The 57,129-nt window shown below is 66.5% G+C and carries 51 protein-coding genes and 1 pseudogene (1 of these 52 only partly in view); 29 read left to right on the top strand and 23 right to left on the bottom strand.

Features of this window, described 5'->3' with window-relative positions:
* The 6 genes from grxD to map all read right to left on the bottom strand — a co-directional run.
* Positions 1-186, bottom strand: partial view of a Grx4 family monothiol glutaredoxin gene (gene grxD, locus EGY25_RS10135; protein WP_135194855.1) — the 5' portion only. Its footprint begins 168 nt before the window's first position; only the first 186 of its 354 coding nucleotides appear in the window; the start codon lies at positions 184-186; its stop codon lies off the left edge, out of view.
* A 93-nt stretch (positions 187-279) separates the two neighbouring features.
* Positions 280-1,182: an aldo/keto reductase gene (locus EGY25_RS10140; RefSeq protein ID WP_135194856.1), complete on the bottom strand. Its 903-nt coding sequence runs from the start codon at positions 1,180-1,182 to the stop codon at positions 280-282.
* A gap of 3 nt (positions 1,183-1,185) precedes the next feature.
* On the bottom strand, positions 1,186-1,428 hold the full coding sequence (locus tag EGY25_RS10145) for a BolA/IbaG family iron-sulfur metabolism protein (protein ID WP_135194857.1): 243 nt from the start codon (positions 1,426-1,428) through the stop codon (positions 1,186-1,188).
* 57 nt (positions 1,429-1,485) lie between these two features.
* Entirely contained in the window at positions 1,486-2,010 is a 525-nt protein-coding gene (locus EGY25_RS10150; RefSeq protein WP_135194858.1) for a GNAT family N-acetyltransferase, read from the bottom strand.
* Positions 2,007-2,732: a RadC family protein gene (gene radC / locus EGY25_RS10155; protein WP_135194859.1), complete on the bottom strand. Its 726-nt coding sequence runs from the start codon at positions 2,730-2,732 to the stop codon at positions 2,007-2,009. The genes EGY25_RS10150 and radC overlap by 4 nt, the downstream gene beginning before the upstream one ends.
* A 267-nt stretch (positions 2,733-2,999) precedes the next feature.
* Positions 3,000-3,818 carry a type I methionyl aminopeptidase gene (gene map / locus EGY25_RS10160; RefSeq protein ID WP_135194860.1) on the bottom strand — a complete coding sequence of 273 codons (819 nt, stop codon included), beginning with the start codon at positions 3,816-3,818 and terminating at the stop codon, positions 3,000-3,002.
* 98 nt (positions 3,819-3,916) lie between these two features.
* On the opposite strand from map, the gene EGY25_RS10165 reads away from it, so the two are divergent.
* The gene (locus EGY25_RS10165; RefSeq protein ID WP_135194861.1) at positions 3,917-4,693 is read left to right on the top strand and encodes a competence/damage-inducible protein A; all 777 of its coding nucleotides are present in this window, start codon (positions 3,917-3,919) and stop codon (positions 4,691-4,693) included.
* A gap of 162 nt (positions 4,694-4,855) precedes the next feature.
* Entirely contained in the window at positions 4,856-6,223 is a 1,368-nt protein-coding gene (locus EGY25_RS10170) for an OmpP1/FadL family transporter (protein WP_135194862.1), read from the top strand.
* 101 nt (positions 6,224-6,324) lie between these two features.
* Here the strand turns inward: EGY25_RS10170 and EGY25_RS10175 are convergent, their stop codons facing one another.
* Both EGY25_RS10175 and EGY25_RS10180 read right to left on the bottom strand, forming a co-directional pair.
* The gene (locus EGY25_RS10175; protein ID WP_432417371.1) at positions 6,325-7,830 is read right to left on the bottom strand and encodes a DEAD/DEAH box helicase; all 1,506 of its coding nucleotides are present in this window, start codon (positions 7,828-7,830) and stop codon (positions 6,325-6,327) included.
* A gap of 273 nt (positions 7,831-8,103) precedes the next feature.
* Entirely contained in the window at positions 8,104-8,670 is a 567-nt protein-coding gene (locus EGY25_RS10180) for a hypothetical protein (protein ID WP_135194863.1), read from the bottom strand.
* A gap of 175 nt (positions 8,671-8,845) precedes the next feature.
* Here EGY25_RS10180 and EGY25_RS10185 point away from each other — a divergent pair, with 175 nt between their 5' ends.
* Positions 8,846-9,142: a hypothetical protein gene (locus EGY25_RS10185; protein WP_135194864.1), complete on the top strand. Its 297-nt coding sequence runs from the start codon at positions 8,846-8,848 to the stop codon at positions 9,140-9,142.
* 19 nt (positions 9,143-9,161) lie between these two features.
* Here the strand turns inward: EGY25_RS10185 and EGY25_RS10190 are convergent, their stop codons facing one another.
* Positions 9,162-9,362: a hypothetical protein gene (locus EGY25_RS10190; RefSeq protein WP_135194865.1), complete on the bottom strand. Its 201-nt coding sequence runs from the start codon at positions 9,360-9,362 to the stop codon at positions 9,162-9,164.
* Positions 9,363-9,671: 309 nt separating this feature from the next.
* Here EGY25_RS10190 and EGY25_RS10195 point away from each other — a divergent pair, with 309 nt between their 5' ends.
* A complete protein-coding gene (locus tag EGY25_RS10195) occupies positions 9,672-11,591 on the top strand; it encodes an NACHT domain-containing protein (RefSeq protein WP_135194866.1) in 1,920 nt (639 codons plus the stop codon).
* A gap of 327 nt (positions 11,592-11,918) precedes the next feature.
* On the opposite strand, the gene uvrB is transcribed toward EGY25_RS10195, so the two are convergent.
* Positions 11,919-14,273, bottom strand: coding sequence for an excinuclease ABC subunit UvrB (gene uvrB, locus EGY25_RS10200; RefSeq protein ID WP_135194867.1), 2,355 nt, complete (start codon positions 14,271-14,273; stop codon positions 11,919-11,921).
* Between the two features lie 383 nt (positions 14,274-14,656).
* On the opposite strand from uvrB, the gene EGY25_RS10205 reads away from it, so the two are divergent.
* From EGY25_RS10205 to EGY25_RS10235, 8 genes are all read left to right on the top strand, one after another.
* On the top strand, positions 14,657-17,587 hold the full coding sequence (locus tag EGY25_RS10205) for a TonB-dependent receptor domain-containing protein (RefSeq protein ID WP_245159427.1): 2,931 nt from the start codon (positions 14,657-14,659) through the stop codon (positions 17,585-17,587).
* A gap of 141 nt (positions 17,588-17,728) precedes the next feature.
* Positions 17,729-18,064 carry a PadR family transcriptional regulator gene (locus EGY25_RS10210; protein ID WP_135194868.1) on the top strand — a complete coding sequence of 112 codons (336 nt, stop codon included), beginning with the start codon at positions 17,729-17,731 and terminating at the stop codon, positions 18,062-18,064.
* Positions 18,061-19,206: an HAAS signaling domain-containing protein gene (locus EGY25_RS10215; RefSeq protein ID WP_245159429.1), complete on the top strand. Its 1,146-nt coding sequence runs from the start codon at positions 18,061-18,063 to the stop codon at positions 19,204-19,206. Before EGY25_RS10210 ends, EGY25_RS10215 begins: the two co-directional genes overlap by 4 nt.
* Positions 19,207-19,307: 101 nt before the next feature.
* Entirely contained in the window at positions 19,308-21,083 is a 1,776-nt protein-coding gene (locus EGY25_RS10220; protein WP_167762533.1) for an SLC13 family permease, read from the top strand.
* 77 nt (positions 21,084-21,160) lie between these two features.
* Complete coding sequence (locus EGY25_RS16560; protein WP_167762502.1) at positions 21,161-21,850, top strand: hypothetical protein; 690 nt, start codon at positions 21,161-21,163, stop codon at positions 21,848-21,850.
* Positions 21,851-21,857: 7 nt separating this feature from the next.
* Entirely contained in the window at positions 21,858-22,052 is a 195-nt protein-coding gene (locus tag EGY25_RS10225) for a helix-turn-helix transcriptional regulator (RefSeq protein WP_348521857.1), read from the top strand.
* A gap of 70 nt (positions 22,053-22,122) precedes the next feature.
* Positions 22,123-23,214 carry a bifunctional transcriptional activator/DNA repair enzyme AdaA gene (locus EGY25_RS10230; RefSeq protein WP_135194869.1) on the top strand — a complete coding sequence of 364 codons (1,092 nt, stop codon included), beginning with the start codon at positions 22,123-22,125 and terminating at the stop codon, positions 23,212-23,214.
* Positions 23,198-23,725 (top strand): methylated-DNA--[protein]-cysteine S-methyltransferase, encoded by a 528-nt coding sequence (locus EGY25_RS10235; RefSeq protein ID WP_135194870.1) that lies wholly within the window; start codon positions 23,198-23,200, stop codon positions 23,723-23,725. The genes EGY25_RS10230 and EGY25_RS10235 overlap by 17 nt, the downstream gene beginning before the upstream one ends.
* Here the strand turns inward: EGY25_RS10235 and EGY25_RS10240 are convergent.
* A complete protein-coding gene (locus EGY25_RS10240; protein ID WP_135194871.1) occupies positions 23,722-24,432 on the bottom strand; it encodes a LamG-like jellyroll fold domain-containing protein in 711 nt (236 codons plus the stop codon). The genes EGY25_RS10235 and EGY25_RS10240 overlap by 4 nt on opposite strands.
* A 110-nt stretch (positions 24,433-24,542) precedes the next feature.
* Between EGY25_RS10240 and EGY25_RS10245 the strand changes: the two genes are divergently transcribed.
* Positions 24,543-24,941: a host attachment family protein gene (locus EGY25_RS10245; protein ID WP_135194872.1), complete on the top strand. Its 399-nt coding sequence runs from the start codon at positions 24,543-24,545 to the stop codon at positions 24,939-24,941.
* Positions 24,942-25,253: 312 nt separating this feature from the next.
* The gene (locus EGY25_RS10250; protein WP_135194873.1) at positions 25,254-28,430 is read left to right on the top strand and encodes a TonB-dependent receptor domain-containing protein; all 3,177 of its coding nucleotides are present in this window, start codon (positions 25,254-25,256) and stop codon (positions 28,428-28,430) included.
* A 55-nt stretch (positions 28,431-28,485) separates the two neighbouring features.
* Here the strand turns inward: EGY25_RS10250 and ilvA are convergent, their stop codons facing one another.
* Positions 28,486-30,000: a threonine ammonia-lyase, biosynthetic gene (gene ilvA, locus EGY25_RS10255; protein ID WP_135194874.1), complete on the bottom strand. Its 1,515-nt coding sequence runs from the start codon at positions 29,998-30,000 to the stop codon at positions 28,486-28,488.
* A gap of 243 nt (positions 30,001-30,243) precedes the next feature.
* Between ilvA and EGY25_RS10260 the strand changes: the two genes are divergently transcribed.
* The 6 genes from EGY25_RS10260 (at position 30,244) to nadC (ending at position 35,572) form a co-directional block, all read left to right on the top strand.
* Positions 30,244-30,909, top strand: coding sequence for a hypothetical protein (locus tag EGY25_RS10260; RefSeq protein ID WP_135194875.1), 666 nt, complete (start codon positions 30,244-30,246; stop codon positions 30,907-30,909).
* A complete protein-coding gene (locus EGY25_RS10265) occupies positions 30,902-31,111 on the top strand; it encodes a helix-turn-helix transcriptional regulator (RefSeq protein WP_135194876.1) in 210 nt (69 codons plus the stop codon). Before EGY25_RS10260 ends, EGY25_RS10265 begins: the two co-directional genes overlap by 8 nt.
* A gap of 84 nt (positions 31,112-31,195) precedes the next feature.
* On the top strand, positions 31,196-32,275 hold the full coding sequence (nadA, locus tag EGY25_RS10270; protein WP_135194877.1) for a quinolinate synthase NadA: 1,080 nt from the start codon (positions 31,196-31,198) through the stop codon (positions 32,273-32,275).
* Between the two features lie 56 nt (positions 32,276-32,331).
* Positions 32,332-33,207, top strand: a complete 876-nt coding sequence (locus tag EGY25_RS10275; protein ID WP_135194878.1) for a metalloprotease — start codon at positions 32,332-32,334, stop codon at positions 33,205-33,207.
* Positions 33,204-34,718: an L-aspartate oxidase gene (locus EGY25_RS10280; protein ID WP_135194879.1), complete on the top strand. Its 1,515-nt coding sequence runs from the start codon at positions 33,204-33,206 to the stop codon at positions 34,716-34,718. The genes EGY25_RS10275 and EGY25_RS10280 overlap by 4 nt, the downstream gene beginning before the upstream one ends.
* Positions 34,715-35,572, top strand: a complete 858-nt coding sequence (gene nadC, locus EGY25_RS10285) for a carboxylating nicotinate-nucleotide diphosphorylase (RefSeq protein ID WP_135194880.1) — start codon at positions 34,715-34,717, stop codon at positions 35,570-35,572. Before EGY25_RS10280 ends, nadC begins: the two co-directional genes overlap by 4 nt.
* Before the next feature lie 27 nt (positions 35,573-35,599).
* On the opposite strand, the gene EGY25_RS10290 is transcribed toward nadC, so the two are convergent.
* Positions 35,600-36,751 (bottom strand): cell wall hydrolase, encoded by a 1,152-nt coding sequence (locus EGY25_RS10290; protein ID WP_245159430.1) that lies wholly within the window; start codon positions 36,749-36,751, stop codon positions 35,600-35,602.
* A 449-nt stretch (positions 36,752-37,200) separates the two neighbouring features.
* Here EGY25_RS10290 and EGY25_RS10295 point away from each other — a divergent pair, with 449 nt between their 5' ends.
* Both EGY25_RS10295 and EGY25_RS10300 read left to right on the top strand, forming a co-directional pair.
* Positions 37,201-37,386 carry a hypothetical protein gene (locus tag EGY25_RS10295; protein WP_135194881.1) on the top strand — a complete coding sequence of 62 codons (186 nt, stop codon included), beginning with the start codon at positions 37,201-37,203 and terminating at the stop codon, positions 37,384-37,386.
* A 250-nt stretch (positions 37,387-37,636) separates the two neighbouring features.
* Positions 37,637-37,993, top strand: a complete 357-nt coding sequence (locus EGY25_RS10300) for a DUF6481 family protein (RefSeq protein ID WP_135194882.1) — start codon at positions 37,637-37,639, stop codon at positions 37,991-37,993.
* Between the two features lie 75 nt (positions 37,994-38,068).
* On the opposite strand, the gene EGY25_RS10305 is transcribed toward EGY25_RS10300, so the two are convergent.
* The gene (locus tag EGY25_RS10305) at positions 38,069-41,344 is read right to left on the bottom strand and encodes a PAS domain S-box protein (protein WP_135194883.1); all 3,276 of its coding nucleotides are present in this window, start codon (positions 41,342-41,344) and stop codon (positions 38,069-38,071) included.
* 201 nt (positions 41,345-41,545) lie between these two features.
* Here EGY25_RS10305 and EGY25_RS10310 point away from each other — a divergent pair, with 201 nt between their 5' ends.
* The 4 genes and pseudogenes from EGY25_RS10310 to EGY25_RS10325 all read left to right on the top strand — a co-directional run bounded on the left by EGY25_RS10310 (position 41,546) and on the right by EGY25_RS10325 (position 46,246).
* Entirely contained in the window at positions 41,546-42,727 is a 1,182-nt protein-coding gene (locus EGY25_RS10310; protein WP_135194884.1) for a cell wall hydrolase, read from the top strand.
* 128 nt (positions 42,728-42,855) lie between these two features.
* On the top strand, positions 42,856-44,745 hold the full coding sequence (locus tag EGY25_RS10315) for a PAS domain-containing protein (protein ID WP_245159431.1): 1,890 nt from the start codon (positions 42,856-42,858) through the stop codon (positions 44,743-44,745).
* Positions 44,746-44,793: 48 nt separating this feature from the next.
* Positions 44,794-45,216 (top strand): annotated as a pseudogene (locus tag EGY25_RS10320) (response regulator); the annotation flags it as partial.
* Positions 45,217-45,286: 70 nt separating this feature from the next.
* Entirely contained in the window at positions 45,287-46,246 is a 960-nt protein-coding gene (locus EGY25_RS10325; protein ID WP_135194887.1) for an aldo/keto reductase, read from the top strand.
* Positions 46,247-46,262: 16 nt separating this feature from the next.
* Here EGY25_RS10325 and trxB read toward each other — a convergent pair whose 3' ends face one another.
* A complete protein-coding gene (trxB, locus tag EGY25_RS10330; RefSeq protein ID WP_135194888.1) occupies positions 46,263-47,270 on the bottom strand; it encodes a thioredoxin-disulfide reductase in 1,008 nt (335 codons plus the stop codon).
* Positions 47,271-47,339: 69 nt separating this feature from the next.
* Here trxB and EGY25_RS10335 point away from each other — a divergent pair, with 69 nt between their 5' ends.
* The gene (locus EGY25_RS10335; protein ID WP_209308029.1) at positions 47,340-47,639 is read left to right on the top strand and encodes a hypothetical protein; all 300 of its coding nucleotides are present in this window, start codon (positions 47,340-47,342) and stop codon (positions 47,637-47,639) included.
* Between the two features lie 115 nt (positions 47,640-47,754).
* On the opposite strand, the gene EGY25_RS10340 is transcribed toward EGY25_RS10335, so the two are convergent.
* The 5 genes from EGY25_RS10340 to EGY25_RS10360 form a co-directional block, all read right to left on the bottom strand.
* On the bottom strand, positions 47,755-48,750 hold the full coding sequence (locus EGY25_RS10340; RefSeq protein ID WP_209308030.1) for a mitochondrial fission ELM1 family protein: 996 nt from the start codon (positions 48,748-48,750) through the stop codon (positions 47,755-47,757).
* The gene (gene greA, locus EGY25_RS10345; protein WP_135194890.1) at positions 48,741-49,214 is read right to left on the bottom strand and encodes a transcription elongation factor GreA; all 474 of its coding nucleotides are present in this window, start codon (positions 49,212-49,214) and stop codon (positions 48,741-48,743) included. The genes EGY25_RS10340 and greA overlap by 10 nt, the downstream gene beginning before the upstream one ends.
* A 146-nt stretch (positions 49,215-49,360) precedes the next feature.
* Positions 49,361-49,561 carry a hypothetical protein gene (locus EGY25_RS10350; protein WP_135194891.1) on the bottom strand — a complete coding sequence of 67 codons (201 nt, stop codon included), beginning with the start codon at positions 49,559-49,561 and terminating at the stop codon, positions 49,361-49,363.
* Between the two features lie 54 nt (positions 49,562-49,615).
* Positions 49,616-50,281 carry a glutathione S-transferase family protein gene (locus EGY25_RS10355; protein ID WP_135194892.1) on the bottom strand — a complete coding sequence of 222 codons (666 nt, stop codon included), beginning with the start codon at positions 50,279-50,281 and terminating at the stop codon, positions 49,616-49,618.
* Between the two features lie 82 nt (positions 50,282-50,363).
* On the bottom strand, positions 50,364-50,576 hold the full coding sequence (locus tag EGY25_RS10360) for a cysteine protease (protein WP_135194893.1): 213 nt from the start codon (positions 50,574-50,576) through the stop codon (positions 50,364-50,366).
* 127 nt (positions 50,577-50,703) lie between these two features.
* On the opposite strand from EGY25_RS10360, the gene EGY25_RS10365 reads away from it, so the two are divergent.
* Both EGY25_RS10365 and EGY25_RS10370 read left to right on the top strand, forming a co-directional pair.
* Positions 50,704-52,005 (top strand): dicarboxylate/amino acid:cation symporter, encoded by a 1,302-nt coding sequence (locus EGY25_RS10365; RefSeq protein ID WP_135194894.1) that lies wholly within the window; start codon positions 50,704-50,706, stop codon positions 52,003-52,005.
* Positions 52,006-52,007: 2 nt separating this feature from the next.
* Entirely contained in the window at positions 52,008-53,090 is a 1,083-nt protein-coding gene (locus tag EGY25_RS10370) for an SGNH/GDSL hydrolase family protein (protein WP_135194895.1), read from the top strand.
* Positions 53,091-53,102: 12 nt separating this feature from the next.
* Here the strand turns inward: EGY25_RS10370 and EGY25_RS10375 are convergent, their stop codons facing one another.
* The 3 genes from EGY25_RS10375 to EGY25_RS10385 all read right to left on the bottom strand — a co-directional run bounded on the left by EGY25_RS10375 (position 53,103) and on the right by EGY25_RS10385 (position 57,091).
* Positions 53,103-53,387, bottom strand: coding sequence for a DUF1294 domain-containing protein (locus EGY25_RS10375; protein ID WP_135194896.1), 285 nt, complete (start codon positions 53,385-53,387; stop codon positions 53,103-53,105).
* 64 nt (positions 53,388-53,451) lie between these two features.
* Complete coding sequence (gene carB, locus EGY25_RS10380; RefSeq protein WP_135194897.1) at positions 53,452-56,751, bottom strand: carbamoyl-phosphate synthase large subunit; 3,300 nt, start codon at positions 56,749-56,751, stop codon at positions 53,452-53,454.
* A 25-nt stretch (positions 56,752-56,776) separates the two neighbouring features.
* Positions 56,777-57,091 (bottom strand): hypothetical protein, encoded by a 315-nt coding sequence (locus EGY25_RS10385; RefSeq protein WP_236547491.1) that lies wholly within the window; start codon positions 57,089-57,091, stop codon positions 56,777-56,779.
* Between the last annotated feature and the right edge of the window lie 38 nt (positions 57,092-57,129).

Genomic DNA, 57,129 nt, shown 5'->3' on the forward strand with positions numbered 1-57,129 from the left:
GTCCTGCAGCACGTCCACGCCCACGAAGGCGGCGCCGACATGATCCAGGATCTGAACCGCCAGGGACGAGAAGCCGCAGCGCGGCTGGTCCGGCGTACCCTTCATGAACAGCACGACGTCGTTCTGGGCGACGGTTTCGCCGATGAAGGCGTGGGCGGGATCGGCGGACTGGGCGGTGTCGGTCACGGGAAAGGCCTTTCGTGAAGCCCGTCAGCTAGGGAGCCGAGAGGGCGCGGTCAAGGCGTCCGCGACGATCTGTATGGCGCGGGTCGCTCTGCGTCAGGCGGCCTGGCTGGCGACGACGCGCGCCATCTCGATCTGCGCGGCCAGGCCAGGCGGCATGTCGCGCTCGGGCGCGGCGGCCAGTTGCGCCAGCCGTTCGGTGTCGGTGGCGTTGACGATCACGCTGGACACCGTCGGGTCGGTCAGGACGTAGGCCAGGCAGATCGCCTCGGCGGTCCAGTTCTGCGTGCGATACAGGAAGCCGAAGGCGTCCTTCTGCGGCGTATCCGGCGGTCGCTTCTGCGCGCCGATGCCGAACAGGCCCTTCTTCAAGACCGGCGCGATGCGCGGACCCGAGCGGCGGTCGGTGTAGAAGTCATAGGCGAAGACCGACATGTCCTGATCGCGCGCCGAGCGGATGCGATTGCGGACCTTCCAGTCGGCGTTGATGCCCAACGGGGTCAGCAGGGCGTCGAACGCGCCCGTCGAGACATAGGCGTCCATCACCTCGCCGCCGCCGGCTATGCCCAGCAGCTTGATGCGTCCCGTGGCCCGCATGGCCTTCAGCGCGCTCAGCGAGGACTGCGCCAGTTCGGTCTCGCCCGGCTCGTGCAGCACCGCCACGTCGATCCAGCCCAGACCTGAAAAGTGCAGCACCCGGTCGATGGCGGCGGTCATGCCCTGGGCGGAAAAATCCCGGTCTTCGCCCCGTCCGTCGCCGGCCCCCAGGGTCAGGCTGACATAGACCAGCTTGCGATCCACATGCGACAGGGCCTCGCCCAGCACCTCTGCCGCCACAGGGTCGGCGCTGTCCAGGCGGTAGCTGTTGACGCCCGCTTCCAGCGCCGAATACAGCAGGTCCAGACCCGCTTCACGCCCGCGCTTCAGCGCATCGGCGCCGAAGTTCAGTGTCAGGTTGGAGATGGCGGCGCCCGAGGCGCCGAAGGGCCTATAGCGCATCGGTCAGTTTCCCGCCTCGGGCGCCGAGGTTTCCAGCGCCAACGCATGAAGTTCGCCGCCCATCTGACCCTTCAGCGCGGCATAGACCATCTGATGCTGGCGCACGCGCGGCACGCCCGCAAAGGCGCTGGACACGATGCGGGCGCGATAGTGGTCGCCGTCGCCCGCCAGATCCTCGATCTCGATCTCGGCGTCGGCAAAGGCGTCGACCAGATGCTGGCGCAGCGTTTCCACGGACATGGGCATGGGCAGGGACTCGCGGTTCGTTCGACGCCAGTTTGCCCGATAATCCTTAATGGCGACCTACGCGCCGCAAACCGGCCGCTCGAACAGCTGAACCCTGTGATCCTTGTAGCTCGCGATCGCATAGGGGCGATAACCGACCCGCGCCGCCAGCTTCAGCGAGGCCAGGTTCTCTGGCGCGATCATGCAGACGGTGCGCCCGCCCAGCGTCCGGTCGGTCCAGCCCAGCACCGCCGTCAGGGCCTCCGCCGCATAGCCCTTGCCCTGGAACGCCGGCCCAATGCCCCAGCCCAGTTCGGGCGCCTTGAACGGCGGCTCCAGCTCCCGGCGATAGTCGAACACCCCCACGCTGCCCAGATAGACGCCGCCGTTGCGCAGCCGGATCGTCCAGTTGCCGTGGCCCATCGCCGCCCAATGGCCGATGTCGCGCAGCAGCCGGAACCAGACCTCCTCGCGCCCCAGCGCGCGGCCCATGATGTGGCGCGTGAAATCCTCGTTCGACCATAGTGTCAGCAGGTCGTCGAAATCCTCGGTCGAGACCGGGCTCAGCATCAGTCGTTCGGTCGTCAGTATTCTGTCGTTCACATCAGGCCCAGTTGCTTGAAGCTGGCCACCCCGTCGCGGCCCACGACCAGATGGTCGTGAACCTCCACGTTAAGTGCGCGCCCGGCCTGCACAACCTGTTTCGTGATCTCGACGTCGGCGCGGCTGGGCGTTGGATCCCCGGACGGATGGTTGTGCACCAGGATCAGGGCGCTGGCCGACAGCTCCAGCGCGCGCCGCACCACTTCGCGCGGATAGACCGGCGCATGATCGACCGTGCCCCGGTTTTGCACCTCGTCCAGGATCAACTGGTTCTTCTTGTCCAGATACAAGACGCGAAATTGCTCGCGCGGCTCGTGCTGCAGGGCGACCCGCACATAGGCCAGCAACGCCGTCCATGACGAGATTACCGGCCGTTTCGCCGTCGGCTCGCGTGCGATCCGCCGCGTCACGTCGAAGATCAGCTGCAGGTCCAGCGCGATCGCCCGCGTCGCCTTGCCGACGGCATAGCCCATCGACCGCGCGACCTGATCCTCGATCGCCTCGTGGCTGGCCGCCCCGATCCCCTCCAGTCCCCCGAACCGCGCCAGCAGATCCTTGGCCAGCGGCTTGGTGTCCTTGTAAGGCACGCTGCGGAACAGCAGCAGCTCCAGAAGTTCGTAATCGGGCAGGGCGCCCAGGCCCCCCTTCGCCGCCCGCTCGCGCAGCCGGTCGCGATGGCCGCTGTGGCGCGGTTTGGGTTTTGTGAGGATTTCGTCGGTCATACGCCGTCAGGCTCGCAGATGCGCAACCGTCACAGGATCGTGCGATCCGCGTGCGCGTGCAAGCTCGACGTGTGCGAACACTACCTTCTTTCGTCATCCTCCGGCGAAGCGCAGCGAAGACCGGGGGACCCAGCGGCGCCGAAGGCGATGCGTCCATCGGCATGATGTCAAATGAAAGCGTCTGCGGCAGGTTCGCGCTCGCGCGCGCCGCTGGGTCCCCCGGTCTACGCCGCAAGCGGCTTGCCGGAGGATGACGAAAGCCTGGAATCAGTTCGGCCGGAACAGCCCTGCCGGAGACGCCGTGAAAATCTCCAGACCGTCTTCCGTCACCCCGATGGTGTGCTCGCACTGGGCCGACAGGGACTTGTCGCGGGTCACGGCGGTCCAGCCGTCGGACAGGACCTTCACGTGCGGCTTGCCCAGGTTGACCATCGGCTCGACGGTGAAGAACATTCCGGGCTTCAGCACCGCGCCCTCGCCGCGACGGCCGTAGTGCAGGACGTTGGGGCTGTCGTGGAAGACCCGGCCGATGCCGTGGCCGCAGAAGTCGCGCACCACGCTCATGCGCTGGGCCTCGACGAACTTCTGAATGGCGAAACCGATGTCGCCGAAGGTGTTGCCCGGCTTGACCTGCTCCAGGCCCAGATCCAGCGACTGATAGGTCACGTCGATCAGCTTCTTGGCCCGCGCATTGATCTCGCCGACCGCATACATGCGGCTGGAATCGCCGTGCCAGCCGTCGACGATGACGGTGTGGTCGATGTTGACGATGTCGCCGTCCTTCAGCACCCGGTCGCCGGGAATGCCGTGACAGACCACGTGGTTGATCGATGTGCAGACGGTCTTCTCATAGCCCTTGTAGCCCAGGCAGGCGGGCAGGCCGCCGTTGTCCAGGGTGAACTCGCGCACCAGATCGTCGATCGTGCTGGTCAGGACGCCGGGCTTCACATGCGCGGCGATCATGTCCAGCGCCTCGGCGACCAAACGGCCCGCCTTGCGCATGCCTTCGAAGTCTTCGGCTTGGTGGACACGAATGGCGCTAGAGCGGACCAGGACGTCGGTTTCGATTTCGGGCGTTTCGTACATGGGGCGATCGGTCTGCAAAAGGCGGGGATACGGCGCAATCCGTTCGCCGCAGATGGTCGTTATAGCATGAAACCTCAACCCCGAGTTTGGATTCCCGCATGACCGACGTCGATCCCACTGCCGGGCCCATTGCTGGGCCCACCGCCGCCGTGCTGGTCATCGGCGATGAAATCCTGTCGGGCCGGACCCAGGACACGAACACCAACACCATCGCCCGCTTCTTGGCCGCGCTGGGGATCGACCTGATGGAGGCGCGGGTCGTCACCGACGACCACGACCGGATCATCGAGGCGCTCGACGCGCTGCGGTCGCGCTGGGACTATGTCTTCACCACCGGCGGCATCGGCCCCACGCACGACGACATCACCGCCGACGCCGTCGCGGCGGCCTTCGGCGTGGCCCTGCCCGAACATCCCGAGGCCCTGGCGATCCTGGCGCGCCGCTATGGCGACGACTTCAACGCCGCGCGCCGTCGCATGGCCCGCATTCCTCAGGGCGGGGCGCTGATCGCCAATCCGGTCACCGACGCGCCCGGCTTTCACGTCGGCAATGTCTTCGTCATGGCCGGCGTGCCCAGGATCATGCAGGCGATGCTGGAGGACGTGGCGCCGCGTCTGCGCACCGGCTCCGTCGTTCATGCCCGGACGCTGAAGGTCAGCGGGGTGGGCGAGGGGGCTGTGGCGGATGTGCTGCGGGCCGCCGCAAATCTGCGTCGTGACCTGTCGTTCGGCAGCTATCCGTTCGGCCACGGCAGCGTCGGTGAGATCGGAACCCAGCTGGTCATCCGTGGCCGTGACGCGGGCCTGGTCGAGGCGGCGGCGCAAGATTTGATCGCCGAACTGCGAAATATGGGCATCGATGTTGCCGCAACGTAACCTCTCGAAGCCGTGATCATGTGCGGCTCAGGCGCCACGGTTTCGCCCGTTTCCGGTCCGATGGGGGCCTTGCCCGCAACGCTTTCGCGCCGTGAACGCTGAGTGGGCTCCTCCCCGGATCGACCGCGCGTAAAGCGGTCGACGTTTACTTAGGTGTTTGAAATGACCTCCAGGAACTTCGCCCGCGTGGGCGGGCTCGCCCTGACGACCGTGCTGCTGGCCGGCGTCGCCGCCCCGGCCATGGCCGGCTCCTTCTATGTTCAGGAACAATCGACGCGCGCCCAGGGCCGCGCCAACGCCGGCGTCGGCGCCGACAAGGGCGTTCAGTCCCTGTGGTGGAACCCCGCCGCCATCGCCGGCACGCAACGCGAAGTCTATCTCGGCATGCACGGCCTGATCCTGGACTCCGACGTCGATAACCGCGGCTCCACCCTCAGCTACAATCTGCCCGCTCCGACCCCGCCGTTCCCGGCCGGCACGATTCTCAGCGGCTCGACCGTCGTCGCCGGCGATCCGCACGTCCATGACGTGGTCGAAAGCGGCATCGTGCCCAACTTCGCCGTCTCCATGCCGATCGGCGACCGCTTCAACGTCGGCCTGGCCGTTCAGGCGCCCTACAACTTCACCACCAAGTACGAACAGCCCGACTTCGCGCGTTACGACGCCCTGACGTCCGAGCTGCGCTCGGCCAACGTCAGCCTGGTCGCCGCCATGACGGTCACCGACTGGCTGGACATCGGCGCCGGCTTCGACGCCCAGTACGCCAAGGCGACCCTGTCCTCGGCTCTGCCGAACCTGCCGACCGTTGCTGGCGTGGCTCCGCTGGTGCTGATCCCTGCAGCGACCGACGGCCGCAACCAACTGGAAGGCGACGGCTGGGATTACGGATGGAACGCCGGCGCCCAGATGCACTTCGGCAAGCTGGACCTGGGTCTGTCCTACCGCTCCAAGATCGAGCACGAGCTGGAAGGCACCGTGAACATCTCGGGCCTGACCGGCGCCCTGGCCGCCGCCAACGTCTCGGCTGACGGCGTCGCCAGCTTCAACACGCCCTGGTACGCCACCGTCTCGGCCCGTTACGCCGTCAACGATCGCCTGACCCTGAACGCTCAGGTCAACCAGATCGGCTGGAGCGAGTTCGACGCCATCCGCGTCGCCTACGGAGCCACCGGCTCGTCGACCATCGTTCAGGACTATGACGACGTCACCACCGGCTCGATCGGCTTCGACTACAAGATCGACCCGACCATGACGGTCCGCGCCGGCTTGGGCTACGACCCGACCCCGACCTCGGACGACCACCGCACCGCCCGTATCCCGGACGGCGACCGCTGGCTCTACGCCGCCGGCCTGTCCAAGACGGTCGGTTCGATGACCTTCGACGGCGCCGTGACCTACATCGACATCGACACCGCGCAGATCAACGACACGCGCGACGTCTATGGCAACGGCCTGGTCATCTCGAACCTGCGCGGCGAGGCCAAGGGCTCGGGCGTCGGCTTCTCGATGGGCGCGACCTGGGCCTTCTAAGGTCCGCACACGCCTGACATGAGAACGGCGGCTCCTTCGCAGGAGCCGCCGTTTTTTATTGTCTCAAGATGAAGGCGGGGCGCGAACCCCGCCGTTCGATCCTACGCCTTGGCGCCGCCGACATAGCCCTTGCCGCCGTTGGACGGGCGACGACGGGGACGGCGCTTCATTTCGCCTTCCGCCGGCTTGACGTTGTCGTTGATCGACGGGACGCGCTCGCCGGCCAGGGGGTTGTAGGCGCGTTCGGGACGCGGGGCCGCCGGGGTCTCGCCGGGACGGGCGCGACGCTGGCGATGCGGCTGGCCGCCGCCTTCCGGGCGCACGCCGTCGCGATGCGGGACGCGGCTGCGTCCACGACCGCCACGGCCTTCGCCACGGTTGCCTTCGTTGCGGTCGCCGCCTTCGCGTTCCGGCATGGTCGCCTTCTTGCCGACGCCGGTCGCCATGATGGTGGCGTCCAGCTGGCCCAGGGCCTTGTCGTTGCGGCGGTCGATGGCCGGGATCTTCTGACGCGTGACCTTCTCGATATCCTTCAGCAGCTTCATCTCGTCGCCGGCGACGAAGCTGACGGCGGTGCCGTCCTTGCCCGCCCGCGCGGTGCGGCCGATACGGTGGACATAGCTTTCCGGCACGTGCGGCAGTTCGAAGTTCACGACGTGCGAGACGCCGTCCACGTCGATGCCGCGTGCGGCGATGTCGGTGGCGACCAGGACGCGCAGCTTGCCGGCCTTGAAGGCGGCCAGGGTGCGTTCACGCTGGGGCTGGGACTTGTTGCCGTGGATGGCGCCGGCTTCGACGCCGCCGGCTTCCAGATAGGCCGCGACCTTGTCGGCGCCGTGCTTGGTCTTGGTGAAGACCAGGCAGCGCGTGTATTCGGGATCCGAGAACATCTCGGTCAGCAGGGCGCGCTTGCGGCCCTGTTCGATATAGACGACCGACTGGCTGATGCGCTGCACCGTGGTCGACTGCGGCGTGACCTGGACCTTGACCGGGTCCTTCAGCAGCTCACCCGCCAGCTTGCCGATCTCGCTGGGCATGGTCGCCGAGAAGAACAGGTTCTGGCGCTTGGCCGGGATCTTGGAAACGATCTGGCGGATCGGCTTGATGAAGCCCAGGTCCAGCATCTGGTCGGCCTCGTCCAGCACGAAGATCTCGGTCGAGGACAGGTCCAGGTTCTTCTGCTGGATGTGGTCCAGCAGGCGGCCCGGCGCGGCGACCAGGATGTCCAGACCCTGTTGCAGGGCCCGCTCCTGACCGCCGTATTTCACGCCGCCGAAGATGACCGCGACCCGGAAGCCCAGGTGGGCGCCATAGGCCTTGAAGCTGTCGCCGATCTGGGTGGCCAGCTCACGCGTGGGGCTCAGGACCAGCACGCGCGTCGTACGCGGCTTGGGGGCGATGCGGTTCTCGGCCAGGCGGTGCAGGATCGGCAGGGCGAAGGCGGCGGTCTTGCCGGTGCCCGTCTGGGCGATGCCCAGCAGGTCCTTGCCGGCCATGACGTCGGGGATGGCTTTTTCCTGGATCGGGGTCGGCGTGGTGTAGCCGGTCGAGGCCAAGGCCTGCAGCAGGGCCTTGTTCAGGCCCATGGATTCGAAGGTGATGCTCACAGTGTGTCTTTCGCGTAGCGGCGACGCGCATCGGCCATGGCATGACGCCGTCGGGCCGCGCACCGCCAGTCCCGACGGGGCCTCAAGGAATGAGGCCTGCGGGGTGGATCGGGCGCCGCCCCGCGTGTCCGGGCAGCGAATGGATATGAGGGGCCGGCGGCTTCTACAGACAGGTCTGGATCAGACCCACACGCGCTGGAGACGCCGGAGATCGCGATTGTGCGACGCAGCGCAAATGGGCGCTTATCGCCGATAAGTCAACTGCCGCACACATCAGGGGGCGTATCGCGTCGCCGCCTCGGGCAGGCCGTCGGGCAATCCGATGGCCGCGCGCCAGTCCTCGGGATGCAGCCGCGCCATCTCCAGATCCAGCCAGGCCAGCGGCTTCAGCCTGCCGTCCTCGTCCCAGAACCGTTCCGCCCACGGCTGTCCCCTCTCGCGCGCCCGCGCCCGGTCCCGCGCCGTCGCCTCCGGCCCCAGATGCGTCGCCCGCCAGTGATACAGCCACGGAATATGCCAGTGGGGCGCGCGGGTCAGCCGCTCGTCCTGCATCGCCGCCGCCAGACACTCCGCCAGCGCTCGCGCATCCTCCAGCTGGGCGGAAAAGGCGTCGCGCCGCGCCTGGATATGCCGGTCCCAGCCTTCCGCCGGCTCGATCGGCCCCGCCTGCGCCGGATCGGGCCGTTTCCACCCCTCCGCCTCGCGCCGCTTCCACAGGGCATGGACCCCCACGTCATAGCGCGCGGCGACCGAGCGCGCGGTCTCGCCGTCCTCCCACGCCTTGCGAACCTCGGCCCAGACGGCGTCCGGCCGGATCTTGCGATGTATGCCCTGGCTCATGGGGAAAGGGTCGTCGCACGCCCCTGCGTCATCATCGGACGCAAGCCTCGCCCCGCGCCGATTTAGGATAGCTGGCGCGCCGTACCTGACATGTCGCGACGTGGAAAATCAGGTCTCTAGCCTCGAAAATCGCCCGTCTTCCGGCCTGAGGTAGAGACCGCCCCACACTGTCCGCATGGAAAAACGCCGATACAAGATCAAACCGCCCGAGGTCTGGACCCAGGTCCGACAGGACTATCTCTCCGGCCTCGACGCCAAAACCGTCGCCGCCCGCCACGGCGTCACCGAGGCCGCCCTGCGCGCCCGCGCCACCAAGGAGGGCTGGTCGCGCCACCCGCGCACCGAGACCCCGCCGCCCGCGCCCCAACCCCTGTCGTCTCAGGACGCGGCCGACCTGTCGCCCCCCTACTCCAGTGATCCCGCCGCCCTGGCGCGCGCCGCCGCCCAGGCCTCGGCCCCGGCGGTGACATAGGTGGTGCGCGGGTGGGCCTTCATCGCCGCCGCACCCCGGCCTGCAGCCGCGCGGCCTGCCGCTCCAGCCGGGCCAGCAGGACATCCTGCATCTTCCCCGGCGCCCCGGCCTGCATCATCTTCTGCAGGCGCAGCATGCTCTCCAGCAGGCTCTGCGCCTCTGCCATCCGCGCCGCCACCCGCTCCAGCGGCTGCGCCCCCTTCCCGTCCCGTGCCGTCATCCAATCCTTCCCCGCCTCACCGCCGGACCTGATGCCCGGCCCCACCATTATGCTCCCGCCCGCCCCCGTGCTGAGAAAGAGGAGTCCGGAAGGACCGGCCGGGGACGCAAGGTGTTGAAAGGACGGGGGGTCGCGACGACACACCCCGTGTTCCGGCGTGATGGGAATAAAGTTTCAGGGCTCAGGCGCGCGAGGGTCGGGAAGGGTCGACGAAGGGCGCGAAGGGGCGGGAGGATGGGGGTCGGGCATGTTTCGACGCGGCATCGCCGCTAACATTGTTGCTTACATGGGGATGAGGAGAAGGGGGATATGCAGACAGATGTCGACCGCACGCCGAATCACTTCCAATCTACGCCCATGACAAATCTCGACGCCAACGCAGTGGCTATCGGTGTAGCCACCCACATCTACGATAGTTTGGCTGCCAGCGCAGCAGCGCGCCTGAAGTCAAGCTTAACAAAAGTAAAGGCAAAGTTGACTAGCGAACTCGGCGTTTACGCCAACGCCGTTTTGCGCCGTACCTTATGGGTGAAAACAATCGTTCATCCAGACGAGTCTGTACACATCGACGATATCTATGTGCCGCTCTCTTATGAGATATCCGGCGACGCCGCTACTGACACTTCTATAAGGTCAGCGTTCGACGCTGGCGGAAAGCTGCTCATATTTGGGACGGCGGGCGGCGGCAAGTCTATGCTTATTAAGAAAATATGCTCAGACCTTTTGCGATCCAATCAAGCGAGAATTCCAATATTTTATGAGCTGCGCTATCTAAATAAGCTAGAGAGTAAAGACCTAAACTCCGCTTTACTGAAATCTATTACGGAGCATGCGCCATCTTACACCGGAGAGATGCTAGCTTCATCTTTGAAATCCGGGAGATTCGGATTGATCCTAGATGGGTTTGACGAAATCGACCATGATTTTAGGCAGAAGATTGGGATTCAAATAGAAGAGATTGTCAATAAGTACCCCGGACTTCCAGTAATCATCACATCCCGACCCGAAGACAATCTTCCCGGATTAGGATCATTTTCGACCTATCACGCTTTAAGAATGTCGATAGACCAGACTTTATCTTTGATATCAAAGATTGATTATGACGACGAGAAGAAATCGGCATTCCTTGATGATGTAAGGTCAAGGCTATATGCCGAGCATCAAGACTTTATGTCAATACCACTAATGGTATCTATGATGCTATTAACCTACTCTTACTATTCTGAAATACCGGCCAAAATACATATATTTTATAGGCAGGCATTTGACGTGCTTTCACAACGGCACGACAGGAGCAAGGGCGTTTACACTAGAAAATCATACTCCGGCTTATCTCCAGACGAGTTCCGCGACACGTTCTCATATTTTTGTGCATCGACTTATTTGGAAAACAGGTACGAGTTTGGCGAGGGAGAAGCAAGCGACCATATCGAAAAGTCACTTTTATATTTCGACTTTTCTGCGAAAGCTGAAGATGTAAAGACTGACCTGGTAGAGTCGTCGTGTCTACTACAAAGAGATGGAATAAATATTACATTTGTCCATCGCTCATTTCAGGAATATTTTACGGCTGTTTTTATCTCTAAACTGAATGATGAACAGGCTAGAATGATGATAGACCCTCTCGTTAATCGGGCTGAATCGGATAGCGTTTTGGAAATGCTGCTTGAGATGTCTCCGAACTTTTTTGAGCGCGCATGGGTTCTGCCAACAATTGATGATTTATTATCTCATGTGAGGGCGCAAAACGATCAATATGATCCTTTTGATGCAATACCTGATATATTTGACAAAATAAGCATAGGTGATGATAAGGTCACTGCTGGCAATGCTGAGACCACGAAGGGCAATCAGGCTATGGCTCTTTGGATGCTTTATGACATCCATCGTCTTGCCGATCAGTGGCGAGAGCCTGACGAACCTTTTCGCGCCCTCTCAGCTATTTCAAAAGATAAAGATGTAGAGTCTGAGTTCCTTCACCTCGTCGGGGATTCTGAAATGTACTTGCAGTTCAAAAGAACTGGACAAGCCACCGAGCTGCACGACGACGATCCGGGCTCGTTGGTGGAACTCGAATATGCTTCGACGTCACTTAGAACAGCACTGCTCGCTCATAAGGGCATAGATCGCGAAATTCGAGCCTGGAAGAAAATCAAGAACGATATCGAAAAAAGGAATCGTGGGCAGGGAGCATCACTAGCATCGATTATTAGCGCCGCTGCTAACTAGATGTTCTTCCAGCATATCCACGTCGGTACTGTCGCAATTACCGATAGGTTTGCTAGTAACCCTGCGCTATAGGCCCTCGGCCTGCTTGTAGGCACGGGCAAGGAAATTGAGACCTCCATCACGGTCGGTATGTTTTCGCTCTGATGCCGGCATCGGGTGTGGTCGATGCGCACCGGTACGGCCAAGGTAGCCGAGTTCATGCTGAGCGGACACAAGCGGAGGGTCGGTGTTGTCGGCCAGGGCGTCGGACATAATCGGCAGGATGATGCTGCTGGGTCTTACTGAGCCTACGCACCGCAAATCCCTGTCTCAGCCTGAATCTAGGACCTACAGCCGCCCCTTCCTGAACCGCTCCTGCGCTTCCGCCGCCGCGTCCGCGCGCCATCGCTTCGGCGCCGACTTGTCCACCTCTTCCCCCGCGCCGGTCAGGGCTTCGTTGGCGAACTCCAGGTCCATCAGCTTCATGCGCTTGATCTCGTCGCGCAGGCGGCCGGCTTCCTCGAACTCCAGGTTGGAGGCGGCCTCGCGCATGCGGCCTTCCAGGTCGCGCAGGGCGGCCTGGAAGTTGGAGCCGACGAAGGGTTTGGAGGCCTCGGCCACGCCCGGCCGGGTGATCCGGTCCATCTCGCGCGACTCATAGGGGCTGGCCATGATCTCCTTGATGTCGCGCTTGACGCTCTCGGGGGTGATGCCGTGTTCGGTGTTGTAGGCGACCTGGCGTTCGCGGCGGCGGTCGGTCTCGGCGATGGCGCGCTCCATACTGCCGGTCATGCGATCGGCGTACAGGATGACGCGGCCGTCCACGTTGCGCGCGGCGCGGCCGATGGTCTGGATCAATGAGGTCTCGGAGCGCAGGAAGCCCTCCTTGTCCGCGTCCAGGATGGCGACCAGGCCGCACTCGGGGATGTCCAGACCCTCGCGCAGCAGGTTGATGCCGATCAGACAGTCGAACGATCCCAGACGCAGGTCGCGCAGGATCTCGATCCGCTCCAGCGTGTCGACGTCGGAGTGCATGTAGCGGACGCGCACCCCCTGTTCGTGCATGTATTCGGTCAGGTCCTCGGCCATCTTCTTGGTCAGGGTGGTGACCAGACTGCGGTAGCCCTTGGCGGTCGTCGCCTTGACCTCGTCGATGACGTCGTCGACCTGGTTGCGGGTCTTGCCCGAGACGGGGCGGATCTCGACCGGCGGGTCGATCAGGCCGGTGGGGCGGATCACCTGTTCGACGAAGACGCCGCCCGCCTGTTCCATCTCCCACGGGCCGGGGGTGGCGCTGACATGAACCGTCTGGGGGCGCATGGCCTCCCATTCCTCGAACTTGAGCGGGCGGTTGTCGATGCAGGAGGGCAGGCGGAAACCGTATTCCGCCAGCGTCGATTTGCGGCGGTAGTCGCCCCGGAACATGCCGTTGATCTGGCCGATGGTGACGTGGCTCTCGTCCACGAACAGCAGGGCGTTGTCGGGGATGTATTCGAAGAAGGTGGGCGGGGGCTCGCCCGGCGCGCGGCCGGTCAGCCAGCGGGAATAGTTCTCGATGCCGGCGCAGCTGCCGGTGGCCTCCATCATCTCCAGGTCGAAACGGGTGCGCTGTTCGAGGCGCTGGGCCTCCAGCAGTTTGCCGTTCTCGACCATCCAGTCCAGCGTCTCCTTCAGCTCGGCCTTGATGCCGCTGGTGGCCTGGTTCAGCGTGGGGCGCGGGGTCACATAGTGGCTGGCGGCGTAGACGGTGATCTCGGTCAGGTCGGCGGTCTTCTTGCCGGTCAGGGGATCGAACTCCTGGATCGCCTCCAGCTCGTCCCCGAACAGGCTGATGCGCCAGGCGCGGTCCTCCAGGTGGACCGGGAAGATTTCGATCACGTCCCCACGCTTCCTGAACATGCCCCGGTCGAAGTTCAGGTCGTTGCGCTTGTACTGCAGCGCGATCAAATCCGCCCGCAGCTTCCCCTCATCGATCTGGTCTCCGACCTTCAGCGTGAACGTCATCGCCGTATAGGTCTCAACCGACCCGATGCCGTAGATGCAAGACACCGACGCCACGACGATGACATCTTCGCGTTCTAGTATAGCCCGAGTAGCTGAGTGCCGCATCCGGTCGATCTGCTCATTGATCGATGAATCCTTCTCAATGTAGGTGTCGGTTCGCGGAACGTAAGCTTCCGGCTGATAGTAATCGTAGTAGCTTACGAAGTATTCTACGGCGTTGTCCGGGAAAAAGCTCTTGAATTCGGAATAGAGCTGGGCCGCCAGCGTCTTGTTTGGGGCCAAGATCAGGGCCGGGCGCTGCGTCTGTTCGATCACCTTGGCCATGGTGAAGGTCTTGCCAGACCCAGTGACGCCCAGCAGCACCTGGTCGCGGTCACCCGCCCCGGCCTGGGCCACCAGTTCGGCGATGGCGGCGGGCTGGTCGCCGGCGGGGGTGTATTTGGTTTCAAGCCGGAAGCGCCCGCCCTTCTTCTTGCCCTCGTGCGAGGGGCGGTGCGGCACCCAGTCGGCCGGCGCCGCGATGGGCTCCTCCGGCGTCAGGCGCGGGCCGGTGACGGGGGCGAACATCGGCATCTTGCCCCCGTTCGCGGCGTGGTCGCGCTTGAAGGCGACGGCGGCCTCGCGCACGCCCGGGTCGGGTGTGTGGACCGGCTTGGAAGGCTTGGCCGCGGGGGGCTTCGGGGTCGAAGAACGGTTCATGAACAGAACTTAGTGCGCGGCGGGCAGCGGCGCCAGAGAGGCGCGCGCAGCGCCGCCGATGTCGGTTCAGGGCGTAAAAATGGCGGCAAAGCGGCGTTATGTAGAAATATAATGCCACATTGCGTCGCGGCATATGCTGTTTCACGCTCAATTTCACCATTTCTCGTACAATTTTGCGACTTTTTAGTTGCGGTATGTAGTGCATGTGCCTAACACCGTCACAGAACGGATTTGTTTGACGTACCGGTGGTACATATCCGCGATATCTAGCTGTTGCCCTAAGTATTGTTCAATACTGTTTGTGAATGAGGCGTATGCGTACTCGTAAAAATCACCTTCTGTCGTCGACCATGGTCGGCGGAATTGTGGCAGCTTCGCTGTCCATGCTTTCTGCACCTGCTGTACTGGCTCAAGATGCAGCCGTTGCTCAGGCTGACGAGTCCACCAGCGTCGAGGACATCGTCGTCATTGGTTCGCGCATTCGCCGCGACAATTACAACGCGCCTTCCCCGACCCAGGTCGTGACGCGCGAAGAAGCGACCCTGCAGGGCTTCGCCTCAACCACGGAAGCGCTGCAGAGCACGGCTGTCACCGGCGGCACCTCGCAGATCAACAACTCCTATGGCGGCTACGTCACCGACGGCGGTCCGGGCGCCAACACCATCGGCCTGCGCGGCATGAGCCCCAGCCGCACCCTGGTGCTGCTGAACGGTCGCCGTGTCTCGCCGGCCGGTTCGCGCGGCTCGGTCGGCGCCGCCGACCTGAACGTCCTGCCCACCGCCATCATCGACCGTGTCGAAGTGCTGCGCGATGGCGCTTCGTCGGTCTATGGTTCGGACGCCGTCGCCGGCGTGGTCAACATCCAGACCCGCCAGAACTTCGAAGGCTTGACCATCGAAGCCCAGCGCAACGAGCCGCTGGAAGCCAATGGCGCGGGCGGATCGACCCGTCTGTCGCTGACGGCCGGCGTCCAGGGCGATCGTTGGCGCGCCGCCGGTTCGGTCGAACGCTACGAGCGTGACGAACTGACCCTGCGCGACCGAGAGTTCACCCGTTGCCAGACCGATGGTTTCCGCAACGGCCAGGACTTCATCGACCCGCTGACCGGCCAGTCGAAATGCTATCCGATCACCACGACCGGCTCGAACGGCGTGTCGATCAATACTGTCTCGCTGGGCGTAGAAGGCACGCCGAGCGCCAGCGGCGCGAGGACGTTCGTCGGCGTGGCGGGCGCCGGGGCGCCCGGCTCGGTCGGGACGGTGTTCAACCGCTGGCGTCCGAACGCAGGCGTCGCCGGCGGCGTGCCCGGCTTCGAAGGCGTGGGCGGCGGCGCGAACGATCTGAACGTTCGCGACACGTTCGAAGACCGCATGCTGAACGAGTCGCTGATCTCGCCGGTCGAGATCACGACCCTTTACGGCGAGGTCGGCTACGACCTGCAAGCGTTGGGCAATGCGGAGATCTACGGCGAGGCGCTGTTCAACCAGCGCAAGTCGTCGCAGACCGGCTATCGTCAGCTTGCGCTGGACTATGCCAAAGGCAGCCCGCTGATCCCCGACAGCTTGGCGTTCAGCACGGTCTCGGGCGACCAGGGCCTTAACAAAGGCCAGGATGTCGGCGTCCGCGCCTTCATCGGCTTCGGCAACGACAATTCCGAACAGGAAGTCGATTTCGGCCGTTACGTCGTCGGCATCAAGGGTGACTTCTTCCTGCCGGAATGGCGCTATGACGCCTACGCCAGCTATTCGCGGTCCAAGTCGACCTACACGAGCGAGCAGTTCCTGACGGATCGCCTGATCGAGACCCTCGACGTGGTCGGCGACGCCCAGACCGGTTTCCAATGCGCTCAACTGGCCTCGAACCCCGGTTGCGTCGCCGCTCCCGCTCTGAACGCCCAGACCATCGGCGGCGTGCTGCCGCAGGATTGGGTCGATTATGTCTTCCGTCCGGTGACCGGCACGACCGAGTTCGTCGAAAAGGTCGTCAGCTTCGGCATCGACGGCCCGCTGTTCAGCCTGCCTGCCGGCCGCGTCATGGGCTTCTTCGGCGCTGAATGGCGTGAGTCGGAAATCGACGACACTCCGGGCCTGGATAGCCAACTGGGCAACACCTACAACTTCTCGACCTCGGCCATCACGCGTGGTTCGGACTCGGTGAAGGAAGTGTTCGGCGAAATCGAAGCCCCGCTTCTGGTGGACCTGCCGGGCGTGCGCGAACTGACCCTGAACGGTTCGTTCCGCTACACTGACTATGACTCCTACGGCGACGACACGACCTACAAGATCGGTCTGGTCTATCGTCCGATCGACTGGGTCACCGTTCGCGGCACCTACGGCACCTCGTATCGCGCCCCGGCGCTGTTCGAACAGTTCGTCGGCGCCACCTCCGGCTTCCTGGCCAGCACCAACGATCGCTGCAACAACTACGGCGCGCCGAACGTGAACCCGAACCGTGTCGCCAACTGCACGGCCGAAGGTCTGGCGGGCGACTTCCAGTCGACCAATAGCGTCCAGGTCATCACGGCGGGCGGCGCCGACGCCGGCCTGTCGGCCGAAACCTCGACCAACATGACCGTCGGCCTGGTGATCCAGCCGCCTCTGCCCTCCAGCTGGGGTGATCTGGCCTTCGCCGTCGACTATTATGAGATCGAGGTCGAAAACGGCGTGTCGCGCACCGGCGCAGGCGAAATCCTGACTCGCTGCTACGATTCCAACCCGGAAGAATTTGCAGCCGACGCCGGCTTCTGCCGCCTGATCACACGCGATCCGGCCGACAACAGCCTCACGGTCTCGGATAGCTACGTCAATCTGGCCACCGACAATGTGAAGGGCCTCGACTACACCGTGCGTTACCGCAAGGATGTCGGCCCCGGCACGGCGCTGTTCAACCTGGCGGTCACCCAGTACACGGAAATTTCGAGCAAGCTGTTCGCCGAAGACCCGCTGGAAGACTTCACCGGCATGGTCAACAATCCGGAGTTCACCGGAACGGCCGACGTCTCCTACGCCTGGGACAAGTGGCGCGTGCGCTACGGCGTCGAATGGATCCAGGGATCGGACAGCTACGAGTACTATGGCGAAGATCCGGCGACTTCGGACTACGACCTGGAAGTTGGCGATTACTGGCTGCACAACGCTTCGGTGCAATATTCGGCCAACGGCTGGACTGCGACCGCGGGTGTGCGCAACCTGTTCAACGAAGATCCGCCCACCGTTTCGTCGGGCGTGTACAACCGGGTCGGCAACGCACCGCTGTACTCGGGCTACGACTACCTGGGCCGCACGGCCTTCGTGAACCTGACCAAGTCGTTCTAAGAACGGTCTCGTTCAAGACGGCAAAGGGCGGCGGACTTAGGTCCGCCGCCCTTTTCTTTTGCGTAGCGACCGATTGACTCCCTCGCACAGTATGTCGCATACACTGTGTGTCACACACTATGTGACGTACGGAGGTGGCGGGTGAGCCAGAACGATGAGGCGCTGCTGTTCGAGAGCTTGCGGCTGGAGCTGCGGCGGGGATCGTTGATCCTGGCGGTGCTGGCGAGCTTGCGGCGCGAGCAATACGGCTATTCGCTGAGGGTCGCCCTGGGCGAGGTCGGGGTCGAGATGGAGGAGAGCACCCTCTATCCGCTGCTGCGCCGGCTGGAGAGCCAGGGGCTGCTGGACAGCGAGTGGCGCGAGGAGGAGCGGCGCAAGAAACGGTTCTATCGCCTGTCGCCACGCGGCGAGGCGATGCTGGCGCGGCTGGCGACCGAATGGCGCGGCCTGTCGGCCTCGCTGGAGAAGATGCTGTGAACACCGCGAAAGAGGGAGAGACGGGCATGGACCTGGTCGAACGTTATCTGAAGACCTTGGCGGCGCAGTTGCCCAAGGACAGTCGCGACGACATCGTCGCCGAGCTGCGCGACGAGATCATGGGGCGGATCGATGCGCTGGAGGCCCGTTTGGGTCGTGCGCCGACCGACGACGAGGTCGAGGCCCTGCTGCGCGAGGTCGGGCATCCCCTGACGGTGGCGGCGCGCTATCGCTCAGGGCCGCAGGCTCTGATGGGGCCGGAGCTTTATCCCTGGTGGATGTTCGGGGTGAAGGTCGGTCTGACGGTCATGGCCTGCGTGACCCTGATCGGGCTGGCGGTGCGGGTGCTGGTCGGCGACGTCTATGTGGGTCAGGCCATCGGGCAGGGGATCGCCAGCCTGTTCAGCGGGGCCGTGACCATCGTCGGCCTGCTGACCGTCGCCGGCTTCATTTTGGAACGCCAGGAGAAGAAGCCGGACTTCATCGCCAGATGGCGGGTCAAGGATCTGGGCATGTTCGAACTGGGCGGCGATTTCGACGCCGAACAGTGGGGCCAGAAGCTGGCGCGCGGCGACTGGTCTTCGTCCAAGGCCAAGCCTGAGTCCAAGCCCGGCCCCGAGGTGCGCAAGAGCGCCGAGATGTCGCCGGTCGCCCGCGCGGTGGCCAGCGCCATCGGCTGGGCCGTGGTGCTGCTGTGGTGGACGGGCCTGCTTCAGGTCGCGCCGATCCGGCCAGAGGATCTGGCGGGCGTCGTCGACGGCCTCGATTACGGGCGGATCCTGGGCGAGATGGTGCGCGCCGCCTATTGGCCGGTCGCCCTGTTCGCGGCCTGTCGCGTCGGGTTCGACCTGATGCGGGCGGCGTCGGGCGGAAATGTGCGGCTGACGGCGTTGGGCGATCTGGTGTTCGGGATCGCGGCAGCCTGGGGGCTGTTGTGGGTCTGGTTCTGGTCGGCGTTGTCGCCGCTGATCTGGGTCGGAACCGTCACCGACTTCGTGGAACGGGTGCGGGTGCTGATCGGCCGCTCGGGCGACGATGTGGGCGGGGTGGCGACGATCCTGATGGTCGTGGTGGTCTGGGCCTTCGCTGCCGAGGTGGTGCGGATGGTTCGGGCGGCGGCGCGACTGGTCGTGGGGCGCTGAAAATCAGCCCCTTCCGCAACGGGAGGGGCTGAACCTTCGGACGATTGCGCCGTTGGGGCCAAGCGGCGCCATTCTGGACCGCATCGGGGCTGGGTTATCGCGTGACATTACAACAGGGTTTGGCGTTCGGCCTGGTCGGGTTGACGGTGGCGGCCTTCATCTGGGGCCGTTTCCGCTATGACCTTGTGGCGCTGGCGGCGCTGGTCGCGGGCCTCGCCATCGGCGTGATCCCGGCGGAGGACGCGTTCGCCGGCTTCGCCAACGACGTGACGGTGATCATCGCCTGCGCCTTGGTGGTGTCTGCGGCCTTCGCCCGGTCCGGCATCGTCGAGATGGCGTTGAAGCGGATCCTGCCGCACCTCAAGACCGAACGCAGCCAGGTTCCGGTGCTGACCACGGCGGTGACCCTGCTGTCCATGGTGACCAAGAACGTCGGGGCCTTGGCGATCATGATGCCGGTGGCGCTTCAGGTCTCGCGCAGGACCGGCACGCCGCAGTCGCGGCTGCTGATGCCGATGGCCTTCGGCGCCATGGCGGGCGGCATGGTCACCTTGGTCGGCACCTCGCCCAACATTCTGGTCGCGGAGGTGCGTCAGGACATCGTCGGCCAGCCGTTCCAGATGTTCGACTATGCGCCCGTCGGTCTGGCGCTGACGGCGGCGGCGCTGGTGTTTCTGGCGTTCGGCTATCGGCTGCTGCCCAGGGACCGGACCGGGACGCTGGGCCTGTCGGCGGCGCTGTCGGCCAACGCCTATCTTACCGAGGCGCGTGTGCCCGACGACTGGACGCTGGAGCCGGCCACCATCACCGCCCTGTCGGCCCTGGCGCCGGACGAGATCCGGGTCATGGCCCTGATCCGCGAGGGCAAGCGTCGCGCCCGTCCCCGGGGCAATACGATCGTGCGCGCCGGCGACACCCTGTTGCTGAAGGGCGACCAGGAGGCGCTGGAAGGCTTCATCGACGCGACGAAGCTGAGCCTGGTTCGGGGCGACAGGCCCGTTCTGCTGGAGCAGGCCAAGGACGAGGTGCATCTGGTCGAGGCGGTGGTGGGCGCAGACTCGCCGCTGACGGGGCAGTCTGTGCGGCAACTGGACCTCTATGGCCAGCATGGGCTCAATCTGCTGGGCGTGTCGCGCAGCGGCTATGAACTGACCCAGCACCTGCGCACGGCCAAGCTGCAGGCCGGCGACGTGCTCCTGCTTCAGGGCTCCGAGGCGTCATTGCCCAAGGTGCTGACGGCCTTGCAACTGTTGCCGCTTGCCGAGCGCGAGGTGCGGCTGGGCGGCAAGCGACGCAAATATCTGCCGGCGGTGGTGCTGGCGGCGGCGATGGTGATGGTGGGGTTCGGCATCCTTCCCGTGGCCATCGCCTTCTTCGGCGCGGCGGTCGTGATCGTGGCCCTGGGCGGCTTGCGGATGCGGGACGCCTATGCGGCGTTGGACGGGCCGTTGCTGGTCCTGATCGCGGCGCTGATCCCCGTGTCCGACGCCATCCAGCAGACCGGTGGGGCCGACCTGATCGCCAGCCATCTGAAAGCGCTGTTCGAACGCATCCCGCCGGTGGTCGCCGTGGCGGGGATGATGGCCGTGTCGATGGCGGTCACGCCCTTCCTAAACAACGCCGCCACGGTTCTGGTCGTGGCGCCCATCGCCGGTGTTCTGGCCCAGCAACTTGGTCATCGGCCCGACCCCTTCCTGATGGCGGTTGCGGTGGGGGCTGCGTGCGATTTCCTGACCCCCATCGGACACCAGTGCAACACCATGGTCATGGGGCCGGGCGGCTACAAATTCTCGGACTATCCGAAGCTGGGTGCGCCGTTGAGCCTGCTGGTGCTGATCATCGGTCCGCCGATGATCCTGCTGTTCTGGCCCATGTGACGATCGCCTCTTGACGACGTGTAACCTATAGGTGATATGTCACCTGAAGGTTACTTATAACTCAGGGAGGCAAAACCATGCAAGACGAACAGGCGATCCGCCTGATGGAATCGAAGCGGGCGGCGAAATGGCGTTGGGCGATAGGCCTGGCGGCAGTCAGCACAGCCGCTGTGATCGGCGGCGTCGCGGTCGGGGTTCGGGTCGATGGCGACCTGGCCACCGCCGCCGGCGCGGTGACGGGCGCCGGGGCCGTGATCCTGGTTGCGGCGCTGGCCTTGGCGTGGTGCACACGGCCAGGACAGTCGGTGGAGGCGCTTATGCGCCGCCAGGGGACGAGCCGAGATCAGTTGCAGAAGGCGCGGACGCGTCAGTTGATCATCTTCCCGTTCGTCATGCTGGCCTTCATGTTCCAGGCCCATCTGGCCATGCAGCAGGTTCTGGCCGGGCAGGGGAACTGGGGACATTATCTGCAGGTGTCATTGCCGGTCCTCTACGGCTGGGTCGTGCCCCTGATCGTGATGGGTTGGGACTGGACCACGCGAAAGCACCGCAGCCTGCTGGACGACGAACTGACCCAGTCGATGCGGGCGCAGGCGATGGTCCTGGCGTTCGTGGTGCTGATGGGCGGGGCGACGGTCGCCCTGGCTCTCGGCATGTGGCGACCGGCCTATGGCGTCGCCGCCCTGCCTTATGTGCTGGCCATCGGCGGGGCGACGGCGGGACTGCGGTTCGCCTGGCTGGATCGGGAGGCCGAGCGCGGTGGGTGATCCGAGATTGGGATCGCGCCTGAAGGAGGCGCGGCTGGCCGCCGAACTGACCCAGGCCGGACTGGCCGACAAGGCCGGCGTGTCGCGCAAGACCATCAATACGGTCGAGAACGGCGTCTTCGTGCCCTCCACCGTCCTGGCGCTGGAACTGGCGCGCGCGCTGGACACGACGGTGGAGGCGCTGTTCTTCCTCAAGGACTGATCCGATCCCAGATCCGATCCATGTCCGAAAACCGCGAGACATCTCGGGGCGGCGGGGGCATCCTGTCCTCATGGAACAGCCCCTGGATCAGGACGCCTGCTGGCGCGCCGTCGTGGCGCGGGACGTCCGCTTCGACGGGCGTTTCTTCACCGGTGTGACCTCGACCGGGATCTATTGCCGGCCGGTCTGTCCGGCGCGAACGCCGAAGCGGCAGAATGTGGTCTTTCATCCGACGGCGGCGGCGGCCGAGGAGGCGGGGCTTCGGGCCTGTCTGCGCTGCCGGCCCGAAACGGCGCCGGAAATGGGCGCCTGGCGAGGCGCGTCGAATACGGTCAGCCGGGCGCTGGCCATGATCGAGGCGGGGGCGCTGGACAGGGGCGATGCGGAGGCGCTGGCGACCCGGCTGGGCATGGGCGAGCGGCAACTGCGCCGCCTGTTCCGCCAGCACCTGGGCGCCGCCCCGGTCAGCGTGGCCCAGACGCGGCGCGTGCTGCTGGCCAAACAGCTGATCCACGAAAGTGACCTGTCGATGGCGGAGGTGGCGATGGCTTCCGGCTTCGGCAGCGTGCGACGGTTCAATGAGACATTCCAGGCCCTCTACGGCCGCGCGCCGTCGGACCTGCGCCGGCGCAAGGTCGAAGGCGAGCCGGGCGGGGCGATCAAGATCGGCCTATCCTATCGCCCGCCCTATGACTGGGCCGCCATGATGACGACGCTGGCGATGCGCGGCGTCGCGGACGAGGCGGTGGTCGATGATGTCTGGACCCGGCGGCTGCGCATCGATGTGGATGGCACGGACGGGGCTGTGACGGTGCGCCCCGCCGCCATGGGCAGGGCGGCGGTCGAGGTGCGGGTCGGCGAGCTGACGGCCTTGCCCGGCGTTCTGGCGCGGGTGAGGCGGGTGTTCGATCTCGCCGCCGATCCCGAGGCGATCACGCGCGACCTGTCAGCCGATCCCGTCCTACGGGCGGCCGTCGAGGCCCGGCCCGGACTGAGGCCTGCGGGCGACTGGATCGACGCGGGCGAGGATGCGCCCAGCGATCGGCTGACGACGACGGATGCGGCCTTGATGGCGCGCGCGGAGCAGTGGCGGCCGTGGCGGGCCTATGGCGCCCTGTACTGGCCCCTGATCGAGGAGCGGCGACATGACAAAGCAGCCTGAGATGCATCTGACCCTGGACCGAATCCCGTCGCCCGTGGGCGAGGTGCTGGTCGTCACCGACGCGGGCGGGGCGGTGCGGGCGCTGGATTTCCACGACTACGAGGCGCGGCTGCGGCTGCTGCTGCGTCGTCACTATGGCGAGGTCGTCCTGACCGAGGGCCGCGCGCCTCAGCGGGTGCGTCAGGCCGTCGAGGCCTGGTTCGGCGGAGACCTGACCGCCTTCGACGCTGTCGAGGTAAAGACCGGCGGCACGGATTTCCAACGCTCCGTCTGGCGGGCCCTGCGGGATATTCCCGCCGGCGAGACGCGCAGCTACGGCCAGCTGGCGACCGCGATCGGCGCACCCAAGGCGGTGCGGGCGGTCGGCCTGGCCAACGGCGCCAACCCGGTCGGGGTCATCGTGCCCTGCCATCGCGTGATCGGGGCCAACGGAACGCTGACGGGCTATGCGGGCGGGCTGGAGCGCAAGCGCTGGCTGCTGGCGCATGAGGCGGGCGGGCGGTTGCTTTAGCGCCGCGTGAACCGTTCGGGCGGCAGGGCGGCGTGGGTGAAGCGGGCCCGGCGCACCGCGCCCTTGAAATAGTTCACCCGGTTCATGCGGCAGCCAACCGAGGCGCGACCCGGCCCTTGGGGCTTGAACGGCACGGCATGTTCGCCCTGCAGCACGCCGTCGACATAGGCCCTGTACATGACGCCGTCGAAGGTCTGGGCGACGTGGAACCACTGGCCGCAAGGGTAGAGGCGCTCGGGAAAGATCAGGGTGTGGTTGTAGCCGGGGCCGCGCGTGAAGGCGTCCAGGTACCAGCGATCCTGAACCACCCGGATCTCGAACAGGAAGCGCGTCTGGGACGGGGGCTGACCGGCGGGCGCCTCTTCGGCGAGATGGAACCAGCGCTGCTCGAAGGCGCCGCCGTCGGGCCGAAACAGGGCTTCGAAGGTAAAGGTCTCGGCCCCGGCCAGCGGGTGATCCTCGATGAACAGGGCGTCGTCCACGCCGTCGAACAGCACCGCGCGACCATAGGGACTGTCGATCAGGACGGGCGCGCCCTCGACGCTGGTCGCGACCCCGCCGATGTCTGCCAACCGATCAAAGGTCCACACCGTCCGGCGCGGCGCGGCGGTCCCCATCGTCGCACATCCCGGCAGAATCGCGCCCGCGACGCCCGATGCGCCCAAGGCCATCAGGCGGCGGCGGTCGAGGGGCAGGGCGTCAGGCATGGTTCGATCTCACGGCGGTTTTGTCGCGCGACACTATGGGAATGGCCGCGCGAGGCAACGGCCTGCGCTCCGGTTCGTTATCGGCATCCCTACAGACTGGAGTATCGACGATGAAACTTTCCAATGGCGCGCTGGTGGCGGTGGTCGATGGCGAAAAGCTGGCCCTGTTCAAGAACACGAACGCCTCGGAGATCAAGCTGACGCCGCTGGAAAATCCCCCGATCGCGGATCGCGTCTCCGGCTCGGCCGGCCGGCGTTCGAATGAGGCTAATCCCGACAACGATACCCAGGCCGAAGACGGCTTCGCCATGGGCGTCGCAGAGGTGCTGAACAAATGGTCGGTCACCAACAAGATCGACGAACTGCTGGTGATCGCCGCGCCCAAGACCTTGGGCGAGCTGCGCAAGCACTGGCACAAGGACCTTCAGGCCAAGCTGGTCGGCGAAATCGCCAAGGATCTGACGGGCCATTCCAGCGACCAGATCGCCGCGGCGATCGACAAGGCGTGAGCTAGATCGGTCGGTCGCTGCATCGCAGATGTGCAATCGACCTGTCGCCGACGTTTGAAAGGGCCGCATATCGCCGCAGTGCGATATGCGGCCCTTCTGTTTTGGCGGGTGCGTCCAGGGCGATGAAATCGCGGAATAATCTCAGCACTCACGACGTGCTGGCGATCATTCAGCGCGTTAATCCTTGTGGTCAAAATGCGACAGCATTGCCACAAAGTTGCAGCATTTCGTTGATCTGCGATTGACGCCTGCTGCATTGCAGCAAAATCCTTGCAGCCATCGCGACTCCTCTCGCGATGATTGGGGATAATCATGCATAAAAAAGCGGTTTTCCGCTCGATCCTGCTTGGAGGATCGATTCTGGGCGCCATATCGACGCCTGCCTTCGCTCAATCCACGCCGGACCAGCCGTCCGAAGTCGATGAGATCGTCGTCACGGGCTCGCGCCTGTCTGCGACCGCCGCGACACAGGCGGCTCAGCCGGTTCAGGTGGTGACGGCGCAATCGATCGAGGCCCAGGGCGTGACGCAGGTCGCCGACCTGCTCGACCGCATTCCGGCGCTGCAATCCTCGACCAGCTCGGCTCAGGCGAACGGCGGCGCCGCGACCCTCAACCTGCGCGGCATGGGAGCGGAGCGCACCCTGACTCTGGTCAATGGGCGCCGCTATGTCGCCGGCGTGCCCGGATCGGCCGCCGTGGACGTCAGCAGCATTCCGGCTGGCCTGATCGAACGGGTCGAAGTCCTGACCGGCGGCGCCTCCGCCGTCTATGGTTCAGACGCGGTCACCGGCGTGGTCAACTTCATCCTCAAGGACGACTACGAGGGCACCGAGATGACGGTGCAGGGCGGCCTGTCCGGCGAAGGCGATGCAGAGGAGTTCTATATCTCGCTGCTGCACGGCCGGAACTTTGACAATGGGCGCGGCAACTTCACGATCGGCGTTCAAGGCAACGAACGCTCCGAGCTCTACTACGGGGATCGCAGCTATTCGAAAAACAACGGGACCTACGACGACTACACCAACCCCGCGCTCTTCTTCCAGGTCGGCGATCCCCTGCCTCCCGGCCGCACCCTGGCCCAGACGCGAGGCCGAACGATCCTCGTCGGCGGCGCACCGCGCTTCGCTGGAACCGATGCGTCGCTGATCACGCGCGCCCAGACGGCGACCCCGCGCGCCTTTATCGCCGATCCCCGCTTCTCGATCTCCAGCACCAGCGGCCTGATCGGCATCGATCTGGACGGCGACGGCTATGCAGATCCGGCCGGCTTCTTCTCCAATCCGCAGGTCAACGCCGACTGCAACACCAACCGCAACGGCCAGCTCGGATATGGCTGCTACACCGTCGATCCGGTCACCGGGCAGCTGCGGCCCTTCCAGGACGGCCTCTATGCCGGCTCCTCCAACCAGTCGGGCGGCGACGGCGCAGCGCAAGTGTTCGACAACCAGAGCCTGCTGCCCAAGGAGTCGAGCTATTCGGTCAGCTTCACGGCCAACTACAACCTCTCGACCTTCTTCAACCCGTTCGTCGAGATCAATGCGTCGTGGAACAAGGGCACGACGTTCAGCCCCTACAACACCTATGACGACTCGATTCCGATCTCGCTGGACAACCCCTTCATTCCTGCGGCGCTGAGGGCCCTGGTCAACGCCGAGATCGCGGCCGACCCCAGCGTCGCCGGCACGGCGCAGATCGCGCTTTCGCGAGACCATATCGACATCTTCGATCCCAAGGCCGTCAGCGACCGCCGCACCTATCGCGCCGTGGTCGGCACGCGGGGCGAGCTTGATCTGGGCTGGAACTACGAGCTGTCGTTCAACTATGGCCGCACCGAGCGGGACACGACCTTCGCTGTGCGACTGGAGGACCGCTTCTTCGCCGCCCTCGACGCCGTCACCGATCCGGTCACAGGCCAGGCGGTCTGCCGCTCGACCCTCGATCCCACGGCGGCGCCGCCCATTTCGGGTCTCTATCCCGGGTTCGGCGGGCCGGTGCCGAACCCGTTCCAGACCTTCACGCCGGGCGCGGGTTCGGATTGCCGCCCGCTGAACCTGTTCGGCCTGGGCAATGTCAGCCCGGAAGCCTCGGCCTTCGTCGGACCGCTGGCGACCGACACCTCCCTGATCCAGCAAACGGTCGTCTCGGGCTTCCTGGCCGGCGATCTGTCGCGCTGGTTCAGCCTGCCGGGCGGCCCGATCAGCTTCGCCCTCGGCGGCGAGTATCGCAAGGAACAGAGCGACTTCAATCCGAACGATTATGACGAGCAGGGCGTGACCTTCCGCTACGCCACCACGGCCGCCGTTTCCGGCGAGTTCGAGGTGTCGGAAGGCTTTGTCGAGATCAGTTTCCCGCTGCTGGCGGACCTGCCGTTCGCTCAGACCCTGACGCTGAACACCGCCGCCCGGTTCGGCGACTATACCAACATCGGCAATACGGAGACCTTCAAGGCGGACCTGGTCTGGGCGCCGGTGACCGACGTCCGGTTCCGCGGGGGCGTGGCCAAGGCCGTGCGTGCGCCGAACATCGCCGAACTGTTCACGCCCTTGCAGACCGCCGGCTTCCGTCCGATCGATCCCTGCTCGGCCGAGAACATCACGCAGGGGACAAGCTCGCGCGAGGCCAACTGCCGGGCGGATCTGGCCCGTTACGGCGTGACGGTCGGCTCCACCTACGACTTCGAAGACCCGCTGACGGCCCAGTTCTTCGGCGCGGCCGGCGGCAACCCCGATCTGCAGGCGGAAACCTCGGATTCCTGGACGGCGGGCGTGGTGCTGCAACCGCGCTTCGTCCCGAACTTCACGCTGACGGCCGACTACTGGAACATCAAGATCGAGAACGCCATCGCCTCGGTCTCGGCCCAGGACATCGTCAACAGCTGCTATGACGCGCCCAGCATCGCCAACCAGTATTGCGCCCTGCTCAGCCGCGACGATCGTCCCGGTTCTCTGACCCAGGGCGGACTGGACTATCTGCAGCAGAGCCAGGTGAACTTCGCCGGACTGGAGGCGTCGGGCGTCGATTTCAACGCCGTCTACCGTCTGGATCTGGGCACGTTCGGCAAGTCGGAGTGGGGCTCGCTGGCCCTGGGCGTCGGCGGCACCTGGCTGGAAGACCGCAACGACTTCCCGTTCGTGGCGGACGCGACCCTGGCCAATCCGGTCAAGGAGCAGCTGAACTCGCCCGAGTGGGTGGTCAACACCTCCGTCCGCTGGAGCGTGGGCGACTTCACCGCCGGCCTGTTCTCGAACTATCAGAGCAAGCAGACCCGTTCGGGCGTCGAGATCGAGAATACGGTGTCCTTCGACGCGCCGTGGAACGATCCCATCTGGACCCACGACGCCTCGCTGTCCTGGGACATCGACGGCAAGAGCGACCTGATCCTGGGCGTCAACAACCTGACGGACGAGGAGCCATTCCTCAGCACGGTGGCGACCCCGGTTTCGGCGCGCGGCCGCTATGTCTTCGTGCGGTTCAGCAAGAAGCTCTGATCACCGTCAGGAAAAGAGGGGCGGCGGCCGGAAACGGTCGCCGCCCTTTTGCTTGTCAGGCGCCGTCCAGAAACAGCCGGCAGGCGGGGTTGGCGGTCTCGTCCACATAAGGGTAGCCCAGGTCGGCGAGGGCGGCGGTCAGTTGGGCCTGCTCCTGCGGGGGCACGCTGATGCCGGCCAGCACCCGGCCCACGTCGTCGCCGTGGTTGCGATAGTGGAACAGGGTCAGGGCCCAGGCGGGCTGGAGGCTGTTCAGGAAACGCAGGAAGGCGCCGGGCCGTTCGGGGAACTGGAAGCGCAGGATCCGTTCGTGGGGCAGGCCGACGGTGCGGCCGCCGACCATGTAGCGGACGTGCAGCTTGGCCGTCTCGTTGTCGCTCATGTCCTCGACCGCGTAGCCGCCGGCGCGCAGGGTGGCGATCAGGTCGTCGCGCTCGTGCGGCCCGTTCCTCAGGGCGACGCCGACGAAGATCTGGGCGTCGCCGTCGCCGGACCAGCGGTAGTTGAACTCAGTCACCGAGCGGCCGTCCAGGCTGTCGAGGAAGCGGCGGTAGTCGTCGCGGTCGTCCTTCATGGCCACGGCCAGCAGGGCCTCGGCCCCTTCGCCGATCTCGGCCCGTTCGGCGACGTGTCGCAGCCGGTCGAAGTTCAGATTGGCGCCCGAGTTGATCGCGATCAGCGTGCCCGCGCCGGGATGGGCTGCGGCCCAGGCCTTGAGCCCCGCCAGCGCCACGGCGCCCGAAGGTTCGGCGATGGCGCGGCTGTCGTCGAAGATATCCTTGATGGCGGCGCAGATGGCGTCGGTGTCCACCAGGACGATCTCGTCCAGCAGGTCCTTGCACAGACGGAAGGTGTGATCCCCGGCACGGCGCACAGCCACCCCGTCGGCGAACAGGCCGACCTCGTTCAGGGTCACGACCTCGCCGGCGTCGATGGACGCCTTCATCGTGGGGGCGTCGATGGGCTCGACGCCGATGACGCGGGTGTCGGGCCGCAGGAATTTGACGATGGCGGCGACCCCGGCCGCCAGCCCCCCGCCGCCGATGGGCACGAAGATCGCCTCGATCGGATCGGCGTGCTGGCGCGCGATCTCCAGCCCCACCGTGCCCTGGCCGGCGATGACGTCGGGATCGTCGAACGGGTGGATGAAGGCGGCGCCCGTCTGGCTCTCCAGATAACGGGCGTGGGCGTAGGCCTCGTCGAAGCTTTCGCCGTGCAAGACCACCTCGCCGCCCAGGGCGCGCACGGCGGCGACCTTGATGCCGGGGGTGGTGGTCGGCATGACGATAGTGGCGGGCGTATTGCGGCGGGCGGCGGCCAGGGCTACCCCTTGGGCGTGGTTGCCGGCCGAGGCGCAGATGACGCCCTTGGACAGTTCGTCCTCCGACAGGGCGGCGATCTTGTTGTAGGCGCCGCGAATCTTGAACGAAAAGACCGGCTGCAGGTCCTCGCGCTTCAGCAGCACGGGCCGGGCCAGCCGCGCCGACAGGCGGCGCAGCGGGTCGAGAGGCGTTTCCTCCGCCACGTCATAGACGCGGGCGGTGAGGATGCGGCGGATAGTGTCCTGCACGTTTGTATCGTCTTTTCGGCCTGGCAAAGATCGAATGTGTCGATAGGAGCGCAAGCAGGCTAGGTCGAGCACAAATGATGCTGATCGTCGTTGCGGGCATACCAGATCAATCCGCCGGCGCCATTTCCGCCTTGTCGGATGTAACCCTAAGGTTACATGTAACCCTTAGGTGTCATGGCGGACGGAGGCTCTTGGATGGGGCGGGCGACGGCTGAAGAAATGAAATCGCGAGCACGAGCGCGATTGAGCCGCCAGAGGCTGGAATGGGGGCTGCTGGCCTGTCTCGTATTGGCGGCGGTCATCCTGATGGTTGTAGCGGCGCGCGCGCCGGAGGCGGCGCGCGCGCCGGAGGCGGCGCTGCTGTCGATGACGGCCGTCTTCTTCGCCTTGGTGGTGCTGGGGCTGGTTGTCGTCATGGCGTTCGACCTCTGGGGAAAGCGCCAGGCCGATCTGGAAGTCTTGGCGGGTGGACCGGATAAGGATCAGGTCCAGAGCAGCGAGGCCTTCGGCCTCGTTTTCCTGGCGGCGCTGGGGTTGCTCTACATGGCGTTCGGCGTCGAGGCGGGGTGGCGGATCGCGTCGCAAACGGGAGACATTGACGATTGGTGGAGCGCGATATTTTCGCTGGCGATGCCTGGGGTCGTGATGAGCACCGTCCTGAGTGACAAGTTTCGAACGCGGCAGGCGGGCGCCCTGCCCAAGCCGGCGGACGAACTTGTGATCCACTTCAGGCGACACGCCTTGGTCTGGTCGTTCCGCGCGACACTGGTCGCGTTGGCGGCCCTCTATGTCGCCGGTCTTTACGACGGCCGTCTGGCGGTGGCGGGCGCACCCATTGTGTTCGAGGCAGCGGCCCTGACCGCCGCTCTTCGGTACTGGTGGCTGGATCGTGCAGCTTCGCATGGCTGAGCCCAGGCTGGTCGTGCGGCTGAAGGAGGTACGCACGGCAGCCGGCCTGACGCAGCAGGAGCTGGCGGATCGCGCCCGAGTGTCGCGCAAGACCGTGAACACGATCGAGAACCGGATATTCACCCCATCGGTCGTGGTGGCCCTGACCCTGGCCAAGGCGTTGGGCGTGCCGCTGGACGTCCTGTTCGAGTTGACCGACTAACAATCCCTCTTGCACCGCGTCCGCATCGGCCTACATTGCTTCTGCTTATGCTAACTTTGAGCATAAGGGTCTAGGGAGACGGTCATGGCGGACGGCGCCTTTGGTCTGACGAAGGAACTGGAGCGGGAGACCGCCGGGGTGTGGGCGAAGGTCAAGGACCACGTCACGCCGCTGGAGTGGCCGGCCCAGGCGCGGTTGATCAGCGAGATCAACCGGCTGAAGCGCGAGCGCGACGCCGTGATCCTGGCCCACAACTATATGACGCCCGAGATCTTCCACGGGGTCGGCGACTATGTCGGCGACAGCCTGGGCCTGGCCAAGGAGGCCGCACGGTCGGACGCCAAGGTCATCGTCCAGGCGGGCGTGCACTTCATGGCCGAGACGTCCAAGATCCTGAGCCCTGAGAAGACCGTGCTGATCCCCGATCTGCGGGCGGGATGTTCGCTGGCGTCTTCGATCACGGGGGCGGACGTGCGGCTGATCAAGCAGCGCTATCCGGGCCTGCCGGTCGTCACCTATGTGAACACCACGGCCGATGTGAAGGCCGAGACCGACATCTGCTGCACCAGCGCCAACGCCGTTCAGGTGGTGGAATGGGCGGCGAAGGAATGGGGCGTGGACCGGGTCATCCTGATCCCCGACGAATATCTGGCGCGCAATGTCGCGGCCCAGACGACGGTCGGGATCATCGCCTGGAAGGGCCGCTGCGAGGTGCATGAGCGGTTCACGGTGGACGACATCGCCGAGATGCGCGCCGCCTATCCAGGTGCCGAGATCCTGGCCCACCCCGAATGTCCGGAAGACGTGCTGGCGGCGGCGGACTTCGCCGGATCGACGGCGGCGATGACCGACTATGTCGAGACGCGGCGGCCCAAACAGGTGGTCCTGATCACCGAATGTTCTATGGCCTCGAACGTGGCCGGGGACGTGCCGGGCGTGCAGTTCATCGGCCCGTGCAACCTGTGCCCGCACATGAAGCGGATCACGCTGGAAAACATCCGCGACTGCCTGTTGCACATGCAGTTCGAGGTCACGGTGCCCGCCGACATGATCGAACGCGGACGCCTGGCGGTGCAGCGGATGATCGACCTGCCGCCGCCACTGGTTCCCGCGCGCTACGACCTGGTCAAGGCGCGTCATCACGTCGATGTGGAGCTGATCTGAGCGACGCGGCGATCGGTCCCGGCGACGGGACGGTCGTCCGCGCCCATCTGGACGCCATGAGCAACTCCGACACCCCAAACCCCACGCCCCTCAGCCCCTCTGGCCGCGCGCCCGGTCCTTGGGATGCTCGGCCCGAGGACGCCGCCGTTCGTGAGGCGCAGGTCGAGCGCGCCGCCCTTGAGGCCCCGGTCGAGAAGGACCAAAGCCTGGTTTGGGCCCTGCTGTCCACGGCCCTGATGGGCGGCTTCCTGTGGTGGGTCACGGGCAGCGCCATCGTGGCGGGCGCGGTGCTGATCGGCCTGTTTGTCCACGAGGCGGGGCATGCCCTGGCGATGAACAAGCTCGGCATGGGGCCGGCGCGCATCTACATCATTCCCTTCCTGGGCGGACTGGCCAAGGCGCGGCGCGAACCGAAAAGCGAATGGGACGGCGTGCTGGTGTCGCTGGCCGGGCCGGCCTTCGGCCTGCTGGCCATGATCCCCTTCGTCGGGGTCTGGATGGCGCTGGGGCAGGGGGAGTGGCTGATGGGCGCCTTCTTCATCGCCATGCTGAACCTGGTGAACCTGGTCCCTGCGCCGCCGCTGGACGGATCCAAGGCGCTGGGGCCGGTGTTGACGCGGGTGCATCCCCGTCTTGAGCAGATCGTGCTGCTGGTCATCGGCGTAGCCGTGGTCTGGTGGGGACTGTCCACGGGTCGGTTCATCCTGGCCGCCTTCCTGGCGCTGTCGGTGTTCAGCCATCTGAAGCGTGGCGTCTGGCGCGCGGCCTGGGGGACGCTGAGCTGGCCCGAGGCGGGCAGGAGCCTGGCGCTGTATCTGCTGACCCTGGCGGTGTGCGCGGCGGCCGCTGTCGGCGCTCTGATGCCGATGACCGGGGGCGATCCCGCCGGTGCAGTGCAACTGGGCCTGAACTATCTCGGAGTGCGCGGATGAACCGGACGCGGCATGACGGACCGCTGATCGTCGGCGCAGGCCTGGCGGGACTGTCGGCCGCGCTGGAGGCGGCGAAGGCGGGCGTGAAGGTGCTGGTCGTGACGCCGGAGCCGCTGTTGAACGCCTGTTCGTCCGCCTGGGCGCAGGGCGGTATGGCGGCGGCCCTGACGGCGCAGGATTCGGCCGAACGTCATGCGAAGGATACCGAGGCGGCCGGCGCGGGCCTGGTCGAGCCGAGCGCGGCGCGGGCCCTGACCGGCGCGGGGCGCGAGACGGTGGAATGGCTGGCGGCCCTGGGCGCGCCGTTCGACCGGGATGCAGACGGCGGTTTCGTCGTCAGCCTGGAGGCGGCCCATTCCGTCCCCCGCGTGGCGCGGGTCGGCGGCGACGGCGCGGGGCGGGCCATCCTGTCGGCCGTGGTCGCGGCGGTGCGAGCCGAGAAGCGGATCGAGGTCTGGGACGACGCGCGGCTGAAGGGCCTGCTGCGGGACGCCGACGGCCGTGTGGTCGGGGCGGTGGTCGTGCGCGGCGGGCGTCTGGTCGAGATCACGGCCACGGCCGTGGTGCTTGCCACCGGCGGGGCGGGCGGCCTGTTCGCGGCGACTACGACCCCGGCGGCGTTGAAGGGCGAGGGGATGGCGCTGGCGGCGCGGGCCGGGGCGGAAATTCTCGATCCCGAGTTCGTGCAGTTCCACCCCACCGCTATCGACGCGGGATTGGATCCCGCGCCCCTGGCGACCGAGGCGCTGCGGGGCGAGGGTGCGCGGCTGATCGATGGCGAGGGTCGGTTCTTGCTGGGTGACGAGAGCGACGCCGATCTGAAACCGCGCGATGTTGTGGCGCGTGCGGTCCATGCGGCGCGGGCCGAAGGACGGGGCGCCTTTCTGGATGCGCGCACGGCGATCGGCGAGGCCTTCCCGCACGAGTTTCCCGCCGTCTTCGCCGCCTGCATGCGCAGAGGTCTGGACCCGCGCGTCAGTCCCATTCCGGTGATGGCGGCCTGCCACTATCACATGGGCGGGATCGCCGCCGATGCGGACGGACGCACGACGGTTCCGGGGCTCTATGCGGTCGGAGAATGCGCGGCGACGGGGGTGCATGGCGCCAACCGGCTGGCGTCCAACTCTCTGCTCGAAGCGGCGGCCTTTGGGCGGCGCGCGGGTGTGGCGGCGGCCCTGGAGACGGGCGGCGGGCGTCCTGCGCCGGTCGAGATCGCGCCCGATCTGCCGAATGCGGCGATGGCTGAGCTACGCACCGCGATGACGGCTCATGCGGGCGTGGTGCGCGATGCGGAGGGGCTGTCGGCCCTGATCGCCCTGATCGACAGGCTGGAGGGCCAGCACGGGCCGGCGGCCGTTCTGCTGGCGGCGCGGCTGATCGCCCAGGCGGCGCTGGATCGGCGCGAGAGCCGGGGCGGCCACTATCGTTCAGACTATCCTCAGACGGCGGCGCGCGCCGACCACACGCGGGTGCGGATCACGCGCCGGGCGGCGCTGGAGGCGGCGGAATGAGACGGCTTCCTGATCTCCTGATCGAACCCGTCGTGCGCATGGCGCTGGCGGAGGACCTGGGGCGGGCGGGCGACATGACCGCCATGGCCTGCATTCCCGAGGGTGCGCGCATGAAGGCGGCGTTCGCGGCGCGCAAGCCGGGCGTGCTGGCCGGGATCGACTGTGTGCGGCCGGCGGTGCTGGCCATGGATCCGAAGGCGTTCGTGGACGTGCGCCTCCATGACAGCGACGCCTTCGAGGCGGGCGCGGTTCTGGCGGTGGTCGAGGCCGACGCCCGCGCCTTCCTATCGGCCGAGCGGACGGCGCTGAATCTGCTCGGGCGGCTCAGCGGCGTGGCGACCCTGACGCGAACCTATGTCGATGCGGTCGCGGGAACGTGGGCGCGGATCGCGGATACGCGCAAGACCACGCCGGGTCTGCGCGCGCTGGAGAAGCACGCCGTGGCCTGTGGCGGCGGGATGAACCATCGCTTCGGTCTGGATGACGCTATCCTGATCAAGGACAACCACGTCGCCGTCTGCGGCGGGGTCGCCGAGGCGGTACGGCGGGCCAAGGCCTTCGCCCCGCACCTGATGAAGGTCGAGGTCGAGGTGGACGGGCTGGATCAGCTGGACGCCGTTCTGGCCCTGATCGATGAGGGCATCGCGCCGGACGTGATCATGCTGGACAACTTCAGCCTCTCGGACCTGCGGGCCGCCGTGGCGCGCGTCGCCGGTCGGGTCGTGCTGGAAGCCTCTGGCGGGGTCGATTTGACGACTGTGCGCGGCATCGCCGAGACGGGCGTCGACGTTATCTCGGTCGGCGCCCTGACCCATTCGGCCCCGGTTCTCGACATCGGTCTGGACGCGCTCTAGCCGCCAGACCCTCCAGACCTGGGCCGATCAGGCCGGGCTGGAGGCCGTTTCGACGATGTCGGTCTTGGCGGGGGCTTCGGCCGGACGCGCGGGACGCGAAACCGGCTGGGCGTTGGCGGCGCGGGCGGTGGTCGGCGCCGGGGTCGTCGCGGCGGCCGGGCGCGGCGTCGTCGCCGGCTGGGCGGCCGGAGCCGGCAGGGACCGGCCTTCCTGCGCCAGCACCATCGTATAGGCCACGGCCTGTCCGGCCTGACGCGCGGTCTCGACCGGGTTGAGGCCGGCTTGGATCAGGCGCGGCTGTTCCGCAGGCGCCGAAGGCCGCGCGGCATAGGTGAAGGCGCCGCTGGAACCCGAACGTCCGCCGAAGCGATAGAACAGATGGCTGCCGACCTGGCTGACCTGAACCAGCGACGACCGCCAGCCCGGCGCGACGGCGGTGGTGTGGAAGTGGGTGGCGTTGCCGACGCGGGCGAAGACCGCGCCCGACATGGCGTCCGACGCGACCGCGCGCGCGCGGTTCCAGGCGGTCTGATTGACGCGACCGCGCATCACGCCCGAGCAGGTGAAGGAAAACTGGCAGCCGGTGCTGCGGGCCGCGCCCTGGAACACCACGCCGCAGACGGTCTTGGGGAAGGCGGGGTGGCGCACGCGGTTCAGGACGACCTGGGCCACGGCCTTCATGCCGTCGCCGCCTTCGCCGCGGGCTTCATAATAGACGGCCTGGGTCAGGCAATCGAGGTCGCGGCTGGCGTCCAGGGCGTTGGCCATCTGGAAGGGGCGGGCGGCGGTCGGGGCGGTCAGGCTGGCGCGGCGCAGATTGGCGTCGCCAGGCGCACGCAGTTGTTCGAGACGGGCGGCCAGCAGTTCGGCCTGTCGGTCGCGCTGGGCCGAGCCGGCGCTGGTATAGGGATCGTGGCGACGCGCGATGGTCAGGGCGCTGGCGTCCAGGCCGCCTGCGGCGGCGGCGAGCGCTTCTTCGGTGAAACCGGCGGCGGTCGCACCCTGAATCCGTTCGGCTTGGGCGCGCAGCGTCGTCGCGCGCGCCGTCGTGCCGCCCAGATAGGCGCAACCGATCGCCAGTCCCACCAGACCGCCAAAGGCTGCGGCTGCCGTCATGGGCTTGATCTTGGCCACACGATCGGCGCGCAGAATGGCGCGCGTCTGCGAGGAATGCGACAACGAGATAGTCCTGTTCAGCAGGGCGAGAAACGCGGCCCCCGGGGGTAGTCTTGCCGGCGAGGCGACTCTGCGGTCGCATTCCAGCCTGCAATTTCCGGCGCTCGGCTCACTGGCCCGGGCGTCGAGGACGGGCCTTTAGCCAGCCTTTTATGGCCTCAATGTGTTCGATTCGCAATCCGATGGTTAAGGTGGCGAAACGACTAGGTATTTTTCAGATGGTGGGCGGCGTGTGGCCGAAATCCGGCGCATCCCGCATAATCGAACTATCGAATACTGTATTCGGTTACACAGAACCTGCCCGTCGAACGACGTGTTGCGGTGCAGTGGACTAAAGATGTTGCCTTGGTCTGTTCAAGATTGTGACGGTGTGCGTAATCGCTACTAAAGCGAAAGGCAGGAACCGCGTGGCGGCGTTCGCGTTCAAGCTTGGCCTTTTGGAGAGAAGCACCATGTCCCGAACACTCGTTCTGACCGCCGCCGTCGCCGCCGCCCTGACCCTGGCCGCCTGCGGCGCCACCATCGAACAGAAGGCCGCCAGCGGCGCCATCGCCGGCGCCGTCGTAGGCGGACCCGTCGGCGCCGCTGTTGGCGGGGCCGCCGGAACGGCCGTGGGCCAGGCGCAAAAGCCGAACTGACCCGGCGTTGATCGCGCCCGTTCGGATGGCGGCCCTTGCCATCGGGCGGGCGCGACCTACCTCAGACAAGGCGTGTCGATGGCGACGTCGTCGCACGCCAAATGACGCTCAGAACCGATTTCCTGGCGGCGAACCTTGATTTTCGCCCGCTTATCGGCTTTGTGCCCCCCGCTTCGGGATGCGCGTTTTTTCGCCGCCTGACCCCCGACGGCCGCCCCTGGTCGTTCACAAGGAACCCTGACGCTTTCGCATGAAAGATCTGAAGACCGGATTCTCCGACCGCATTACCGCCCAGCAGGAGGCCAAGAAGGCCCTGCTCGCCAAATTCAAGCCGAAGGCCGCTGCGCCCGACCCCGAATTCGATCGGCTGGCTGAGAAGCGCGCCGCCGAAAAGGAAGCCCTGCGTCAACAACACGAGATGGCCAAGGCCGAACAGCGCCGCGAGAAGGCCGATAAGGACGCCGCTCGCATGGCTGCCGATCTCGCCGCTCAGGAAGCGATCGAGGCCGAGAAGCGCGCCGACCGCAAGGCGCGCAAGCAGTTGACCAAGGAAGAGCAGAAGGAAAAGCGCGACGCCCGTTACGCCGCGCGCAAGGCGCGCCGCTAGGCCCCCACCCACTGCTGGGCCGACTGCTGAAAAGATCGACGCGTCGCAGCTCTGCGGCGCGTTTTTCTTTGCCCGTCAGGTCACTGGCGTGGCGCTCATGCGCTCCAGCAAGGCGCGCAACTGGTCCGACGAATAGGGTTTGCGCAGCAGGGGCCAGGTCGTGTCGGCCAGCACCGCATCCACATCCTCGCCGACATAGCCCGAGGTTAGGGCGATCCGCAGCTCCGGCCACTCGACCGCCGCCGTGCGCGCCAGTTCCACCCCGCTCATGCCGCCGGGCATGACCACATCGGTCAGCATCACGTCGAAGCGGTCGGCGTTTAGGAACTTCAGCGCGTCGTCGCCATTCTCGGCCCAGTCGACCTCAAGCCCGAAACCTTCCAGGATTTCCAGCGCCACGGCGGCGACGCCGGGATCGTCCTCGACCAGCAACATCCGCCCGCCCTCAGCCAGGGGCGCGTCGTCCCCGTACGCCGCGACCGGCGCCGCCACCGCATCCTCGGCGGACAGGGGCGGCAGATAGAGACAGATCTCGGCCCCCTCTCCCGGCTCGGACTCGATATGGACGCCGCCGCCAGACTGGCGCGCGAATCCATAGACCTGGCTGAGGCCCAGGCCCGTGCCCTTGCCGACGCCCTTGGTGGTGAAGAAGGGTTCGAACACCCGATCGCGGATCTCGGGCGACATGCCTTCGCCATTGTCGGACACGGCGACGCAGACATAGTCGCCGGGCGGCAGTTCTGCGACCTGCCCGGCCTCGACCGTGCAGGCCCGCGTCTGGACGGTGATGCGCGCATGACGGCTCTTGGCCCCCGTCACATCGCCCAGGGCGTCGCGGGCGTTGACGATCAGGTTCAGCAGCGCCGCCTCGAACTGGGCCGGGTCCACATTGGCGCGCGCGCCGCCGCGCTTCAGCTTTACCTTGAAGTCCACCGCCTCTCCGACGGCGCGACGCAACAGGGGTTCGCTCTCGCGGATCAGGGCGTTCAGGTCGATCGGCTCGGGCCTCAGGGCCTGACGTCGCGAGAAGGCCAGCAGCTGGTGCGTCAGGCTCTCGCCACGGCGCGCGGCCGCCAGAGCCGCCTCGCCCAGCTTCTTGCGCTTGGCCGGATCGTCGCTGCGCAGAATGATGTCCAGGGCGCCGATCACCACGGTCAGCAGGTTGTTGAAGTCGTGGGCCACCCCGCCGGTCAGTCGCCCGACCGCCTCCATCCGCTGGGCGTGCACCAGCTGGGCCTCGGCCTGGGCCTTGTCGATCAGCGCCTCGTCGACCCGCTCCGCCAGCAGTTCGTTGATCCTTTTCAGATCGTCCTCGGCGCGCTTGGCGTCGGTCACGTCCAGGCAGGCGCCGACATAGCCCTGGAACTGTCCCGAGGCGTCGAAGCGGGGCACGCCCTCGTTGCGCAGCCAGCGCAGACCCAGCAGCGGGTGGTTGACCCGCGTCAGGGCCTCGAACCGATCCCTGGCCTCGAAAGCCCGCATGAAGGCGGCGACGAACACGCCCTCGTCGTCCGGGTGGATCAGGGTGCGCCAGCTGTCGGGCAGATGGCCGTCGGCCTCGACCCCGAAGAAGGTGCGATAGCGCCTGTTGGCGAACACCATCTGGGCGGCGTCGTCGCTCATCCAGATCAGGGCCGGCGCGCTGTCGGCGACGATGCGGAACCGATTTTCCGATTCCTCCAGCCTGGCCTGGGCCGCCCGCATGTCGGTCACGTCGAAGGCGACGCCGACGAAGCCGACGACTTCGGACCCGTTCAGACGCGGGCGCGAGAAGGACTTCAGCCAGCGCCACTCGCCGTCGTGACGCCGATAGCGGGCCTCCAGCGAAAACGGCTCGCGGGTCGCTTCGCCCGACACGGACTCCGCCAAGATGCGGGGCTGGTCGTGGGGATGCAGCGCCTCGCGCCAGTCGAGGGCGCGGACGGTTTCATAGTCCGCGCCATAGAAGTCGACATAGGCCTGGTTGACGAAGGCGCGGGTGCGGTCCTGCTGCGTGACCCAGATCAGCACCGGGGCCGTGTCTGCGATGGCGCGGAAACGTTGCTCGCTCTCGCGGGTCTCGTTCTCGGCGCGGGCGCGCTCGACTTCGGCCCAGGTCCTGGCGGCGACCTCCTCGACCAGAGTCACCTGCGCCTCGGTCCAGCGACGCGGCGTCGCGGAATGAACATAGAGAAAGGCGCGCAGCCGTCCCGTGCGGATCAGGGGCGCGCGGATCAGGGCGCGGGTTTGTATGGCGTCGAAGGCGTCGGCGAAGGCGGCCGTGCGGGCGTCCTCCCGGACGTCTTCGATCTGGATCGTGCGGCCTTCCGCAAGGTCCGCGATCAGGCCTTCGCCGAAGGCGTTCAGGCTGAACTGCCCCTGGGCGCTGGCGACGCCTGCGGTCCAGTCGCGGCTCATGGACACGATGCCCGCCGCCTGGTCCACCTCGCCATAGCCGACCCTGTCGGCGTCCAGTACGGCGCCCAGGGCGCTCTCGACATCGGCCATGATCTCTTCGGGATCGGTCAGGTCGCGCAGCCGGTCGCTGAGGTCCAGAAGGAAGGCCTGACGACGCTCAGCGCGCGCCGCCGTCTCCAGCGCCTCGCGCGTCTCCGTCACGTCGAACGAAATCCCGGCATAGCCCAGGAAGACGCCCTGGCCGTCGAAGCGGGGTCGCACGATGGCCCGCATCCAGCGCCAGAGGCCGTCCTGCCCCTGTATCCGCGCCTCCATCTCGAAGGGCTTGCGATCCGCCGCCCCCGCCTTCTCCGCAGCATTGACGGTCTCAAGATCGTCGGGATGCACAGCCGACTTCCAGCCGCCTTTGCGCAGTGTCTCCACGCTGAGGCCATGCAGGGCGAAGACGGCCGCATTGACGAACTCGAACTCGCCGTTGGCGTCCAGCAGCCAGATCGGCGAGGGGGCCGTGTCGGCCAGCAATCGGAACCGCGTCTCGCTTTCGCTCAGTCGCGAAATGGCGCTGCGTAGCGAGGCGCCCACGGCGGAGATGAACAGACCGACGAGCACGAAATTCCAGGTCGCCGCGCCGCCGATGGCGTCCAGGATGCCGTCTCGGCCGGTGGCCGTGATGGCGACGATCGCCCAACCGCCCCCTGTGCAGACAGCCAGGGCGGCGAGTGCGCCGGTCCAACCGCCCGCAAGCGCCGCCAGGGTGACGGCCGGCAGCAGGATGGTGAACCCTGTCACCTCGCCATACAGCGGAGAGGCGGCCGCCCGGACGACCAAACCCAGCAGGGCGATGCCGACCCCGATCAGCACGCGACGCAGCGGCGACATCGTCGGCAGGCGCGCCAAGCCGACAAGCCAGCGATCCATGCCCGCGATACGCCGTTTCGATACGCCTGCGCTCATACCGTTGGTTCGCCCCATCAGCGTCGCGTTTGCGAAGCTGGAACGCAGCTTTACACCTTGCGTTTCGGGCGACCACCCCCGTTGCGCAGCGGGGGTCGCCGTAACGACGGTCGCCGGATCGCCGGAAAATGGCCTATAAGTCCGAATAGATGCGCGGTTTCAGCGAGCGGCGATTGCGCCGATCGCGGCTGTGGACGGTGAATGACCCTGTTGCCCTGGAAGACCATGTGGACGGCGCTGCGGCGTTCGGCGGCGGCCTTGCCTGCGGCCGGCGCGGTGCTGGGCGTCGCCATGGCCGCCGGGTCGAGCGTGCGCCCGGACGTGGACCGTACTGCCGAGGCCGTGTCGCGCATCACCGGCGGCGATCTGGGCGAGGGCGGGCTGAACGCGATCAAGGGCCGTCTGACCCCGTCGCAACTGGCCCTGGCCATGCGGCACGATCCCAACCTGCTGCAGCCGGCCCTGTATGGACTGACGCCGGGCTGGGAAAGCCTGACCCTGGCGGGCAAGCCGGGCCTGGAGCCGGGCAAGAGCGGGCTGGAGGCCCAGCGTTTGAACGCCGCCTTGGCGCCCGCGTCCGGCGCGCTGCGTCCCGCCCTGCCGTTCGTGTTCAAGGGCAGCGCCGATGATCGTCGACGGGCTCTGCGCTGCCTGACCCAGGCCGTCTATTTCGAGGCGGCGCTGGAGCCGGACAGCGGTCAGGCCGGCGTGGCCCAGGTGGTGCTGAACCGGGTGCGCGATCCCAACTACGCCAACACCGTCTGCGGCGTGGTGTTCGAGGGCGCCGAGCGGACCACGGGCTGCCAGTTCAGCTTCACCTGCGACGGCTCGCTGGCCCAGGCGCCGGTCGGCTGGGCCTGGGATCGGGCGCGCAAGGTCGCGGAAAAGGCGTTGAACGGCGAGGTCGCCCAGCAGGTCGGCACCGCCACCCATTATCACGCCGACTATGTGCATCCCTGGTGGGCGCCGACGGTGGCCAAGGTGACGCAGATCGGCGCGCACATCTTCTATCGCTGGAAGGGCGTCTATGGCGAGACCGCCGCCTTCCGCAAAGTCTACAACGGCCGCGAGCCGGTCATCGACGAGGCGCGCTTCTCGCGGCCCCGCCTGACCATCGCCGCCGGCGCCGCGACCGGCGGCCCCGATCCGGACGCCCCGGCCAAGGACGCCCCCTTGCGCACCGTCGAGGTCGATGGTCAGCAGCGTGTCGTCGGCGTGGTCAGCCTGGGCGGACGCCGCCTGCCGACCCGTGACGAGGTCGCCGCCATCAACGCCCGCCTGACCGCCCTGGAACGGCCCGCAGCCGCGCCCAGGCCCGCCGCCCCTGCGCCTGAGGGCGTGGCGACCATGGACGTCGAAGAAGTCGGTCGTCCCGCGAACTGAGATCCCGCATTGCAACGCTATGACCGATCTGGGCATTGATGCATGTGCCCGGACATTTCCTGCCCGACGAGGACGCCTGCTTGACCCACCCCGAAGTCGAATGTCCTAGGTGGGACGAGGCTGACCGCTTGAGAGCGCTCAAACAATATGGCGTGCTGGACACGACGCCCGAGGCGTCGTTCGACGACCTCGCCAATCTGGCCGCGCGCCTCTGCGAGACGACCATGGCCGCCGTCAGCCTGGTCGACGCCGAGCGTCAGTGGTTCAAGGCCGAGATCGGCCTGGGCGCGCGCGAAACACCGCGCCCTCTGTCCTTCTGCGCCCACGCCATGCTCGCCGACGACGCCATGGTCGTGAAGGACGCACTTCTGGACCCCAGGTTCGCCGACAACACGCTGGTGACGGGCGCGCCGCATATCCGCTTTTATGCCGGCCATCCGCTGAAGACGTCGGACGGCGTGTCGCTGGGCGCGCTCTGCGTGCTGGACGAAAAGCCGCGTCCCGAAGGCCTGACCGAACTTCAGGCCATGGCGCTGAAGACCTTGGCCGATCAGGTCATGACCCAGCTGGAACTGCGCCGCGCCCTGCTGGAGCGGGACCGCAGCCAGCATACCGCGCGTCTGGCGATGGAGGCCTCGGCCTATGTCGGCGCATGGGACTGGGACATCACCCGAAATCTGGTTGTAGCCGACGAACGGTTCGCCCGGATGTACGGCGTCGATGCAGTCGCCGCCCAGGACGGCGCGCCGATCGAGATGTTCACCGCAAGCGTCCACCCCGACGACGCCGCCCGCGTCCACGACGAGATCGAGCGCGCAAAGTCCGGCGAGGGCGTGTTCCTGAGCGAATACCGCCTGACCAGCAACGGCGCGGTGCGCTGGGTTCTGGCGCGCGGTCAGGTCTATTTCGACCGCGCGGGCGAGGCTGTTCGCCTGCCCGGCATCGCCGTGGACATCACCGAGCGCAAGCAGATCGAGACCGATCTCGCCGAGACCGCGCGGGCGCTGAGCGAGAGCGAGACCCGCTTCCGCGTCCTGGCCGACGCCATGCCGCAGATGGTCTGGTCGACCCTGCCCGACGGCTTCCACGACTACTACAACGCCCGCTGGTACGAGTTCACGGGCGTCCCGGCCGGTTCGACGGACGGCGAGGGCTGGAACGACATGTTCCACGCCGACGATCAGGAGCGGGCCTGGGCGGTGTGGCGGCATTCGCTGGACACCGGCGAGCCCTATGAGATCGAATACCGGCTGAAGCATCACAGCGGCGTCTATCGCTGGACGCTGGGACGGGCGGTCGCGGTGCGCGACGAACAGGGCGAGATCACCCGCTGGTTCGGCACCCTGACCGACATCGACGAGCTGAAGAAGCTGGAACAGGGCCGCGAGCTGGTCAGCCAGGAGCTGAGCCACCGGATCAAGAACATCTTCGCGGTGATCACGGCGTTGGTCGCCCTGTCGGCGCGTCAATACCCCGAGGCCAAGGCCTTCTCCGCCTCCTTGCGCACCCGCATCGCCGCCCTGGCCCGGGCGCACGAGTTCGTGCGGCCGCACACAGAGACGTCAAAGCCGACGGTCGGCGCCACGACGCTGCATTCCTTCCTGTCGGACCTGTTCAAGGCCTATGCCGACGAGACGGGCGCCCCGCGCGTCAGGATCACGGGAGACGACGCCGTGTTCGACGATCAGGCCGCGACCTCGGTCGCCCTGTTGTTTCACGAACTGGCGACCAATGCGGCCAAATACGGGGCCCTGTCCGAAAAGGGCGGCATTGTCGCCCTGTCCACCGCGCGCAACGAGGATCGGTTCGTCCTGACCTGGAGCGAAAGCGGCGGCCCGACCCTTCAAGGCGAGCCTACGCGCACCGGCTTCGGCTCCTCCCTGGCGACATTGTCGGTCCAAGGACAATTGGGCGGACGGCTGGAACGCGAATGGCGCGATGAAGGTTTAAGGGTCATCGTCGATCTGCCGGCGACGGCGCTTTCACGTCGAAGGGCTGCAAGCGGTGTCAGAAATTAGCCTTATGTTGAAACCTATCGGGCAAACCCGCATTGTGTACGTTCCCGAGCACAAGCATCACCCATGACCGCGCGTATCCTCATCATAGAAGACGAAGCTCTCGTCGCCATGGAGCTGCGCTTCGTCCTGGAAGATCTGGGACATGAAGTCCTCGGGGTCGCCGCGACCGCAAAGGCCGCGCTCGACCTGGTGCGCGAGAACGACGTGGACCTGGCTCTGGTCGATATCCACCTGTCCGACGGCCCCACCGGAATCGGTTTGGGTCGCGAACTGGGCCAGGACATGGGCGTTTCCGTACTGTTCATGACGGCCAACCCCGGCATGGTGCGCGACGGCGTCGCCGGCACCATCGGCGTGCTTTCCAAGCCTACCGACGAACATGCGGTCCAGACCGCCGTGGACTATGCCCTGCGCCGCCGTCACGGCGAGCCGGTCGAATACGCGCCGCCAGGTCTTCAACTCTTCGCCTGACCGCTTCCAAGGCGGTTGCGGTCGCTGCGATGCGGCATATGTCGAGGGCTCCCCACAGGAGACCTCCCCCATGACGACCCTGACCAAACGCAAGCTCGGCTCCAGCGGCCTGAACATCGCTCCCCTGGTGTTCGGCGGAAACGTCTTCGGCTGGACGGCCGATGAGGCGACGTCATTCGCCCTGTTGGATGGGTTCGTCGAGGCCGGCTTCGACGCCATCGACACCGCCGACGCCTATTCGCGCTGGGTTCCGGGCCATTCGGGCGGCGAGAGCGAGGTCATCATCGGCAAATGGCTGAAGGCGCGCGGGCGACGTGACAACGTCAAGATCCTGACCAAGGTCGGCTCGGACATGGGCCAGGGCCACAACGACCTGTCGCCGGCCTGGATCGAGACGGCGGTCGAGGCGTCGCTGCGCCGGCTCCAAACCGACTATATCGACCTGTACCAGACCCACTGGCCCGACCCGAAGACGCCGCAGGAAGAGACCCTGCGCACGCTCGACAAGCTGGTGAAGGCGGGCAAGGTGCGGGCCATCGGCACGTCGAACCATTCGGCCAAACAGGTCAGCGAGGCGCTGGCGATCTCCGACCGCGAAGGCCTGGCCGCATATGCGACGATCCAGCCGCACTACAACCTCTACAGCCGCGACACCTTCGAGGGCGGGTTGCAGGACCTGGCGGTCGAGAAGGGCCTGGGCGTCATCACCTATTTCAGCCTGGAAAGCGGCTTCCTGACCGGTAAGTACAAGACCGTCGATCAGATCGCCGGGACCAAGCGCGAGGGAATGCTGAAGGACAAGTTCGACGAGCGCGGCGTGCGCATCCTGGCGGTGCTGGACGCCGTGGCCCAGAAGAACGAGGCCACCTCCGCTCAGGTCGCCCTGGCCTGGCTGCTGGCGCAGCCGGGCGTGACCGCGCCCATCGTCAGCGCGACCTCGACCGAGCAACTGGCCGACACGCTGAAGGCGGCGACCCTGACGTTGTCGGACGAGGATCTGGCGGAACTGACGGAGGCGTCGGCTTACTGATGCCGAAGGATCGGGGTCACCAGACCCCGATCTTCTCCGCCTCGGCGTGGCTGATGGGGTTGTGGGCCTTGGCGTGGTCTTCTTCGGCGAGGAAGCGGCTGACTTCCAGGGCGGCCATACAGCCCATGCCGGCGGCGGTGACGGCCTGGCGATAGATGTCGTCGGTCACGTCGCCTGCGGCCCAGACGCCCTCGATCTCGGTCGAGGCCGTGCCGGGCTTGACCCGCAGATAGCCGCCGGCGTTGGTTTCCAGCTGACCCTTGAACAGTTCCGACGACGGGGCGTGGCCGATGGCGATGAAGACGCCGTCGGCGGGGATGTCCTGCGTCGAGCCGTCCTGAACGTTCTTCAGGCGCACGCCCGTGACGTTCTTGGCCATGCCGTCGACGACGCCGACGATCTCCTCGATGGCCGAGTTCCAGATCACTTCCACCTTGGGGTGGGCGAACAGGCGGTCCTGCAGGATCTTCTCGGCGCGGAACTCGTCGCGGCGGTGAACGACCGTGACCTTGGACGCGAAGTTGGTCAGGAACAGCGCCTCTTCGACGGCGGTGTTGCCGCCGCCGACGACCACGACGTCCTTGCCGCGATAGAAGAAGCCGTCGCAGGTGGCGCAGGCCGAGACGCCGAAGCCCTGGTAAGCGGCCTCGCTCTCCAGCCCCAGCCACTTGGCCTGGGCGCCGGTGGAGATGATGATGGTCTCGGCCAGGATCTCGTCGCCGCCGTCCAGCTTTAGCTTGAACGGGCGTTGCGACAGGTCGGCGGAGACGACGATGTCGTGGATGACCTCGGTCCCGACATGCAGGGCCTGGGCCTGCATCTGCTCCATCAGCCAGGGGCCCTGGATGGTGTCGGCGAAGCCGGGATAGTTCTCGACGTCGGTGGTGATGGTCAGCTGGCCGCCGGGCTGGATGCCGGCGATGACGACGGGGTTCAGCGAGGCGCGGGCGGCGTAGATGGCGGCGGTCCAGCCGGCGGGGCCGGAACCGATGATGGCGACGCGAACGGTACGAGCTTGGGTCATGGCCCCTATTTAGGGGCTGATTCCCGTTTGCGCGATGATAGTCTCGTCTGACGAGAAGGGGAGATGGGGATGACCAACAAGGGTGCAGCCTTTTTGCCGATCGGGATCGGCATGGGGGTGTCGATCGGGGTGGCGCTGGGCGTGGCGCTGGACAACATCGGCCTGGGTCTGGCCCTCGGCACGGCCATCGGATCGGGCCTCGGTGTGGCGCTGATGGGCGCGGTCAACGCCAAGGCCAGCCCCGCCAAGAAAGGCGATGGGTCGGACGGGGGCGGCGCGGTGATCCCGTCCTCGGACACGCATCATCAGGGCGGCCATGACGGGGGCTCGGATGGCGGCGGGGATGGCGGCGGCGGCGCGGGCGACTAAACGCCACTGTATTTTTTTGAGTGCACTTTAGTGCAGATTTTTGCGAGCCATTCTTAAAGCGCTTCCCGGGCCGTGGATCGACCCTAGGTCACGCCTGCGTCAGGATCGGACGTCGTCAGCGCGCCCGCATTGCCTCCAGCACCGCGCGCGCGGCACGGTCGGTCTCGGCCAGGGGATCGTAGGTCCAGCTGTCCAGCGTGCCGTCAAAGGGTTGCGTCGCGCCGCGTGATTGCAGGTCGTCGTGCAGGCGGGCGAACTTGTCGCCGGATTTTAGCGGAATCATCGGCAGGACGTGGACCGGCTTGCCGGTCGAGGCGGCCTCGGCGGCCATGTTGGCGCTGTCCTCGGTGACCAGCACATGGTCGGCGAAATGCAGGAAGCCGAACAGGGGGTTGTCGCCCGTTCCGTCCCATATCCAGCCGGGCAGGTCGGACAGGCGCGCAGTCATGGCTGCCTTCGCCGCGTCCGGCGTGCGGCGCGAGAAGGTCAGCATCAGCGAGCCGCCCGACGCCCGCACGGCGTCCGCGATCTGGTCGCCCAAATCCGCCGCATGGGCCTCGGGCAGGTCGAAGGCCCTGGACTTGCCGCCGATCAGCACGGCGACGCGCGGGTGAGGCAGGGGGGCGATCCGGTCGGCGAATGCGGGCGCAGCCTCGGCGATCCGCTGCGGCGTTATGCGGTGGGGCGAGCCGGTGATCTCGAAGACATTGTCGCCCGACAGTTCGTCATGGGCGGGGGCCAAGATCAGGTCGTAGCGGTCGTTGGCCCAGCGCGGATCCTGGGTCTGGACGACGAAGGTCTTGCCGTCGCTCCAGGCCTTGACGCGGGTCGAGAGGGGTAGCGTAGCCCGGCCTGTGGCGATCCACAGGTCCGGCCACGGGCCAGCCAGAGGCGCGGACGCCAGCATGGCCGGGGTCTTCAACGCCGATGGCAGGCGGTCGAACAGCGGCCGCCAGCGGATGTGTTTGATCGCGATCTCGGCAGCGGTCAGGCGCTGGACGGCCTCGGCGAGGCCCAGCGCCTGGTTCTCGATGCCGGCGCGGCCGTCGGAAACGACCCAGATGGAGAGGGGGCGCGCTGATGCCGCCCCCGCCGCCACTGTTACTTCCACTCGACCTTGAGGATTTCATAGGCCTTCACGCCGCCGGGGGTGTTGACCTCGACGACGTCGCCGACCTCCTTGGAGATCATGGCGCGGGCGATGGGCGAGGCGATGGAGACCTTGCCCTTCTTCACGTCGGCTTCGTGCTCACCGACGATCTGATAGCGGGCCTCTTCCTCGGTGTCCTCGTCGACCACGGTGACTGTGGCGCCGAACTTGACCTGGCTGCCCGACAGTTTCGACACGTCGATAACCTGGGCGCGGCTGATCTTGTCCTCGATGTCCGCGATCTGGCCTTCGATCCAGCCCTGCCGCTCCTTGGCGGCATGGTATTCGGCGTTTTCAGACAGGTCGCCATGTTCGCGGGCCTCCGAAATGGCCGCGATGACGCTCGGCCTTTCGACCGACTTCAATTGCTTCAGTTGATCGTCGAGGACACGGTAGCCCTCGCCCGTCATCGGCACTTTTTCCATTGGTGTCGTGATTTTTCTGGTTCGCCCGGAGACTGGAAAGACGCGAAGTAAGCATACAAAAGGCCGCGGGGCGGGCGCGGCCGGGCATCAATACTAGGGTTTCCCGCTCAAGATTTCAAGAGCGGGACCCCGAGCCGATGAAAACATCAGGCTCGCGCGGGCGGTTCGGAATTGGGATCGCGGCGCAGGACGCCCTTGATCAGGCTGTACGCCAGCCAAGCGACGGCCGCGAGACCGGCCAGCATGAACAGGCCCGAGACAAGGGCGGCTCCTGCAGCCATGAAGGCCAGGATGAAGGCGACGGCCGCTGCAAGTCCGGCCACGATCTGAATGGTTTGAAGGCGCATGGCCTATCAACGTCTTGGGCCACGCCGGGTTGCGTCGCCCCGATCACGATCCGATCACGCGTAACTGTAGGGGCCGCCGCGCTCCAGGGCGCGCTGATAGGCGGGGCGGGCGTGGATGCGGGCCAGGAAGGCTTTCAGGCGGGGTTTCGTCGCGGCGTCGAATGCGCGGTCTGCGCCGGCCTCGACGGGGAAGCTCATCATGATGTCGGCGGCGGTGAACTGATCGCCCGCGAACCATTCGGAGCGGCCCAGTTCGTCCTCCCAGAAGCCGACGTGGGTCTTGAGCTGGGGATCGACGAAGCTGGTGAGGGCCTTGTTCGCGATGCTCTTGACCAGGGGCTTCAGCAGGGCCGGCGCACGGCGCGGCAGCATGCCGAACACCAGTTTCAGCAGCAGGGGCGGCATGGCCGACCCTTCGGCATAATGCAGCCAGTAGGTGAAGCGACGACCGTCCTCGGTCCCCGCCGCCGGCCGCAGCCGTCCCTGGCCGTAGGTGTCCAGCAGATATTCGACGATGGCCCCGGTCTCGGCGACCTTGACCCCGCCGTCCTCGATCACCGGTGACTTTCCCAGCGGGTGGATGGCCAGCAGTTCGGGGGGAGCCAGGCGATTGCCGGCGTTGCGCTCATAGCGGACGACCTCATAGTCCAGACCCAACTCTTCCAGCAGCCACAGGACGCGCTGCGAACGGCTGTCGTTCAGGTGGTGGACTTTGATCATGGGTCGGCTCCAGGCGGCGAGGCGCAACTATTCGCATCGCCGCCCCAGAAGTCGAGGGGGAAGTCGAGGGGGAAGTCGAGCGCTATCGCGGACGACGACCGCTCCAGCGCGCGCGCGGCTCGGGCGCAGGCTTGGGCGTGACCTGGGGCTTGGCGCCTTCGCGACGGTTGCGCCACACCTCATAGGCCAGGGTGGCCAGGGCGAGCTTGCCGGCATGGCGACCGGCGACGCGCCGACCGCCCTTGGACAGCAGCAGGCCGCCGAGCATGGGAACGAGTTTGTGCAGACGGGACATGGTTGATCTCCTTTGGCGGCTTAACGCGCCGTCTGGCGTCGCGGTTCGCCCTGCGACGACATGAACTGAAGATCGCCGACAGAAGGTTTGGCGCGCGCGCCGCGAAAAGCGGTGCTAGCTCTGGTTTATGAGCCAATCTCGCATCGCCGCCTTCTTCACCTCGTTGAGCTTCTTCGTCATCGCCGCCCTGGTCGCGGGGGTGGTCGTCGGGGCCCTGGCGCAGGGGACGCAGGCGTCGTGGCTGACTGGATCGCTGGGGGTGGTCGAAAGCCTGGGCCAGGTCTGGCTGAATGCGCTGCGCATGACGGTCATTCCCCTGGTGTTCAGCCTGCTGGTGACCGGCATCGTCTCCATCGCCGACGCCGCCGCGACGGGGCGAATCGCCGTGCGGTCGCTGGTGGTGTTCGGCGTGCTGCTGGTCGGGGCCACCGTCTATGCGATCCTGGCGGGGCTGGGCCTGCTGGCAGTCTGGCCCATCGATCCGGAGGCGGGCAGGGGGCTGCTGGCCGGCGTGACGACCGAATCGCTGACGACCGTGGGCGAGGCGGCGCGGACCGACGGCCTGCGCGCCTTCCTGGCCAGCCTGGCGCCGGCGAATGTGATCAAGGCGGCGGCGGACGACGGGGTGTTGGCGGTCGTGGTCTTCGCCGTCGCCTTCGGTTTCGCCGCGACCCGGATCAAGACGGAGTTGCGCCGGCCCCTGGCGGGCTTCTTCGAGGCGGTGGCCGAGACCATGGTTGTGATCGTCCACTGGGTGCTGCTGGCCGCGCCGTTCGGCGTGTTCGCCCTGGCGCTGGGCGTGGGCTTGCGGGCCGGGCTGGGGGTGGCGGGGACGCTGGCCCACTATGTCGCCATCGTCTGCCTGAGCCAGATCGGCCTGATCCTGATCATCTATGTCGTCGCCATCGTCTGGGGGCGGATTTCGCTGGCCCGGTTCGCCCGCGCCGTGGCCCCGGCCCAGGTCGTCGCCGTCTCGACCCAGTCTTCGCTCGCCAGCCTGCCGGTCATGATCGAGCGGGCGCGCGACTGGCTGGGCGTGCCCCAGACCTCGGCGGGTCTGGTCCTGCCGCTGGCGGTGGCGGTGTTTCGCATCACCAGCCCGGTCGCGAACCTGGCGGTCTGCCTCTATGTGGCGCAGCTGCACGGGGTGGAACTCAGCCTCGGCGTGCTGATCGCGGGCGGTCTGACGGCCATCGCCGTGTCGATCGCCTCGGTCGGCCTGCCCGGTCAGGTCAGCTTCTTCGCCGCCATCGGCCCCATCTGCCTGGCCATGGGCCTGCCGCTAGGGGTGCTGCCGCTGTTGCTGGCGGTCGAGGTCATCCCCGACATCTTCCGCACCGTCGGCAACGTCACCGCCGACCTGGCCGCGACCCGGATCGTGGCGGGCGAGGATGGGGAGGATAAAGCCGACACAGAAGTCAGGGGATAGGTATGCGCGTATCAAAGGGATGGGCGACGCTGGTCGCCGCCGTGCTGGTCTTGGCTGCGGGAGGCCAAACCTTCGCCCAGACGACCGAGCCTATGCCGGTCAATGTCGGCGGGCGGGTGATCCGGGACGCAGATCATGGGCTGAGGTTCGGCTGGCCGGGCGTCTATTTCGAGAGCCGGTTCAACGGAACGGGCGTGCGGGTGCGTTTCGATGCGCCGGGCGAATATCTGCGACTGCTGGTGGACGGCGAGGAGAAGGCGGCGTTTCGCGGTGCGGGGCGCATGGACCTGGCGCTGGAAGATCTGACGGCCGGGGACCATGTCGTTCGGTTGGAAAAACAGAGCGAGAGCCAGACGGGCGGCGGGCGTTTGCTGGGCTTCTTCCCAGTGGGTGCGACGACGCCCCTGCCGGCGCCCGCCCGATCGCGCCAGATCGAGTTCATCGGCGATTCCTACACCGTCGGCTATGGCGACCTCTCGATGGGTCGGTCTTGCACGGCCGAGGAAATCCACGCCTGGACGGATACCCAGAGCGCCTTTGGACCCAGGGTCGCGCGCCGGTTCGACGCCGACTATCGGATCAACGCCTATTCCGGTTACGGCGTGGTGCGGAACTATGGCGGCAGGGATGCGGGGCAGAGCCTGCCCGTCCTCTATCCCCGCCTAAAGCCGGATGACGCCACGGCGGCTGTGGGCGACGACAGCTGGCGGCCGGAATTCATCGTCATCAACCTGGGCACCAACGATTTTTCGACCCCGCTGGCGGCGGGGGAAGCCTGGGCCGACGAGGCGGCTCTGCGCGACGCCTATCGCCGGCGCTATGTCGCCTTCGTAAAGGATTTGCACAGGACGCAGCCGCAGGCGCGGTTCATCCTGATGGGGTCGGACAGCTTCGGCGCCGATGTCGAACAGGTCGCCGCCGTCGTGAACGCCGAGACGCCGGGACTGACCACGCCGGTGCGGTTCGGCGGCCTGGACCTGCAGGCGTGCGACTGGCACCCGTCCCAGGCCGATCATGTGCGACTGGCGACACTGGTCGAGGGCGTGATCGCAACCCTGGACAGCGAGTGGCGGCCCGCGCCCTAGCCGACCCTGAGTTCAGAGCACGACCCAGGCCGCGCCCGCCGCCAGCAGGATCAGGTGGAGGAGGACGACTAGGCCGAACTGCGTCCTGAACGGCTCCTTGCGCGTCTTGTGGCGCAGCAGATGCTGACACATCCAGGCGCCCAGGCCGCCGATCAGGCCAAACAGCAGCAGGGTCGCCTCCGGCGTGCGCCACAGGCCCGCGCGCGCCCTCTGCTTGTCCCTGGCGAAGGCGGCGAACCCTAACACTTCGGCGCACAGGATGGCGATCAGCGCAATGTCGAGATTGGAGATCGGCATGTCCCTGGCTTTCGGCCGCTACGCATTCGCAGCGTGTGGCCGAAAGCCGGAGATTTCGTCAACGTCAGGCGTAATCCTGGATCGGTCGGACATCCAGGTCGCCGGCCTTGATGGCGCCGATGGCCTGGGCGGCGGCCAGGGCGCCGGCGGTGGTGGTGTAGTAGGGGATCTTCATCATCAGGGCGGTGCGGCGCAGGGAGAAGCTGTCCTGCAGCGACTGTTTGCCCGAGGTGGTGTTGAAGACCAGGTGGACCTCGCCGTTCTTCATGGCGTCCACGATGTGCGGGCGGCCTTCCAGCACCTTCTTGACCAGGCCGACCTCCAGCCCCTGTTCGACCAGATAGCTGTGGGTGCCGCCGGTGGCGATCAGGGTGAAGCCTTCGGCCAGAAGCGTCCTGGCGGCATCGACGATGAAGGCCTTGTCCTCGTCCTTGACCGAGATGAAGGCGCAGCCCGAGGTCGGCAGGGTGACGCCGCCCCCGATCTGGGACTTGGCGAAGGCGCGGGCGAAGGCGGGGGCCATGTCGGCCTCGCCCTCACGCTTCCAGTCCAGGCCCATGACCTCGCCGGTCGAACGCATTTCCGGGCCCAGGATGGTGTCGACCCCGGCGAAACGGGCGAAGGGGAAGACGGCTTCCTTGACCGCGATATGGTCGTAGGGCTTGTCCGTCAGGCCGAAGGATTTCAGCGGCACCCCGGCCATGACCTTGGCGGCGATGGAGGCGATCGGCTGGCCGATGGTCTTGGCCACGAAGGGCGCGGTGCGGGACGCGCGCGGGTTGACCTCCAGCACGAAGATGCGCGGGTTCTCGCTGTGCGGTTCTTCGATGGCGAACTGGACGTTCATCAGGCCGCGCACCTTCAGGGCCTTGGCCATTTCGGTGGTCTGACGCTTCAGCTCGGCCACCGTCTCGGCCGACAGGGACCAGGGCGGCATGGAGCAGGCGCTGTCGCCTGAGTGGACGCCGGCTTCCTCGATATGTTCCAGAACCCCGGCGACGAAGACCGTCTCGTCGTCGCACAGGGCGTCCACATCCACCTCGGTGGCGCGGTTCAGATAATGGTCGATCAGGACGGGGTCCGAGCCCGAAACGCGCATGGCCTCATGGACGTAGCGGTCCAACTGCTCGCGGTCGTGGACGATCATCATGCCGCGACCGCCCAGGACGTAGGAGGGACGTAGGACGACGGGATAGCCGACCTCTTCGGCCTTCTGGGCGGCTTCTTCGGCCGAACGGGCCAGGCCGTTGGGCGGCTGGCGCAGGCCGATGCCTTCCAGCATTTGCTGGAAGCGTTCGCGGTCCTCGGCCAGGTCGATGGAGTCGACGGATGTGCCCAACACCGGGATGCCGTCTTCCTGCAGGGCGTGGGCCAGCTTCAGCGGGGTCTGGCCGCCGAACTGGACGACGCAGCCGATCAGGTCGCCATTCGAACGCTCGACCTCGATGAGTTCCAGCACGTCCTCTTCCGTCAGCGGCTCGAAATACAGCCGGTCGGAGGTGTCGTAGTCGGTCGAGACGGTCTCGGGGTTGCAGTTGACCATGATCGACTCGACGCCGATGTCGGCGAAGGCGAAGGCCGCGTGGCAGCAGCAGTAGTCGAACTCGATCCCCTGGCCGATCCGGTTCGGACCGCCGCCCAGGATGATGGCCTTCTTCTTGTTCGTCGGTTCGGACTCGCACTCGGGAATCTGGCCCAGGGCGCCGGTCTCATAGGTCGAATACATATAGGCGGTGGCGCTGGCGAATTCGGCCGCGCAGGTGTCGATCCGCTTGAACACCGGGCGCACGTTCAGGCCGCGACGGGCCAGACGCACGGTCTTTTCGGTCGCGCCGGTCAGTTGCGCCAGGCGGGCGTCGGAGAAGCCCTTGGCCTTCAGGCGGCGGAACTCGGTCGGATCGGTCGGCAGCCCCTTGACCCGGATGTGGCCTTCCTCGCGCACGATGTCGGCGATCTGGCGCAGGAACCAGGGCTCGTAGGAACAGGCGGCGTTGACCTCTTCCACCGTCAGGCCGTGGCGGAAGGCCTGGGCGATGACGCGGATGCGGTCGGGCGTCGGGATGCCCAGTGCGCGGATCACGGCGGCGCGGGCGGCGCCGGCGTCCTCGACATCGGCGACGCCTTCGATCTCGATCTCGTCGAAGCCGGACAGGCCGGTCTCAAGCCCGCGAAGGGCCTTCTGCATCGATTCCTGGAAGGTGCGGCCGATGGCCATGACCTCGCCCACCGACTTCATCGAGGTGCCCAGCAGGGGCTCCGAGCCGGGATATTTCTCGAAGGCGAAGCGCGGGATCTTGGTGACGACATAGTCGATGCTGGGCTCGAACGAGGCCGGCGTGACCTGGGTGATGTCGTTGGTCAGTTCGTCCAGGGTGTAGCCGACGGCCAGACGCGCGGCGACCTTGGCGATGGGGAAGCCGGTGGCCTTGGACGCCAGGGCGGACGAGCGCGACACGCGCGGGTTCATCTCGATCACCACCATGCGGCCGTCGGCCGGATTGATGGCCCACTGGACGTTCGATCCGCCGGTCTCGACGCCGATCTCGCGCAGGACGTTGATCGAGCCGGTCCGCATCCGCTGATATTCCTTGTCGGTCAGCGTCAGGGCGGGGGCGACGGTGATGCTGTCGCCCGTGTGGACGCCCATCGGGTCGATGTTCTCGATCGAGCAGATGATGATGCAGTTGTCCGCCGTGTCGCGGACGACCTCCATCTCGTATTCCTTCCAGCCCAGGACGGATTCTTCGATCAGCACTTCGGTCGTCGGCGACAGGTCGAGGCCGCGCAGCACGATCTCCTCGAACTCCTCGCGGTTGAAGGCGATGCCGCCGCCGGTGCCGGCGAGCGTAAAGGACGGGCGGACGACGGCGGGCAAGCCGACGAACTCCAGCCCCTCCAGCGCCTCTTCCATGGAATGGGCGGCCTTGGAGCGGGGCGATTCGAGACCCAGCTTATCCATGGCGTCACGGAATTTCTGGCGATCCTCGGCCTTGTCGATCACGTCGGCCTTCGCCCCGATCATCTCGACGCCGTACTTCTTCAGCGCGCCCGAGGCGTCCAGGGCCAGGGCGGTGTTCAGCGCGGTCTGGCCGCCCATGGTGGGCAGAAGCGCGTCAGGGCGTTCCTTGGCGATGATCTTCTCGACCATCTCGGGCGTGATCGGCTCGATATAGGTGGCGTCGGCCACCTCCGGGTCCGTCATGATGGTGGCGGGGTTCGAGTTGACCAGGATGACCCGGTAGCCCTCGGCCTTCAGCGCCTTGCACGCCTGAACGCCGGAATAGTCGAACTCGCACGCCTGGCCGATGACGATCGGGCCGGCGCCGATGATGAGGATGGATTGGATGTCTGTGCGCTTGGGCATCGCCAGCTCTTCTTCTTATTGAACGCTAATGGGTCACGACCGCGCAGTCCCAGCCGTCGTAGTCCAGCTGAAACGCTGCGGCCCAGGTCTGCATCATGGCGGAGGTCGCGGCGAACGACGCCTCGTCCACCGCCATGGTGGTCTCAAGTGTGGTGGAGTCGTCGGCGCCGCCGGTCAGGAAGCCGGCGCGACGCGCGACCTCGTTCAGGTCGCCGTGGTCGCCTTCGCCATAGAAGTAGAATCGCGTGTGACGCGGGGTCACGCCGCTGTCGCCCTGTTCGGCCAGCGCCGCGCGCACCATGGCGTCGCGTTCGTCATGACTGATGTCCGAGGCGTCCAAGGGGCTGCGTCGTCCTTCGTTCTCTACGCGCGCGAGAA

Origin of the sequence: Brevundimonas intermedia (assembly GCF_004614235.1) — a bacterium.
In the GTDB taxonomy this organism is placed as follows: domain Bacteria; phylum Pseudomonadota; class Alphaproteobacteria; order Caulobacterales; family Caulobacteraceae; genus Brevundimonas; species Brevundimonas intermedia_A.

Coding starts and splice junctions, on each gene's coding strand:
- nadA (WP_135194877.1), top strand. CDS start 31,196: ATGGCGGACGGCGCCTTTGGTCTGACGAAGGAACTGGAGCGGGAGACC.
- carB (WP_135194897.1), bottom strand. CDS start 56,751: ATGCCCAAGCGCACAGACATCCAATCCATCCTCATCATCGGCGCCGGC.
- EGY25_RS10310 (WP_135194884.1), top strand. CDS start 41,546: ATGACCCTGTTGCCCTGGAAGACCATGTGGACGGCGCTGCGGCGTTCG.
- EGY25_RS10365 (WP_135194894.1), top strand. CDS start 50,704: ATGAGCCAATCTCGCATCGCCGCCTTCTTCACCTCGTTGAGCTTCTTC.
- EGY25_RS16560 (WP_167762502.1), top strand. CDS start 21,161: ATGCAAGACGAACAGGCGATCCGCCTGATGGAATCGAAGCGGGCGGCG.
- EGY25_RS10240 (WP_135194871.1), bottom strand. CDS start 24,432: ATGCCTGACGCCCTGCCCCTCGACCGCCGCCGCCTGATGGCCTTGGGC.
- EGY25_RS10335 (WP_209308029.1), top strand. CDS start 47,340: ATGACCAACAAGGGTGCAGCCTTTTTGCCGATCGGGATCGGCATGGGG.
- EGY25_RS10245 (WP_135194872.1), top strand. CDS start 24,543: ATGAAACTTTCCAATGGCGCGCTGGTGGCGGTGGTCGATGGCGAAAAG.
- EGY25_RS10140 (WP_135194856.1), bottom strand. CDS start 1,182: ATGCGCTATAGGCCCTTCGGCGCCTCGGGCGCCGCCATCTCCAACCTG.
- radC (WP_135194859.1), bottom strand. CDS start 2,732: ATGACCGACGAAATCCTCACAAAACCCAAACCGCGCCACAGCGGCCAT.
- map (WP_135194860.1), bottom strand. CDS start 3,818: ATGTACGAAACGCCCGAAATCGAAACCGACGTCCTGGTCCGCTCTAGC.
- trxB (WP_135194888.1), bottom strand. CDS start 47,270: ATGACCCAAGCTCGTACCGTTCGCGTCGCCATCATCGGTTCCGGCCCC.
- EGY25_RS10165 (WP_135194861.1), top strand. CDS start 3,917: ATGACCGACGTCGATCCCACTGCCGGGCCCATTGCTGGGCCCACCGCC.
- EGY25_RS10235 (WP_135194870.1), top strand. CDS start 23,198: ATGACAAAGCAGCCTGAGATGCATCTGACCCTGGACCGAATCCCGTCG.
- greA (WP_135194890.1), bottom strand. CDS start 49,214: ATGGAAAAAGTGCCGATGACGGGCGAGGGCTACCGTGTCCTCGACGAT.
- EGY25_RS10195 (WP_135194866.1), top strand. CDS start 9,672: ATGCAGACAGATGTCGACCGCACGCCGAATCACTTCCAATCTACGCCC.
- EGY25_RS10185 (WP_135194864.1), top strand. CDS start 8,846: ATGGAAAAACGCCGATACAAGATCAAACCGCCCGAGGTCTGGACCCAG.
- EGY25_RS10205 (WP_245159427.1), top strand. CDS start 14,657: ATGCTTTCTGCACCTGCTGTACTGGCTCAAGATGCAGCCGTTGCTCAG.
- EGY25_RS10370 (WP_135194895.1), top strand. CDS start 52,008: ATGCGCGTATCAAAGGGATGGGCGACGCTGGTCGCCGCCGTGCTGGTC.
- EGY25_RS10180 (WP_135194863.1), bottom strand. CDS start 8,670: ATGAGCCAGGGCATACATCGCAAGATCCGGCCGGACGCCGTCTGGGCC.
- EGY25_RS10355 (WP_135194892.1), bottom strand. CDS start 50,281: ATGATCAAAGTCCACCACCTGAACGACAGCCGTTCGCAGCGCGTCCTG.
- EGY25_RS10170 (WP_135194862.1), top strand. CDS start 4,856: ATGACCTCCAGGAACTTCGCCCGCGTGGGCGGGCTCGCCCTGACGACC.
- EGY25_RS10350 (WP_135194891.1), bottom strand. CDS start 49,561: ATGCGCCTTCAAACCATTCAGATCGTGGCCGGACTTGCAGCGGCCGTC.
- EGY25_RS10280 (WP_135194879.1), top strand. CDS start 33,204: ATGAACCGGACGCGGCATGACGGACCGCTGATCGTCGGCGCAGGCCTG.
- EGY25_RS10360 (WP_135194893.1), bottom strand. CDS start 50,576: ATGTCCCGTCTGCACAAACTCGTTCCCATGCTCGGCGGCCTGCTGCTG.
- EGY25_RS10275 (WP_135194878.1), top strand. CDS start 32,332: ATGAGCAACTCCGACACCCCAAACCCCACGCCCCTCAGCCCCTCTGGC.
- EGY25_RS10325 (WP_135194887.1), top strand. CDS start 45,287: ATGACGACCCTGACCAAACGCAAGCTCGGCTCCAGCGGCCTGAACATC.
- EGY25_RS10145 (WP_135194857.1), bottom strand. CDS start 1,428: ATGCCCATGTCCGTGGAAACGCTGCGCCAGCATCTGGTCGACGCCTTT.
- nadC (WP_135194880.1), top strand. CDS start 34,715: ATGAGACGGCTTCCTGATCTCCTGATCGAACCCGTCGTGCGCATGGCG.
- EGY25_RS10250 (WP_135194873.1), top strand. CDS start 25,254: ATGCATAAAAAAGCGGTTTTCCGCTCGATCCTGCTTGGAGGATCGATT.
- EGY25_RS10230 (WP_135194869.1), top strand. CDS start 22,123: ATGGAACAGCCCCTGGATCAGGACGCCTGCTGGCGCGCCGTCGTGGCG.
- EGY25_RS10265 (WP_135194876.1), top strand. CDS start 30,902: ATGGCTGAGCCCAGGCTGGTCGTGCGGCTGAAGGAGGTACGCACGGCA.
- EGY25_RS10190 (WP_135194865.1), bottom strand. CDS start 9,362: ATGACGGCACGGGACGGGAAGGGGGCGCAGCCGCTGGAGCGGGTGGCG.
- EGY25_RS10375 (WP_135194896.1), bottom strand. CDS start 53,387: ATGCCGATCTCCAATCTCGACATTGCGCTGATCGCCATCCTGTGCGCC.
- EGY25_RS10300 (WP_135194882.1), top strand. CDS start 37,637: ATGAAAGATCTGAAGACCGGATTCTCCGACCGCATTACCGCCCAGCAG.
- uvrB (WP_135194867.1), bottom strand. CDS start 14,273: ATGAACCGTTCTTCGACCCCGAAGCCCCCCGCGGCCAAGCCTTCCAAG.
- EGY25_RS10295 (WP_135194881.1), top strand. CDS start 37,201: ATGTCCCGAACACTCGTTCTGACCGCCGCCGTCGCCGCCGCCCTGACC.
- EGY25_RS10305 (WP_135194883.1), bottom strand. CDS start 41,344: ATGAGCGCAGGCGTATCGAAACGGCGTATCGCGGGCATGGATCGCTGG.